The organism is Falsiphaeobacter marinintestinus (assembly GCF_007923355.1).
GTDB lineage: Bacteria > Pseudomonadota > Alphaproteobacteria > Rhodobacterales > Rhodobacteraceae > Phaeobacter_A > Phaeobacter_A marinintestinus.
This window is the reverse complement of sequence record NZ_VOGO01000002.1, coordinates 506,054-560,367: the sequence shown is the minus strand read 5'-3', so window position 1 is coordinate 560,367 and position 54,314 is coordinate 506,054. Positions and strand designations below refer to the sequence as shown.

Here is a 54,314-nt window from a genome sequence, read left to right as displayed (position 1 = left end):
GATGGGCATTCTGGGGTCGTTTTCCAGCGTGTCCTGGTCTTTGATATACTTGGGCGGCCATTTGTCTTCCATATTGCGCAGGGCGGCGTTGCGATTGCCCCATTGATCAGCGCGAATGTCATCTTCGGGAAACCCGCATTCGATCAACAGGTTGGTCAGGCCGCGTGCCGACCAGCGCGAGCAATCGTAGGGGGCGGCGTGGAACGGAACGAAGAACGGAACAGCGACCCAGAAATACCCGCCTGGACGCAGCATGGTCAGGACGTTCTGGGTTGCCGCATAGGGGCGATCCAGATGTTCCCAGACCTGATTGGCCAGGATCAGATCAAACCGGAGCGGGTCGCCAGCGTCATCGGTGAACGGACCGGTGCAGATGTCATACTCGGGGAAAATGAACTGCTGGTACGAGCGGAAGTTGAACATGCGGCCCCATTTTCCGGATACTTCGGCCACATCGATATCTGGCCCAAGGTCGCGGACCAGTTTGCGGCTGGATTTGCCCATGGCGATCCGGTTGAGGCTGACCATCCTGTTCTCCTGCAGTATTTCAGACAGATAATCACAGCGCCTGCGCAATGACAAAGCCCCGAACGCGGGATGCCGCGTCCGGGGCTGTTTAAATCGTCGTCTGTTTGTCGTCCGTCAGATCAGAAGTGAATGGCCCGGTCATAAGCGTCGAGCACGCTTTCATGCATCATTTCGCTGAGGGTCGGGTGTGGGAAGACGGTGTGCATCAGGTCTTCTTCCGTGGTCTCAAGCTGGCGACCAACGACATAGCCCTGAATCAGTTCGGTGACTTCTGCGCCGACCATGTGAGCGCCCAAAAGCTCTCCGGTCTTGGCGTCGAACACGGTTTTGACCATGCCCTCGGGTTCGCCCAATGCGATGGCTTTGCCGTTGCCGATGAACGGGAAGCGGCCGACCTTGATGTCGTAGCCCAATTCCTTGGCCTTGGCCTCGGAATAGCCGACCGACGCGACCTGCGGGTGGCAATAGGTACAGCCCGCGATGCTTTCGGGTTTCACCGGGTGGGCGTGTTTGCCGGCGATCAATTCGGCGACCATGACACCTTCGTGGCTGGCCTTGTGAGCAAGCCATGGCGCGCCCGCGATATCGCCGATGGCATAAAGCCCGTCGACGCCTGTGCGGCAGAATTCATCGGTCACAACATGGGTGCGGTCGACCGTGACGCCCAACGCCTCAAGACCCAACCCTTCCACATTTCCGACAATTCCAACGGCAGATATCACAGAATCGAAGTCAATCTTTTCAATTTTCCCACCTTTTTCGATATGGGCGGTGACTTTGCCTTTGCCACGATCCAGCTGTTTGACCATGGCTTTTTCCATGATCTTCATGCCCTGCTTCACAAACTGCTTTTTGGCGAAGGCGCTGATTTCGGCGTCTTCAACCGGCAACACCCGGTCCATGACTTCGACCACGGTCGTGTCGGCCCCGAGCGTGTTATAGAAGCTGGCGAATTCGATGCCGATGGCGCCCGATCCGATGACCAGCAGCTTTTTTGGCATCCGGGGCGGGTTGAGGGCGTGCTTGTAGGTCCACACCAGATCGCCGTCGGCCTCGAGTCCCGGCAGTTCGCGGGCGCGCGCACCGGTGGCGAGGATGATGTTCTTGGCGGTCAGGTCTTCGCTACCCTTGTCGGTCTTGACGGTGACCTTGCCTTTGGCGGGCACTGTGGCCTCGCCCATGATCACGGTGACCTTGTTCTTTTTCAGCAAGTGGCCGACACCGCCGGACAGCTGCTTGGCCACGCCGCGCGAGCGTTTCACGACCGCGTCCAGATCATAGCCGATCTTGTCAGCCGACAGGCCGAAATCCTTCGCGCGTTCCATCAGGTGGAACACTTCGGATGAGCGCAGCAGCGCCTTGGTCGGGATACAGCCCCAGTTCAGGCAGATGCCGCCCAGATGTTCGCGTTCGACAACCGCAACCTTCAGACCCAACTGAGCGCCGCGGATCGCAGCCACATATCCGCCCGGCCCGGCGCCGATAACGATCATATCAAAAGATTTCGCGGCCATGGATTCCCCCTAGAGACAGCGCGTCAAAAATATAGTTTACCATTAAACTATCATCCCAGCCACATCAATGGGGCTGATCCGCGACATATCTGACATTGGAAATTTTGGCTTTTCTGACTGTTTCTGCAACAGAAATTTTGGTTTTGTCAGATATGATCGCGTTAAACGCGCCCTGCCCGCTGATTTCGAAAGGACATTCCATGGCAAAGACACTCAAAGATCTGGCCCTTGCATTGCTGAACGCGACTTTGATCCTGGTGGCTGTGTGCCTGTTTCTGGGATGGAAGCTGAGCAGTACGGTGGACGGGGTTCTGACCGGTTTCGCCAGCAAGATCCAGATTGTCGGGCCGATGCGCGACGATGTTAAGATGATGACAGCGGAACTGAGCGCGCTGCGCAGTGATCTGGCGAGCCTGAACACCGGGGACCTGAGCCCCGAGATCATGTCGCGCGTGCAAACGCGGATCGATCAGGTCGGTGTGCGGATGGACAAGATGGGTGGGCGGCTGGACGAAATCACGGCCCTGCCCCAGACCATGCTGGATCAGTCGATCAGGACATTGGGCAACGAGGCCGCCCATACCGTAAACGATATACGCGGCTGTGTTCCGCCCGAAGGCGAGGTTTAACTGGCGGCCTGCAATTCGCGCACGGTCTGGCCATAGCCTCCGTCCGAGACATAATCGGCCTCGGTGCGGGTGGTTGACCGGGACAGGGCTGCGTTGCGGTACGGGAACCGGCCAAACTTGCGGATGATTTCACGGTGGGCGCGGGCATGCAGCAGGTTCGATGCGCCGCCTTCCGGCATGCGTTCGCACATCAGCCGTACACAGCGTTCCTGATCGCACAGGTTTTCCGAGTGCATCATCGGCAGATAAAAGAACTGCCGCGCAGGTTCATCGATCTTGAGATCCCAACCTTTGTCGACTGCCGCCTTGGCCGCAGCAAGCGCGGCCTTGTCGGTGGCAAAAGATTTGCCATCACCGCGGAACATGTTCCGGGGAAACTGATCGGTCAGGATGATGTAAGCGAGTGCGCCACTGGGATAGGTCAGCCACAGGGAATACCGGCCATCTGCAGCGCCTTCCCAGGCGGCTTCAAATTTGGTCCGAATTTCGGCGTCAAGCGTGTCATCCTGGATATACCAGCTGCCTGGGCCCTTCTCATCTAACCAGAAATTCAGGATTTCCTCTGGTCCAATCATGAGACTTACTCCGTTTTTATACTCACACACGTGAATTATCTGAACTTAAAGAAATTTTAACGTTGTGTGACAGTAACAAATTACGACACCAACGACATAATGTTACAAATCATGCCGCTTCTGCGTCATCTTGACCATCCTGATCTGCCTCAATGGCGAATTCTTGCGCATATTCGACCGCCATCGCCGTCGACGACGGGTAAACCGCTGCCATAACGCCGGTGTCTTCGACCGGAACCGACGGCCGCTGAGTCATCCGGTAGGCGGCATAAAGTGCCAGAGCGAACAACAATCCGGCCATGAACATGAAATACCCGGACGGCCCGATGATCGCGTCATCCATCAGCCAGCCCATGAACAGCGGCCCGGCAATCGCGCCAAGACCGTTGATGAAGACCAGCCCGCCAGAAGCGGCGGCCATGTCTTCGTGTTCGAGATAGTCGTTGGTATAGGCGATCAGCAACGAATAGAGCGGGTTTGCCAGCCCGCCGATCAGCAGCGCGGCGAACAGCAGAACGATGAACTGATCGCCCATCATGATACCGAGGATCGATCCAAGCCCGGCCCCGATTGAGCCGGCCATGATCATCAGGCGCCGGTCCATTCGGTCGGACAACCACCCGATCGGGTACTGGAACACCGTCGCACCGATATAAAAGGCAGCGACAAAGGTTGAGATTTCGGCCAGCGTCAGCCCGACTTCGGCACCGTAGACCGCGCTCATCCCGAACTGGGCGGAAAACACGCCGCCCATCAGGAACATGCCCACGCAGCCCAACGGCGAGGCTGTCATCAACTGGCGCAGTGTCATCGGCTGGGTCCGCTCGAACGACGGTGTCGGGCTGATCGAGAGCAAAATGGGGGCGAAGGAAATCGAAACCAGAACCGATGCGATCACGAATGTCTCATACCCGGCCGGATCGCCCGCCAGCATCAGGGCCTGTGCGGCAACGATGCCCGCCATCTGGACAATCATATAGGCCGACAGCGCTTTGCCACGGTTGGCGTTGTCGGCTGCGTTGTTCAGCCAGCTTTCTGCCGTCACGTACACGCCCGAGAAACAAAAGCCGATCAGAACGCGGCCCAGCGACCAGGCGATTGGGTTGGTGAACATCGGATAGAGGATCATCACGGCAGAGATGAACGAGGCCAGCGCCGCAAAGACGCGGACGTGTCCGACCCTGCGGATCATATCAGGGGCAATGCGAGACCCGCCGAGGAAGCCGAGGAAATAGGACGACATCACCACCGACATTTCAAAGGTGGAAAAGCCTTCAAGCTGGCCGCGCACACCCAGAAGCGTGCCCTGCAGACCGTTGCCGACCATCAGCAATCCCATACCGAGCAAAAGCGCCCACGCGCTGGAAAGAACTTGAGACATGATCCGACTCCCTGTTGTCGGTGGGCTTGCCCCTCCCTAACAGATTCGGGGTTTGAACGGTCGCGTTTGTGAGCGACTGGTACATGTCGCTTTCAGAAGTATCGCGCTGTCAGGGGATCAGCAAAGACGCATCGCCATAGGAAAAGAACCGGTATTCGTGGCGCACGGCATGATCATATATCGCGCGGACCCGATCCTGACCGATCAGGGCAGAGACAAGCATCAGAAGCGTCGATTTCGGCAGGTGGAAATTGGTCATCAGCGCGTCGGTCACGTGAAAGGTGAAGCCGGAATAGATGAAGATGTCGGTCTCGCCCTCCCATGGGGCAATCTCTCCGCTGCGCGCGGCGCTTTCGATCAGGCGGAGCGCGGTTGTTCCGACCGGGATAATCCGCCCGCCTGCGGCCTTGGTGGCGGCGATCTCGGCGGCAGCGGTTTCACTGACGCGGCCCCATTCGGCGTGCATCTTGTGCGTTGTCACGTCTTCGACCTTGACCGGCAGAAACGTGCCCGCGCCGACATGCAGCGTGACATAAGTAAAGTCGATCCCGGCCTGCGCCAGACGATCAAGCAGCGCCTGGTCGAAATGCAGCGAGGCCGTCGGGGCGGCGACAGCGCCCGCGTTGCGGGCAAATACGGTCTGGTAATCGGTCTTGTCCTGCGCATCCGCCGGGCGTTTGGCGGCGATATAGGGCGGCAAGGGCATCGCGCCCGCCTGCGCCAGAGCGGCGTCGAAATCGTCGCCCTGCAGGTTGAACCGCAAAAGCCCCTGCCCGTCTTCGACCGCGTCCAGCACGGCGGACAGGGTGTCGGAAAACACAATCTCTTCGCCGATCCGCACCTTTTTGAGCGGTTTCAGCAAGGCCCCCCAGCAGCCATCAGCACGCGGGTCCAGCAAGGTGACTTCGATTCCGGCGCTGGTTTGCCCTTGCGCGCCCAAGCGGTGGCGTTGCCCGCTGAGCCGTGCGGGGATCACACGCGTGTCATTCAGAACCAGACGATCACCGGGGCGCAGCCAGTCTGGCAAGTCGGATACATGTGCATCCGTCAGGGTGTCGCCCTTGGCCACCAGCAAGCGTGCGGACGACCGCGGCGAAACCGGGCGCGTCGCAATCAGGGTGTCGGGCAGGTCAAAATCAAAATCGCTGAGTTTCATGGCGGCGCTTTAGGCCCAAATCCAGCTGTTGGCCAGCGTCATCATCTGTCGCCCGCCCCATTCATCGGATTGTGGGGCAACGCCGTGCTGGGATTGGTGGCGGGAATGTCCCTGTCCGGATCCGGTGCGGATTCGCCCCGGAAAATTTCGCGGAACATGCCCGGTGCCAGACCGGACAGCGGATTGACCTGCAGATTGGGATCGCTGGCCAGACCGGTCAGCGTGTAATTGAACCCGATGATACCTTCGCCCTTGCGGGTCAACACGCTGCCGATGGCATTGAGCAGGTAAACCGGGGAAAAGACGCCTCGCATCCCCAACCGCTTGCTGCGCAGATCGTAAGACCCGTCCATCGACAACCCGATCGACGGGCCGACGGCGCTGCTGCTCTGGATGATCAGCTTTTCCGGGGTCAGCTGGAACTTTGCGTCAACTTCGGTGAACAGGATGCCCTGCCCGGCCATTTCGTCCAGCAGCCCCACGACGCTGACCGCGTTCATCATCGCCGCCATGACCGGGGCGTCCTTGATTCGCGTGTTCGTCACCCTGAGGGAGCCAGTATAGTGACCGGCGGGGCCAGCCGGGATCAATTTCAACGTGAACGGGCCGCCATGGGCCTGATTGAGAATACCGGCAGACCGGAAAACGCCCCCCCCATCTGTCGAAGCCACCTCGATCGCACTGCCTCCGGATTGAGGGACAATCCGCCCTGTGAGCGCGGTTTGCCCGTTGAGCTGCCCGCTGAAGGGGCCGGCGAGCGTGCCGCCGCTGCTGGTGAGCGCTGCTTTGAAATCGGTCAGGGCCAGGGTTTCGCTGATCCGGAGACGTGACAGGGACACATTGACCGGCCCAGACCCGTCGCCCCCGCTGCCGGAACTTCGCGGGCGTTTTCCAAGATCAACCGATCCGCTCTGCACTGTTATGGCGGGCTGCGCATCGCCGCGCCCGGTCAACAGGAGCGACGCGTCCAGCCAGCCGCCCAGACTGACCTTGTTCAGAACGGCGCGGTCCAAACCGCCATCCGCCCGCGTCGAGACCGATCCGCTGACCTTGAGACCGGCAGCGTCCAGCGACAGGGCATCGACGCGGGGGGACTCGCCCAGGGTGACAGACAGATCCAACCGGCCTGACGACCCGGGCGGCTTGCGCCACCCAAGGGACGGAATCGCCAGAGCGACGCCTTTGAGATCGGAAGTGATCGTCAGGGCCGGTTTTGTCTTGGGCTTCAGCTCAAGCACGACCTGAGCGACGCCTTCGCCGCCAACCGAGCCTTTGGGCAATCCGATCGCGAAGGTATCGATGGTGCGTTGCGATAGTTCGACCGTGCCGTTGACCCGGCTGCCCTTGCCTTTGGAGTCTGCCCCCAAGGGCTGGCGCCAATTGAAGGTGGCCGGAAGCGCACCGATCACGCCGTCGCCCGACACCACGACCTGAGACTGGTCTGCCTGCAGGCGAAGCGTGTCTGCGGTCAGGGATTGGCCCGGGATCAGCACGGCGCTGGCGACATCCGTGAGGGTGCCGTCCAGATGAAACTCGATCTCGCCCAGCGGGACCTTCGGGCGCAACGGAACGGACATCGTGCCTTCGAACGCGACCTGACCGTCAGCCATGTCGACCGGCAAGGGCGTGTCCTTGAGCACAGCGAGCGGCGGGCGGTTTAACAGCGACAAGGCGGCCGTGACCGGCCCCTGTGCCCGGGCGCGGATGATGCCATAGGTGAAGGGTTTGACCGACATGTCCGGGATCATGAACGATGTTCCGGCCACATTCAGATCACCACCCTGATCTGCCGTCACAACCCCTTCGGTCGCCGTGACCATCAGCCGGTCGCCAAGAATACTGACCTGCCCGGCACCGCCGGTGATGGGCGGCTGATGCTTGTTGAACCGGACGCGGGCCTCGGAAAATGACCAGTCGACCGCAAAGAAGGGCCGCTGTCCGGGCTCCAGACGCACTGCAAAATCAATATCGCTCAGATTGCCGCCAAACAGGTTTTCGCTGACCCATTTGCGGGGTTTCGGGGCTGCCTGCTCGGGCCAAGATTCCAACAGCCGCTTTGGCGTTAATTGATCCATCTGACCGTCCAGCGCCAGATGCCAGCCGTTCTGGTCCGCCGTCAGATCGCCCGACAGGCCGATCTGGCCCGCGCGATCAGTGATTGCGGCCTCGCCCAGGGTCAGGCGAAACGGATCCAGTTCCAGTCTGAAGTCAAAGCTTGCCGCCTCGGGCACCAGCGGTTCGGGCAGCAATCCATCCGGATTGACCCGCAAGGACGTGGCTTTGAATTGCCCGACCAGTTCGGTCAGTTTGCCGTTTTCGACGCCGGACAGGAATGCGCGGCCTTCGGACACGCCAGACACCCAGTCGCTGTCGACGGACAGTTCATCGAACTTCAGCACCTGCGAGCCCGGGATGTAGGTCAGGTAAGTTCTGGCCTGATTGAAGCGGATCGGGCGCGATTGGTCTGTCGGCTGCACGGCCCCGGCACCGATTTGCAGGGTGGCCGAGACCGGACCCAACGCACCGTCGTCTGCGACACTGCCCCGCAACGCGCCCGAGATCGGGGCGCGCAGCACACCCAGCCAGCCCATGACCGGGTTTTGGGCGGCAATGTCAGCCGCCGGGACATCAGTCACGACCACGCCGAAGTCGGCGCTGGTGTCACCAATGCGACTGGAATAATTGGCCTCAAACAAGCTGGCATAGTCGCGGCCCGACAACAGCGCAAAGCTGGAGGCAAGGCGCAGGTCATCGCCATCACGGTCAAGGGTGATCAACCCACCGTCCAGCGTCCAGCCGCGCCCCTGCCGCGCATCTTCATAGCGCATCGTCAGGGTGTCCATTTCAACGGCCACCAGCGCTTCGAGGGCCGGCATCAGCAACACCTTGTCCCAGCTTTCGATCAGCTGCGGCAATCCGGCGGCCTGCCCGACCGGCGCTGCCCTGTCGCCCACCAGCAACGACACCGCCCCGCCCTGGTCGCGCCGGAGCGTGGCAAAGACACCGCTGATAAGAATACGTTTGGGGCGGATTTTTCCACGGATCAGCGGACGCATGGCAAGGCTGGCCTCGGCGTGAGACAATTCAACGATGCGGCTGCCCTGCCCGTCACTGAGCACAACGTTGCGCAGGCGCAGACGCGGCCGCCAGCCTTTGTTGACGATAAATTCAACCTCACCGAAATCGATCTGCGCGCTGCCCAGATTGCGCTCGATCCGGGTTTCGAGTTCTGAGCGCAGCCAGTCGGGCGCATGCAGCCGCTGGCCGATCAGAGACAAGGCAGCCGCACCTGCCATGATCAACAGGACAACGGCTGCGAACAGCAGTATGCTTGCCGTCTTCAGCACCCGCCGTTTGCGCCGAGGTTTCGGGGCTGGCTGACCCTTGTCCTGATCCGTCACGGGCGCGCCGTCATCCATACAAGATTCCGTGCCTTTAATGTTGCCCATGAAGGCCTATTATGAAACTCACGAGATCGCAAAATCACCCTGGAGTTGCCCGATGCCCGACGTGTCCGATACCGCACCCGATTTTACCTTGCCCCGTGATGGTGGAGGCGAGGTGACGCTTTCAGATCTGCGCGGCACCAGTGTTGTTCTGTTCTTTTACCCGCGCGATGATACGCCGGGCTGTACAAAGGAATCCATCGGCTTTTCTGCCGCGCTGCAGGAGTTCGCCGATGCGGGCGCGCAAGTGTTCGGGATTTCCAAGGATACAGTCGCCAAACATGACAAATTTGTCGCCAAGTATGAGTTGACCACGCCGTTGCTATCCGATGCCGACGGATTGGTCTGCGAAGATTATGGTGTCTGGGTCGAAAAGAACATGTACGGCAAGAAATCGATGGGCATCCAGCGCGCGACGTTTCTGATTGATGCCGACGGCAAGATTGCGCAGGTCTGGCGCAAAGTGAAGGTCGACGGGCACGTGGATGCGGTGCTTGAAGCGGTGAAGGGGCTTTGACCCTTAGCCTTGCCGAAATGGCAACCGAAGTTCTGACGACAGCCGACGGCAAGGCCAAGACCGCGTTGTCGCGCCGACATGCGGCGGCGTGGTTTGCGTCGCGAAACGGGGATGCGCCAGCAATTGAGGTCGGCGTTGCAAAACCGCCCTTGCGGCCCGCCCGCCCGGACCGACCCGAGTTGCTGGACCCGCGCGATGTGCCAAAACGCAAGCCCGGATCGCCTGCCGGACGCATTGCCTTGCTGCATGCGGTGGCGCATATCGAACTGAACGCGGTGGATCTGCACTGGGACCTGTTGGCGCGGTTTGGACATGTGCCGATGCCAATGGGGTTCTATGATGACTGGGTCAAGGCGGCTGACGAAGAATCCAAACATTTCAATCTTGTATGCGGCTGTCTTGAAGAACTTGACAGCCATTATGGCGCATTACCGGCCCATGCCGGGATGTGGCGGGCCGCCGAAGATACGGCAGATGACTTTATGGGGCGGCTGGCCGTGGTCCCAATGGTGCTTGAGGCGCGCGGTCTGGATGTAACGCCGGGCATGATCAAGGTGTTTCGCAATGCCAAGGCGGACAGTGCCGTGGCGGCTCTGGAAACGATCTATTCCGAAGAAGTTGCGCATGTCGCCTATGGGTCGAAATGGTTCCATTTTCTGTGTGGTCGCGAAGATTGCGATCCGAAAGAGGTGTTTCACGCGCTGGTTCGCAAGTACTTCCACGGCGCATTGAAACCCCCGTTCAACGAAGAAAAACGCGCTGAAGCCGGCATACCGCCAGACTTCTACTGGCCCCTTGCAGATGAGGTACCGGCCCGAAACCGTGGGTCTGCCTGATCCTGTAGCACCGTGAAGAGCCCTGTTTCGCATGAGCAACCTGTTGGAATCGGCGGATTTTTGCCACACAGACCTTGATACGTGACGTTCAGCGCCGATCCTTCACATGAAAACTTGCTCATTGCTTAAGCTCTGGCTATGCACTCTGGCAGAGCATGCAGGCTGCATGAGCGGTCTGTGGCCTCATGGGGATGGGGACAAGGAATACCGCGTGCGGACAACACTCGCGATTAAAACCAATGCGCTTCTGGAAAAGTATTTTCCGGAACGGCGCATCTTTTTGAAATCCGATCAGGATACACGCTTTATCCGGCTAAGGCCGGTGGTGCAGCTTTCGGCGTATGCCGGTGTGTTCGTCGTGGTGGGCTGGGCCATCGTGGCCTCGGCAATCCTGATGATGGACAGTATCGGGTCCGGAAATTTCCGGGAGCAGGCCAAACGCGACCAGCGGGTCTATCAGGAACGGCTGAATGCGATTTCTGTCGAACGCGATACGCGGGCCGAAGAGGCGCTTGCCGCCCAGCAACGGTTCAACACGGCGCTTGAGCAGATTTCTGTCATGCAATCCGAGCTTTTGGCGTCGGAAACCCGCCGTCGGGAGCTGGAGACCGGGATCGAAGTGATTCAGGCGACCCTGCGCGGTACCATGAAAGACCGGGAAACCGCGCGTGCCGAAGTTGTTGCGTTGAAAAGCGAAGGCGCTGGCGAGGCCGGACCAACCGCAGCCGCCGTTCTGCCGCAGATGGATTTCATGGCCGAAGCACTGGCCGATACCGCCGCCGAGCGCGACCAGATTCTGGCAGATGCGCAAGACGCCCTGGGCCAGCGCGACGAGCTTGAGATCGAGCTGAAGCTGACGCAGGAACGCAACGACCAGATTTTCCGGCAGCTTGAAGAAGCCATGGAGATTTCGGTAGAACCCTTGGACAAGATGTTCCGCAACGCGGGCATGCCGACCGATTCAATCATCGAACAGGTGCGCCGGGGCTATAGCGGTCAGGGTGGTCCTTTGACTCCGATCTCGTTTTCGACCCGCGGTGAAGAACCAACGCCGGATGAGCTGCGCGCCAACAAGCTGTTGAAGCAGATGGACCAGTTGAACCTGTATCGGATTGCTGCACAGCAGGCGCCCTTTGCCAGCCCGGTCAAATCTGCGTTTCGCTTTACCAGCGGATATGGCTATCGCCGCGATCCCAAGACCGGTGGTCGCCGGATGCATAACGGGACCGATTTTGCTGCCCCGCATGGCACGGATATCTTTTCTACGGCTGACGGCGTGGTCACCCATGCCGGTTGGCAGTCCGGGTTTGGACGCCTGGTCGAAATTCAGCATGCGTTCGGTATCAAGACGCGCTATGCCCATAACACACGGATTCGTGTGAAGGTGGGCCAAAGGGTCTCGCGCGGGGATCACATAGCTGATATGGGTAGCACCGGACGATCGACCGGCACCCATTTGCATTATGAAATCCGGGTGAACGGACGCCCCGTAAATCCGATGATCTATATCAAGGCTGCTAACAATGTTTTCTAAGAGCAAAATCAACGAACCGGGCGCAAAAGCCCCCGAGGCCTCAACGTCGCCCGCGCCTGCGGCATCACCGGCCTCCCCCGCGCCAAGCGACTATAAACCGTCGGCCCCCAAGGCCAAACCGCCCGCGTCTGTTCTGTCGTCGGATCTTGTGATCACCGGCAATCTGAAGACCACCGGCGACATCCAGGTCGAAGGCACGGTCGAAGGCGACATCCGGGCCCATCTTCTGACCGTTGGCGAAACTGCCACGATCAAAGGTGAAGTGTCGGCAGATGACGTTGTCGTCAATGGCCGCGTCGTTGGCCGCGTGCGTGGTCTGAAGGTGCGCCTGACATCGACCGCGCGGGTCGAAGGTGACATCATCCACAAGACCATCGCCATCGAAAGCGGTGCGCACTTCGAAGGCTCGGTCCAGCGTCAGGACGATCCGCTGAACCCGGGCCGTGCTGCTGGCAAGGCCGCCGCCCAACAGCAAGCCGCTCCGGCCCGTAAGCCGCAGCAGGGTGACGCTGGCGGACAGTAACGCCAAACGATACTTGATTTCGGAAGCGCCGTTCCTTTGGGAGCGGCGTTTTTGCTTTGCGGGTGTGTGGTTACTGGCCCAGCATCCAGTCTGCGTCTGGCCAGAAGGCGTGGAACGCAAAGGCAAACATGACGTCATGCGGCACGTCCTGCCCATCGGCATCGCGCACCCGGATGGTGCCCACGTCCCTGCCCTTGGCAATCTGCCCGGTATCAAGGGCCGAGGCCTGACCAGAGGTCCAGCTGATCGTCAGACCCGCTTCGGACAGGGTGCCAGTCTTGGCGATGCGCGACAGTGGCCACGCCCTGTCCCCGACACGCACGACCCGCGCCAGCGCCGGGATGCCGTGTGGCGGCGGGTCACCGTTGTACAGGAACGGTCGTGTCAGACTGTCATAGCCTTTGTACGGGTTGCGGCCATAGTCACGCGGATAGTCGGGTTCGGACATGACCAGCCCGGCCGGATTGCGTGTGCTGAATTCAGCCCAGCTTTCCATCCAGCTTGGCAAAGCTGTCAGTTCGGTGCCAGTCAGGCGGCCTACGATGGCCGTGCCAGTGGCCTGTTGCCACCAGCTTTCGGTCTGGTGATCATACATCACCATGTCCGAGTTCCTGAGCTTGCCCGACACACCAAAGCTGAGCGTGCCCGCCGAGGTACGCGTGTCGAACACGATGCCGGAATTGCACAACGGGCAGAACGTCACGGCGACGGGCACCCCACCGACGGTGTCATTGACGATTTCATGCCACATCAGATAGCGCACCGGATAGGCGCGCGGAATCTGGCCGGGCAGATCCAGTGTGATCACCGGCTCGCGCATTTTGATCTGACGTTCGTCGCCAACGGGGTGAAATTTCGGTGACCGGATTGCCGGTATGCCATCTTTGGGCGGGCCGCCTGACAGAATTTCAACCCAGTTTTCAACGGTGGTGGCGGTGAAATCAGTACGCGGCCATTCGTGTTTCCAAAAGCTTGGATCAGCCAGCGCCAGTCCTGGTATCAGGACAATAAGGGCAATCAGCCCAAGTCGAATGCTTGGCATCGTCGCCTCCCCACTGCTTTCAGGCATCATGGCCGGGGTTGAGCGTGGTCTGCTAGGCGGGACACGTGAAGGTGACAGGCCGTGTGCATAAAAAAGCCCCTCCCGGCACGGGCCGGAAGGGGCAAAACCCACGTCTTTCGACTGGTCTCAATCGATGACGGTGACTTTTTTCATCACGTCGGGCTGACCCACGACCGAGCCGTTCTGGCCTGCGCCGCGTTTGATGGCATCGACGACGTCCATGCCTTCGGTCACTTTGCCGATCACCGTGTATTGACCGTTCAGGAAATAGCCTGGTGCAAACATGATGAAGAACTGCGAATTGGCGCTGTTGGGATCTTGCGAGCGCGCCATGCCGACAACGCCGCGATCATATTGCAGCGTCGAGAATTCGGCATCCAGGTTCGAACGTTCGGATTTGCCCATGCCTGCGCGGCTCATGTCGCCGCCCATTTTACCAAACTGTACGTCACCGGTCTGGGCCATGAAGCCGTCGATGACACGGTGAAACACGACGCCGTCATAGGCGCCTTCAGCGGCCAGTTCGGCGATCTGCTTGGCATGGTTGGGCGCCACGTCTTCCAGAAGGTCGATCACGATGGTGCCATTGGCGCCTTCGCCTTCGACATCGATCTTGAGACCGGTGGCAAAGGCCGGGCTGGCGACCAGCGCCAGCAGTACCGCAAGCTTACGCATCTGCGGCCACCTTAACGCTGATCATGCGATCGGGGGCCGCTGGCGGCTCGCCGCGCACGATGGCGTCGACGAGGTCCATGCCTTCGATGACACGACCGTAAACGGTGTACTGACCGTTCAGGAAATGGTTGTCCTTGAAGTTGACGAAGAACTGCGAGTTCGCCGAATCCGGGTTTTGCGAGCGGGCCGCGCCGATGGTGCCGCGATCATGCGGCAGCTTTGAGAACTCGGCCGGCAGGTTGGGCAGGTCAGATCCGCCAGTGCCCGCTGAACGGATGTTGAACCCGGCTTCCATGTTGCCGTGCTTGACGTCGCCGGTCTGGGCCATGAAGCCATCGATCACGCGGTGAAAGCAGACGTTGTCATACTGACCCGAGCGGGCCAGTTCTTTCATACGCGCGGTGTGCTGAGGGGCCACATCGGCCAGCAGTTCGATGATGACGGTGCCGTCTTTCAGCTCCATCAGGATTGTGTTTTCGGGGTCTTTGATCTCGGCCATCGGGCCCTCCTTCCAGAATTCGTTTGCAGATACCTAAGCCGCAGTCGGCAGAATGCCAAGTGACGCATTGACGGACGGCGGATTTGCGGGGAAACAACGCCCAAGGACCGACGCCAGATTTCAGGGAGTCCACATGGCTTGGAATACGATTGATAACATGGATCTGCAGGGCAAGACTGTCCTGGTACGGGTCGATATTAATGTGCCTGTCGAAGACGGCAAAGTGACAGATGATACGCGGATCCGGCGCATTGCGCCGACAATTGCCGATATCCTGGCGGCGGGCGGCAAGCCTGTACTGCTGGCGCATTTTGGCCGACCCAAGGGCAAACACGTGCCCGAGATGTCGCTGCAACCGCTGGTCCCCGCTTTGGAGGCCACGTTTGGCGTGCCGGTTGCGTTCTGCGCCGATTGCCGGGGCCCGGCTGCGATGGCCGCCGTGGGGGCGCTGGCCGAGGGGTCGGTGCTGCTGCTCGAAAACACCCGGTTCCAGCCCGGCGAGGAAAAGAACGACCCAGCGTTGGCCGCCGAGATGGCCGCGTTGGGCGATGTCTATTGCAATGACGCCTTTTCCGCCGCGCATCGGGCGCATGTATCGACCGAAGCTTTGGCGCAGGCATTGCCATCCTGTGCTGGTCGGCTGATGCAGGCCGAGCTTGAGGCGCTGGAAGCTGCATTGGGTCAACCCCAGCGCCCGGTCGTTGCCGTTGTGGGCGGGGCCAAGGTGTCGAGCAAGCTGGAACTGCTGGGCAACCTTGTCGAAAAGGTCGATCACCTGGTGATCGGTGGCGGCATGGCAAATACGTTCCTGGCCGCGCAGGGCATCGACGTGGGCAAATCGCTGTGCGAACATGACATGACTGATACGGCGGCTGAGATTTTGGCCAAGGCAGACAAGATCGGCTGTTCGATCCTGTTGCCATCGGACATCGTTGTGGCGTGGGAGTTCAAGGCAGGGGCGGCAAATGAAACCGTCGCCGCAGATGCGTGCCCTGCGGATGCAATGATTCTGGATGCCGGTCCAGACACCGTGTCCCGTATTGCCGGGGTGCTGGCGACGGCCAAAACGCTGATCTGGAACGGCCCCATGGGCGCGTTTGAGATCACGCCGTTTGATGCAGCCACCAACGCGGCGGCGCAGACAGCCGCAGAGCTAACCCAAACCGGTCAGCTGATCAGCGTTGCGGGCGGAGGCGACACCGTGGCCGCGCTGAATCAGGCCGGAGCCGCAGATCGGTTCACTTATATCTCGACGGCTGGCGGGGCGTTTCTGGAGTGGATGGAAGGCAAGACGCTTCCGGGCGTTGCCGCATTGGAGAACTAGAGTACACTCGGGTCATTGTAAGCTTAGGGAGTTTTTCGATGACCCGATCTTTTCTTTTTGCCAGTGCCCTTGCCCTGTCCGCCCTTCCCGCGACGGCGCAGGACACCCCACAAGTGACCGAGCGACCGTCAGTCTGGAGCTTTCTGACAGCCGAATATCTGACCACAGCGTTGGCGCATAGCGCGATCAACTGGGCGCGGTTTCTGGCTGATATTCGCTATGATCAGCTGAGTGTTGATCCGGTTGCGATGCGCGTGGTTCTGACTGGCGTCGATATTGCGCCGCTGATCCCGGACCTGCCGGACGGCGCGTGCCGGATCACGGCTGAACGCATGACGCTGAATGGTGGACCGATGGATCGAATTGCCACTGGGCGGGGGCGTGTCGCGATTGATGGCATGGGCTTTGCCGCTGGCTGTTTGCCCCCCGAAGGCGCGACAATGCTGCGCGCACTGGGGTTTCCGACCATCGAGTCGTCGTTTACCGAGATCGAATTCGATTATGATTATGCCTCGGGCGGGGGAACGCTGAGGATCAGCTCGGATCTGGAGCGCCTGGTGTCGCTGAACCTGAAGGCGGATCTGGATTACATCAGCTTTCGAATGGACTTTGAGACCGAAGAACCGGTCGTGGCGGTTGATCTGACCCATGCAGAGCTGTCGTTGCTTGATCGGGGCGGCTGGGCTTTGGCGCGCAATTTCCTGCCCGCTGACTTGCAGGCCCCCGGTGCTTTGGGTCCGGTTGTGCAAGGCGGGCTGACCCAGATGTTTGCCGAAGCCAACGGCCCCGAAGTTGCGCCAACCGATGCGCAGCGCGCTTTTGCCTTGCAGGCTGGTCAGCTGATCGGCGCGCTTGGCGATGGCGGACAGCTGGTCGTCTCGACTGCGATCACAGCCCCGCCGGTCCGCATCAGCGAAGACAGCGTTCAACCCTTTGCGCGCCTCTATGATCGGTTGGCCCCCGTTATGGGTGTTCAGGCCCCGGCGGTGCTGACCGCCCTGCCCGTCGATCAGTTGCAAATCGCCATTGATGCCACCGACCCGCCTGCGGACGCCTTTGAAACCGGACGCGCGCTGATCACCGGTATCGGCGCGCCCCGCAATACCAATTTGGGCGTGCGGCTGTTGGTTCCGCTGGCGCGCAGTGGCAATGCCGAGGCCTCGCTTTTGATCGCCGAGACCATTGAGACCAGCCATCCCGGCGACGCCTATGGACACGCCTTGCGGGCAGCAACCGCCAACCTGCCCGGCGCGCTGGCGCTGTTGGATCGGATCGAACGCACCCTGCCCTATGATCAGGTCATTGAAGAACAGAACGCCCTGATGCATGGCCCCGAGGCGCTGTATGATGATCTGGACGCGATGCGCACCACTGCGCGGCAGTTCCTGACCGGAACGGATCGGCCCCGGTCGTGGCGTGCGGCGTATTACTGGGCGTCGATGGCCGCAGCAGCTGGCGATGCTTCAGGTGCCGCGATCCGGGACGAGATCAACGAAACCCTGCGTCTGCGCGGCGATGGCGCAATCTGGCTGACCGAGGCTGAAACGTTGGAAAATGGTGTCCTGCGCGATTGGATCGCCAAGGATGTGCCGACGCTTTTGCGCTGATCGAAGACGTTTTGCGTCTTCAGGCTTGCCCGCCCTGGCTGCACGGGCGGGCAACGGAGGCTGTCGGGGTTTTTGTTCGCGCTAACTGAATTGCAACGCGGGCCGGGCTTGCCTATGCACGGGTGCAATGGGGCCTCCCTGACATTCCAACTTCAATTTGGTGGAAACCGATATGTCCAAAGACACACAAGCCGACCAAGTCCGCGCCGCGCAGGGCTTTATTGCCGCCCTTGACCAAAGCGGTGGGTCGACGCCGAAAGCACTGGCGCTGTATGGCGTTCAGGAAGACGCGTACGGATCCGAAGCCGAGATGTTTGACATGATGCACGCCATGCGCGCCCGCATCATCAAATCGCCCGCGTTCACTGGGGAAAAGATCGTCGGCGCGATCCTGTTCGAAATGACCATGGACCGCGACATCGATGGCACGCCCACCGCGACCTATTTGTGGGAACAGCGCAAAGTTGTCCCGTTTCTGAAGGTCGACAAGGGTCTGGAAGACGAAGCTGACGGCGTGCGCCTGATGAAGCCGATCCCGGATCTGGACGCGACGCTGGAAAAAGCCGTGTCCAAGGGTATTTTTGGCACCAAGATGCGCTCGGTCATCGATGCGGCATCTGAAAGCGGGATTGCGGCGATCGTGGCCCAGCAGTTTGAGATCGGCAAACAGATCCTGAGCCATGGCCTGATCCCGATCATTGAACCCGAAGTGACCATTTCGATTGCGGACAAGGCTGAAGCCGAAGTCATGCTGCGCGATGCGATCCTGAAAGAACTGGACGCGCTGGAAGATGGCAAAGAGGTGATGCTGAAGCTGACCCTGCCGGAAGAGGCGAACCTGTACCAGCCGCTGGTCGATCACCCCAAGGTGATGTGCGTTGTGGCCCTGTCGGGCGGCTATGCACGGGACGAGGCGAACGCCCGTCTGGCCAAGAACACAGGCATCATTGCCAGCTTCTCGCGTGCCCTGACCGAAGGGCTGTCAGCCCAGCAGGCAGATGCTGATTTTGATGCGACGCTGGCCGAGACCATCGGCTCGGTCCACGCGGCATCGGTCGCGGGTTAAGACTGAACGCGAAAGCCCCGCTCCGGTCTGGCCGGAGCGGGGCTTTTTTATGTCATACCAGAGCGGTCCCGGCGTTATGCGCCGCTGCCTTCGATGCTCATGTATTTCGCGATAAAGGCAGGTTCGCCCATGCGCTGCAGCAGATCAAGCTGCAGATCCAACCAGGCCCAGTGGCCTTCTTCATCCATGGCGATCTGTTCAAGCAGCTTGCGGGTGCCGATGTCATTGGCATCAAACGCCTGACGCGATGCCTTGGAATAAAACGAAATCGCGTCCAGTTCGTCGGCCTTGTCGGCTTCGAACATATCTTTCAGGCTTTGCGCCCGCTGTGGGGTCTTTGCAGACTTCAGCACCGGATCACCGCCCAGGAACAGAATTCGTTCGATGAACAGGCCGGCGTGACCCAGTTCTTCCAGCATTTCTTCGCGCATCTTCGCGGCGAGAACATCAAGGCCCCAATCCTCAAGCACATGGGCGTGCAACAGGTATTGGTTAGAGGCCGCAAGTTCCATCGACAGTGCAGTCTGGAGGTTTTCGAGGCTTGCTGACTTGTCAGACATGAGTAATTTCCTTCGTTCCAAACATATCAGGTTGAGCGCATGTTAGCGCCACGTCATTCAAGATATGACGCCTGTAGAATGCTGCAACCGCAAAGGTCAGAATGTCGCGCAAACCCGCCATGCGTTTGGCGGGCTTGTCCGGTGCAAAGGCGGGCGATCAGAACCCTTCGACGACAATCTTGCCGCGCGCCGTACCGCTTTCGATCCGGGCATGGACCTTTTTCAGGGTCGCGGCGTCGATCTTGCCTGCAACCTCGGTCAGGGTGGTCGTAACCTTGCCCGCGTCGACCAGATCGGCAACTTCGTTCAGCAGCTTGCTTTGTTCGGCCATGTCGGGCGTTTTGTTCATCGGGCGGACAAACATGAACTCCCAATGCAGTGAAATCGCCTTGCGCTTGAGCGGCAAAGCATCCATCGCCGCCGGATCGTCAATCAGACCCAACCGGCCCTGCGGGGCAATCAGTTCGACGATCTCCGCATAGTGTTGTCCGGTTTCGGTGGTTGAGAACACAAAACCCGGCGCGCCAAGGCCAAGGGCGGCGACCTGCGGGGCCAGCGGTTTGCGGTGATCGATCACGTGATGCGCGCCGCATTTTTTCACCCAATCCTGTGTTTCAGGACGCGAGGCTGTTGCGATGATCGTCATATCGGTCAGCGCGCGCAAAAGCTGGATGGTGATTGAGCCAACCCCACCTGCCCCGCCGATCACCAGGATCAGCTTGCCGCCATCCGGCGTTGGGCGGTTCACATCGAGCCGGTCAAACAACATTTCCCACGCGGTGATCGCGGTCAGCGGCAAGGCGGCGGCTTCGGCGTCGTTGAGCGTCGTTGGCTTGCGCCCCACGATGCGTTCATCCACCAGATGGTATTCGGCGTTGGTGCCGGGTCGGGTGAAGTCGCCTGCATAATAGACCGCGTCGCCCGGTTTGAAGCTGGTCACATCAGGACCGACAGAGTCGACCACACCGGCAGCGTCATAGCCCAGAATGGCATAGTCTGCGCCTTCCGGCATCGGGCGCGTGCGGATCTTGGTGTCTACCGGGTTCACCGAGACGGCGCTGACCTTGACCAGCAGGTCGCGGCCTGTGGCGGTGGGTTTGTCGAGCGTGATGTCGACAAGCGCGTCTTCGCGGTCGATCGGTCCGGGGGTTTTGAAGGCGACGGCTTTCATGCGGGGCTCCCTTGGTTTCAGGGCATCAGATTGCCCGGTTTTCGGCTCAGGTAAACCGCAACCGTATTTGTGCCAGAAAAAACCTCAGCCGATCCGGGAAATGATCGCCTGAGTATCCAGCCCGGACACTGCGCCAAGGATATGCCCACGTGCCCCTGCAACCCGGGTGCCGACATAGCCATCGGCCACCGCATTCGGGGCAAGCTGAAACAGGGCCGCTGCCGTCAGCAGGGTCGCCAGGCTTTCCACAAACCAGCGTGCTTCGCCTTCCTCTGGCAACGCTGGCCAGCGGGCCCTGTGCGCCTCTAACGCCGCATCAAACCGGGGATCGTGGCCCCGTGCGGCGTCCAGCGTTGCGTTCAGTGCCTCACCCGCCAAAGGGTCGCGGGCCAGCGTGCGCAGGATATCAAGGCAGATGACATTCCCCGAACCTTCCCAGATCCCGTTCAGCGGCGCCTCACGATACAGCCACGGCATCGGGGTTTCTTCGACGTAACCCATGCCGCCCAGAACCTCCATCGCTTCGCCGATCACCGGGATACAGCGTTTGTTGGACAGGAACTTGGCCAAGGCCACGCCAATCCGCGCCAATGCCCGGTCTTGTGCGGTGTCGCCATCGAACGCGCGGGCCATGAAAAACCCGACAGCCGTCGCGCCTTCCCAATCCAGCGCCAGATCGGCCAAGACGCTGCGCATCAACGGCTGGTCGATCAGGCGACGCTGAAAGGTTGACCGCCCCTCGGCCCACCAATGCGCTTCGGCCAGTGCAGCGCGCATCAGGCCCGCCGGGGCCATGGCCGTGTCCAGCCGTGTGTGATGCACCATTTCGATGATGGTGCGCACCCCGTCGCCTTCGTCGCCCAGCTGATAGGCCAAAGCATCGACATATTCGATCTCGGAACTGGCATTGGCCTTGTTGCCCAGCTTGTCTTTCAGCCGTTGCAGGCGGATGCCGTTGCGTTCGCCCTCAAGCCAGCGCGGAACAAGAAAACAGGTCAGACCACCCTCAGCATAGGCCAGCGTCAGGAACCCGTCGCTCATCGGGGCCGAACAGAACCACTTGTGGCCATTCAGGCGATAGACATCCCCGTCGCGCGTGGCGGTGGTCGAATTGGCCCGCACGTCTGATCCGCCCTGTTTTTCGGTCATCGCCATACCCAGGGTGACGCCCTGTTTTTCGCTCACCGGTCGTGTCGTGGGATCGTAGACGCCCGATGTGAGCCGTGGGGCCCAGATCGCGTCAAGTTCGGGGTTCGCCCTGAGCGCCGGGACGGCAGCATAGGTCATGGTCAACGGGCAACACACCGCGGGTTCGATCTGGCTGAGCATATAGACGTGTGCCGCGTGGCTGACGTGCCCCCCCGGCTGCCCGTCCCAGGGTTGCGATGCATAACCCTGTTCAATCCCGGTTCCCAGACAGGTGTGATAGCCGGGTGTGAACGCGACCTCGTCCAGCCGACGCCCTGAGCGCGCAAACAGGGTCAGACGCGGCAGATCGCGGCGGGCGTCGTCGGCGGCGTTCAGCATGGTTTCGCCACCATAGACCGCGCCGACCTGTGACAGGTTCTGACCCCGTCCGCCACAAGCCGCTGTGGCCGAACGCAAAGCTGCATCCCCGGCCCACAGATCGCGCGCGTCGCGCGGAATCGGTTGATTGGTCACGATGTGGTTGCCCAGGTCGCTGCGCGGTAGTGAAAGGGTCATGGCGTGTCCTCCCCGGCTGCCAGAAACAGTAATGCGTCGACATTGGCGGCAGATTGGCAACGGTTCAACGTAAACGCCGGGTCACATCCGATTTCCAGAATTTCAGGGATTCACATGACGAATCAACCGTGTCATAGTTTTGACGACCACCCGTAAGAGGTGCAGAAGAGGCAGTAGAGTTTTGACACGGTCCAGCAGACCCAGTTTCGGTACATTGATCTTTTTCGCCATCGCCTTTGCGTTGGGCGCCTATTTTACCTTCGCGGCCGTGCAGGGCGATTACGGCGTGTTTCGGCGTGCCGAGATCGCCGCCGAAGCTGAGACCGTTCGGGCCGAACTTGACCGGCTGAACGCAGAAATCGCGGAAACCGAAAACCTGACCCGCCGCCTGTCTGACGACTATCTTGATCTGGACCTTCTGGATCAACAGGCGCGGTCGGTTCTGGGCCTGTTGCGCGCCGACGAAATCGTCATCCGCTGACCTTCCCCTCAAATTCCTGAATTCGCAGAGGAATGTGCCTGGAACGGCATTTTCTTCCCCCGCGTCATATTATCTCTCGCCAGCCACGCCGATTTCCTTTAAGAGATAGTTTAACACTAAACTACCTTCTAGCATCGGGGGGAGCGCTTAGAGATGGCGACGAGAAAGACGACCAAACAACCGAATGTATCAGCCGAAGAGTTGACCGGGTATTACCGGGAAATGCTGCTGATCCGCCGGTTCGAAGAAAAAGCAGGCCAGTTGTATGGCATGGGCCTGATCGGCGGCTTCTGCCACCTGTACATCGGGCAAGAAGCCGTTGTGGTCGGGCTTGAGGCTGCGGCCAGGGACGGCGACAAACGCATCACATCCTACCGCGATCACGGCCACATGCTGGCGTGTGGCATGGACCCTGCCGGCGTCATGGCCGAACTGACCGGACGCGAGGGCGGCCTGTCCAAAGGCAAGGGCGGTTCGATGCACATGTTCTCGAAAGAGAAGCACTTTTATGGTGGCCACGGCATCGTGGGCGCGCAGGTGCCGCTGGGGGCCGGTCTTGCCTTTGCCGACAAATACAAGGGCAACGACAACGTCACATTCGCCTACTTTGGCGATGGCGCGGCCAATCAGGGCCAGATCTATGAGACGTTCAACATGGCCGCGCTCTGGGATCTGCCGGTGATCTTCGTCATCGAAAATAACCAGTACGCCATGGGCACAGCCCAGAAACGCTCCACCTCGACTCCTGATCTGTACACGCGGGGCGAAGCCTTCGGCATCGCTGGTGAGATCGTCGACGGCATGAACGTATTGGCCGTAAAGGAAGCCAGCGAAAAGGCGACCGCCCACTGCCGGGCCGGCAAGGGCCCCTATATCCTTGAGATCAAGACCTATCGCTATCGCGGCCATTCGATGTCGGACCCGGCCAAATACCGGTCCCGCGAAGAGGTCCAGAAGATGCGCGAAGAACGTGATCCGATCGAACAGGTTCGCGGCATCCTGCTGGAAGGCAAACACGCCACCGAAGATGACCTGAAGGCGATCGACAAGGACATCAAGGACATCGTCAACAAAGCGGCCGATTTCGCGCGCGAGAGCCCCGAGCCCGCGCTTGAAGAACTCTGGACCGACATTTACGCCTGAGGGAGATCCACGACATGGCAATTAATATTCTCATGCCCGCCTTGTCGCCGACCATGGAGGAAGGCACGCTGGCCAAATGGCTGGTCAAGGAAGGCGATACAGTATCCTCGGGCGATATCATGGCCGAGATCGAAACCGACAAGGCGACGATGGAATTCGAAGCTGTCGACGAAGGTATCATCGGCAAGATCCTGATCGCCGATGGTACCGAAAACGTGAAGGTCAACACCCCCATCGCCATCTTGGTTGAAGAAGGCGAAAGCGTCGATGACGTGGCCGAGGCTGCGCCAGCAGCCGACGCGGGCGCCGATGCGGCCCCTGTGGCCGTTGAGGCAACCGCCCCTGCCGCATCTGTTCCGGCGGCGCCCCAGGTCGACTTGACGCCAGACTGGCCCGAAGGCACGGCGATGAAACAGCAGACCGTGCGCGAAGCCTTGCGCGACGCCATGGCCGAAGAAATGCGCGCCGACGAAGACGTCTATCTGATGGGCGAAGAAGTCGCCGAATATCAGGGCGCCTACAAAATCTCGCAAGGGCTGCTGGACGAATTCGGCTCGCGCCGTGTCATCGACACCCCGATCACCGAGCACGGTTTTGCCGGGATCGCGGTCGGGTCATCCTTTGGTGGACTGAAACCGATTGTCGAGTTCATGACCTTCAACTTCGCCATGCAAGCGATTGACCAGATCATCAACTCGGCCGCCAAGACGCTGTACATGTCGGGTGGCCAAATGGGCGCGCCCATGGTGTTCCGTGGCCCCAATGGGGCCGCCGCGCGCGTTGCCGCCCAGCACAGTCAGGATTATGCAGCCTGGTACATGCAGATCCCCGGCCTGAAAGTCGCGATGCCCTATTGTGCCTCAGACGCCAAAGGCCTGCTGAAATCAGCAATCCGCGATCCCAACCCTGTGATCTTCCTGGAAAACGAAATCCTCTATGGCCGCAACTTCGATGTGCCCGATATCGAGGATTACACCGTTCCCTTCGGCAAGGCCCGCATCTGGCGGGAAGGCAGCGATGTCACCATCGTCAGCTTCGGTATCGGCATGCAATACGCGCTCGAAGCCGCCGACAAACTGGCCGAAGACGGCATTAGTGCCGAGGTCATCGACCTGCGGACCCTGCGCCCAATGGATACGCCCGCCATCATCAACTCGGTGATGAAAACCAACCGGCTTGTGACCGTCGAAGAAGGCTGGCCGCAGGGTTCGGTTGGCAGCTACATCAGCTCGGTTGTGATGCAGGAAGCGTTCGATTACCTCGACGCCCCGGTCATCAATTGCACCGGCAAGGACGTGCCGATGCCCTATGCCGCGAACCTCGAAAAACACGCGCTGATCACCACCGACGAAGTGATCGCTGCCGTGAAACAAGTGACCTACCGGTAAGGAGCACGACACATGCCCACCGAAATCCTGATGCCCGCTCTCTCCCCGACAATGGAAGAAGGCACACTCGCAAAATGGCTGGTCAAGGAAGGCGACACTGTCTCTTCCGGCGACCTTCTGGCCGAGATTGAAACCGACAAAGCCACGATGGAATTCGAAGCCGTCGACGAAGGCACCGTTGGCAAGATCCTGATCCCGGAAGGCACCGAAGGGGTCAAGGTGAACACCTTGATCGCCGTCCTGCTGGAAGAGGGCGAAAGCGCCGATGATATCTCATCCACGCCCGCCGCAACGCCCGAGGCTGCACCCGCAGCCGACGCGGGTGTCGAGGCGGCCCCTGTGGCCTCCGAGACAGCCGCCCCTGCCCCGGCAGCCCCGACATCGGCGTCCGGCACCCGCATTTTTGCGTCCCCGCTTGCCCGTCGCATTGCGTCGCAAAAGGGGCTGGATCTGAGCCAGATTAAAGGCTCCGGCCCGCATGGTCGTATCGTCAAGGCCGACGTGGAAGGCGCAAGCGCGCAACCCGCCGTTGCCTCGACACCAGCCGCCCCTGCGCCTGCTGCCGCACCAGCTCCTGCTCCGGCCACCGGCCCGTCAGCGGATATGGTCGCGAAAATGTACGCGGACCGCGACTATGAAGAGATCAAGCTGGACGGCATGCGCAAAACCATCGCCGCGCGGCTCAGCGAAGCCAAACAAACCATCCCGCATTTCTACCTGCGCCGGGATATCAAACTGGATGCGTTGCTCAAGTTCCGCGCGCAGCTGAACAAGCAGCTTGAGGGGCGCGGCGTGAAGCTCAGCGTCAATGACTTCATCATCAAGGCCGTCGCCAACGCGCTGCAACAGGTTCCGGCCTGTAACGCGGTCTGGGCCGGTGATCGCTTGTTGCAACTGAAACCGTCAGACGTGGCCGTTGCGGTCGCAATCGAAGGCGGATTGTTCACCCCTGTGCTGCAAGACGCCGACATGAAATCGCTGTCAGCGCTTTCGACCGAGATGAAAGATCTGGCCGCCCGTGCACGTGATCGCAAGCTTGCACCGCATGAATACCAGGGCGGCACTTTTGCGATTTCGAACCTCGGGATGTTCGGCATCGACAATTTCGACGCCATCGTGAATCCGCCGCATGCGGGCATTCTGGCTGTCGGCACTGGTGTCAAGAAACCGGTCGTGGGCGAAGATGGAGAGCTGACCGTGGCAACCGTGATGTCGGTCACCATGTCGGTCGATCACCGTGTCATCGATGGGGCGCTTGGGGCCGAACTGCTAAAAGCCATTGTCGAGAACCTTGAAAACCCGCTGACCATGCTGGCCTGACACAGACACAGAGCGCGTCGGTCGCTTGATGGTCGCGTTCTCTGGTCTCAGCATCCTGATACAGCAAAAGCGCGCCATCTAGGCGCGCTTTTTCGTTTGTTCGGCTATCGGCGAATTTGGCCTTAAGGCTCCAGCCCCGAGGTCAGGTCTTGCCACCAATAATCTGGTTCATCTGGACAGACGGTTGATCACACCCGGCCTCGCCAACGATCTTGGCCGGCACCCCGGCCACCGTTTTGCATGGCGGCACATCTGCCAGAACAACCGACCCGGCGGCAATGCGGCTGCAATGGCCCACACGGATGTTGCCAAGGACCTTGGCCCCTGCCCCTATCAGAACGCCGTCTTCGATCTTGGGATGCCGGTCTTCTTCTTCCTTGCCGGTGCCGCCCAGAGTCACCGAATGCAACATCGACACATTGTCACCCACCACAGCCGTCTCGCCAATAACGATGGAATGCGCATGGTCGATCATGATGCCCTTGCCGATCCGCGCGGCCGGGTGCACGTCAACCCCGAAGATCTCGGAAATCCGCATTTGCAGGAAATACGCCAGATCGTGCTGGCCCCGCTCCCACAGCCAATGTCCGACGCGATAGGCCTGCATGGCCTGATACCCTTTGTAGTACAGGATCGGCTGCACCAGCCGGTGGCAGGCCGGATCGCGTTCGTAAACCGCCATCAGGTCGGCACGGGCCGCTTCGACCAGTTCGGGCGACGTCGTATAGGCATCTTCCGCAATTTCCCGCAGGATCACCATCGACATCTCGTTCGATGACAGTTTGGCCGCAATCCGATAAGATAGCGCCTTTTCGATGCGGTGGTGGTGTAGAATACAGGCATGGACAAGCCCGCCCATCAGCGGTTCGTCTTGCACGATGTCCTGTGCTTCGTTCCGAATCTGGTCCCAGACGGGATCGACCGGCGTGATCTTTGTGCGCGTTTCAGCCATGGTCATGCGTCCTCCAATTCACATAGGATATGCGTGCGAGACCGGAAAACCAATCGCAATCCTGTGATGGGGTACATCGAAATTATGAATAATACGGAAATTCTGCGCTTCAAAACCCTGATCTGTGAGCGGTTGCAGACCCTCTCAGCGCAATCCGAAATGGGCCGGGACGGTCAGGCGGTCGTCCAGTTGGATCAACAATCGGTCGGCCGTCTCAGTCGCATGGATGCGCTTCAGAATCAGGCGATGGCCAAGGCGCAGCAGGCCCGGCGCGACGCTGAAACCACCGGGCTTAGGGCCGCGCTCGCTCGTATTGGCGAAGACGAATTTGGGTATTGCGACGCATGCGGCGATCCGATTCCACCAAAACGGCTTGAGCTGAACCTGACCGCGACACGCTGCGTCAGTTGTGCTTCCGGCTAAGGTGATGGCGGATCAGGGCCTGCACAACGGTTTCAAAACACTGGCAAAACGCCAGATCGTCAAAACCGGGTTCATCCGCCAAAGGCCGCCGCCGCGCTGCAGACATTAGCGATCCGTTGCCCCACAAGGGATGCGCCTGCCCGGTTCGCTTTACGTGTCGGTCGGCCATTTCGGCCTCGGCGATCAGACGGGCGCACACGTCTTCGCGCCCGTCCTGTGGGACCCGCAGCAAAGCGCGCGCCGCGTTTGAGACATCGCCATGCAAAACCAGGCGCATCGCGTCAGGCCCCAATCTCGACACTGGCAAATGATCCGGGCCCATAGCGCGCCGACACCTGCGCCACCGTGATCCGCGGTGTCGCCGTTCCATCCGCCGCCTGCATCGACGCTGAATAGGTCCATGCCGGTTGCCCGACGCTGGCCTCGCGCAGCAGTGAGTCGCCGTTCCAGACCCGCACCAGATAGCTTTCGCTTTCTTCGCCAAGCGGCACTTCGGGCATGTCCCAGCTGTCGCCATCAATCCGCGTGCGCCGGATCCAGCTGATTTCCCGATCATCACCCGGCTGTCCAGTCACCCGCAGATGGCACGGCGCATAGGGCCGCAACCCATTGCCATCAAATGTCTCAACCCTGTGGACATATGACGGGTCGTCATAGCCTCGCTGCGCCGGGCCGATCCTGTAATGCCGCTCTAACCGCCGTTGCGCACTGGTCAGATCAATCTGCTCAGGCACCCCATTCATCAGCACAAACCAGGATCCGACGGGCCAGATGCCCGGCATCGCGCCATCGCTTCCGACCTGCCCGCGCAACCGGCCCGACAGCCTATAGGTATCCGGCGCAATCAGCTCGGCCCCGGTAAACTGGAACAACTCCCACGCTCCGCTGCTGCCGTCGCCAATGGCAGCCAGATTGGCCCCATTCAAAACCGCCAAAGCGTCCTTGGCTTCCAGTGCTCCGTTCAGCAACCGCACCTGCACCGGTTCACCATGATCCCAGCGCCCGGCACCGGCAGCATTCATCGGCGTTTCGGTCACCCCGATCACAGACCGTGCGGCAAGGATTTCGCCCAATGCATAGTTTTCGTCAGACCCTGAAGAATAGACTGCAACCGTGCCCGGCCACGGCGTTGCCGTACAGGCGATATGGGGCGCATGTTCAACCTCATCCCCTGTCATCAGCGGCAAGTCCAGAAACAGCGGCAGCACAGGCACCGGCGCGACAAAGCCCGACTGGCTGGGCAATTGTTCGGCCCCTTCCGAGGGCAGATAGACCTGCGGTTCGATCCGCACAGCGTCAATCAACTGGAACCCGGATTGCTCGACGCTGTCGATCCGATACAACGCGTCGCGCTCATCTCCGTCTCCCGGTAAGCGCACCACATCCCCGGCCCCCAAAGCCATCTCGGACGGCGGCAATCCGAACCGGACGGAGTCGCGGGAAATACGTGCCTCGCTCAACCAGCGTTCGGCCACATGCCGTCCCTCGCCCCGGGTCATCGACAACGCCAGATCGTTGGACGTGACTGAATGGGTCGCATCGGTTGGCAATACGGCCTCTTCGGCAGCCACCTCATAATCGGCCCCGGTTTCGATAAACCGAACCCGCACGCGCCCGGTCATTTCGACCTCAGAGTCCCGAGTCTGTTCCAGCCCGCCGTCCAGTTCGCTGGTCTCGACAAACCGCTCCGGGTCCAGATCTGTCGCCCGACCGCCTTGCCGCATCACGAACACCAGCGCGCCATCGCGTTCGATGGCGTCAAACCCATAGCGCAGCATCAGCGGCTGCAACGCCGCCCGCGCATCCGACACATCCTCGACCACATATCCCCGCACCACCCCGAACAACGCCGACGTATCAATGTCAGTCACCTCGGCCCGCTGGCAAATCTCGGCCACGACCGAAGCCAGCGTGCGTATTCCGGCGCGCCCGTTCAACCAGTGACCGGTGGCATAGTTCGCGCCATCGCTCCACTGATCAGCGGTGTTGGGAAACGCCGGAAACGGACGTGCATCCCAGGCCCAGACATAGGCATTGTCCAGGTCGATCATGGGACCGCCGTAAATCCCTGAAACCGGGTTGGCATCCCCTTGTGCCCAATGGCCCAGAACCGCCCTCAGATAACTGATCTGGATCAGATCGTCCCGCATCCCATTGGAATACTTCGGCAAACTGGACTCGGATGATTTCGGATCAAGGAACTTGTTCGGCTCGTTCGTGCCTTTGTCGACGGCGGCGCAGCCCAGTTCGGTGAACCAGATCGGCTTGGATTCCGGCACCCAGTCGGTCGCCGCTTCTTGGCGCACGCCGCCAATCCGCTCGCGATGCGGCTGAGACCACCAGCTGCGCAAATCCTTGTACCGCCAAATCCAAGGCTCGCCATGCGCCAGGTCTTCGATCGGGGTGCGGACCTGCGCATCCCGCGCGGCGTCGGAATGGTAATACCAGTCATACCCCTCGCCACCTTCGACATTGCTGTCCAGATAAGCAGGATCATAGATGTCCTGCCAGCCCGCCTTAAGGTCCGTATGATCCTCGCCATCCCGCCAGTCCGACACCGGCATGTAATTGTCGATCCCGATGAAATCGATGACCTCATCCGCCCAAAGCGGATCAAGGTGGAAAAACCGATCCCCGCTGCCGTCGTCCGGAGAATACCCGAAGTACTCCGACCAATCCGCTGCATAGCCGATCTTGACGTCCGGCCCCAAAAGCACACGGACTTCAGACGCTAAATCGCGCAAGGCCTGGACCGCCGGAAAGCCAGCTGCCCCCCGGATCTGCGTCAGTCCACGCATCTCGGACCCGATACAGAATGACTCCACGCCCCCCGCGGCCGCACACAAAGCCGCGTAATGCAGGATGAAGCGGCGAAACCCCCAATCCGCAGACCCCGAATATGTCACCCCCCCATCACTCACCGCAAAATCAGCAGCCGAGGCCGTTCCGAAAAACGCAGCAACTTCGGCATCCGCCGCCGCCGTTCCATCCGGGCTGCCCTCTTGACCGGGTGCCACCGACAAGGTGATCCGCCCGCGCCACGGCAGGTGCGGTTGCCCGTCTTCACCGGTCCAGGGGTTCGGCAACGCATTGCCCACCAATTGCTCCATCAGGATGAACGGATAAAACATCACCCGCCGCCCCGCTGCGCGCATATCCCGGATCGCTTCGATCACCGCCCCGTCCGCTGGCGTGCCGCCATAGATCGGCCGGTCCTCAACCCGTGTAATCGGCGTCGCCGCAGCCCGCGACAGCCCAGACACAGACCACGGCATTCCCGCTCCGTCAGCTTCTTGCTGCTCGACCTTGGGCACGATGGAACAGGTCCCACAGCGCAGATCATCGCCGAACCAGGACACGATCAAAGACGCCGCATCGCAAGTTGGCAATTCTTCCGACAACGCATCCAGAGACGTCGCAAAATCGCTTTTGCCCGACGGCGTGTTGATGTTGGCGGCCCACTGACCACCCTGCCCGTTCGAGTAATACACGCTGCTGGTCGCCAACGCGTATTCCCCGGTTCCGGGCATCATCGCAACGCCCCGCACGATCTGCCCCAGATCCTGCGCAAATTCCTCGGCCTCGGGCTGTACCGGACGGATAACCTCGAACGAAAACTGCGGCACCCGGTTGCCGAATTGCTCCAACGACAGGTTTTCCATCACCACATAGGCCGTTCCGCGATAGGCTGGCACCTGCCCTGTGCCCTCAATCGCCTCCATCAACGGATCGGGTGCCTGATCCCGGCTGCCGACATAGACTCGCATGTTCAGGTCGTCGGGCGCGACTTCCTCGCCGTCGGCCCAGACCCGGCCAACCGTCGCAATCTCGCCCTCGCAAAGGGCAATCGCCATGGACACCGAATAGCTGTAGGTCGTCGTTTTGGGTTTAGGGGCAGACCCCTTGCCGCCCCCCGTCGTTGTCGAGGATTCCTGAAAATCCGAGGCCCAGATGACCTGCCCGCCTAATCGCATCCGGCCATAAATCTGGGTAACTGGCGCCCCGTCCCCGGTCTGGGTCAGGCGAAACCGGTCAACCTTGCCGGTCTCGACAGGGTCCGATCCCACGCCCAGCAACCGCTGGTCGATGATCCGGCCCAAAGTGGCGCCCGCCGCCCGGCCAAGCGCAACCGCCGTCAGCCCGGCCACCGTACCGCCAATCGACCCGCCGACAGCGGCCCCGACCGCAGAAAGAACAATCGTCGCCATCAGAGCACCTCCGCCGGAATTTCAGTTGCATTTTCAATCGGGTATTCGAACCGCGCCACGATCCGCCGCGCCCAGGGCGCGCTTAGCGGGCTTTCGACCACGCCATGACCCGAATACGCGTGAATGAACGCCTGACCCGGGCCCGTGTCCGACACGATCCCCACATGTTTCGCGACCGATCCCGCCCGCATCCGAAACAGGATCACGTCGCCACTCTCAACCGCGCCCAAAGGCTTTTCGCGCAGGTGACGACAGGCCGCCGCCCACATGCGTTCTTCACCTTGCGGTTCAGACCAGTCCATCGAATAGGCAGGCACCGTTTCAGGCTCACCGCCCAGCACGTCGCGCCACACCCCGCGCACAAGGCCCAGACAATCGGTGCCCGCGCCCCGCACCGACGCCTGATGCCGATACGGTGTCCCGATCCAGCGTCTTGCCGCCGCCACAACCTCTGCGCGCCCGCCCATCACCTCAGGCTCCCGCCCGAATTGGTGCCGCTTTGCTTGGGCACCGCCATCATCCAGTCGTCGGACGGGATGTCCGGAAACCCCTGATAGTTCGGCAGGTTGTTGAACTTGAGACGACAGGTGTCGAACCGTTTGTCACAACCAGCTTCCAGCCGCACCATATCGCCGGTCCCGATGCCACCCCGGATCGGCTCCCACAGCTCGATCACGCGGACACCATCATCGATCCAGTCCCGCTTGATCGCGCCCCATAGCCCGCTGGCCTGCCCCGACAGAACCGACAGCCTGCCACGCGCAAACCACCCCGGTTCAAACTCGTTCAGATCCGCCCAGCGATAGGCCCGCCCGTCACCAAGGTCTTCAACAGGCCTTTCCGTGAAATACCCCGGCTCTGACAGATCAAACCCGCAGTTCCTGTCACCCAGCACTGCCGTGCACGGCTTTTGATACACCCGCCCCAAGGGCCGGTTCAGCTTGTCGGTCAGCCCGCGCAACTCGGCGTTGAACTGCCCGCCGCTGCGCCGGATCTCACCCAAAGCCCCGCGAAACTGCAGCCAACGCACCGATACATCGGCCCAATTCACCAGCCACGCCCGCACCTCGGCCCCGTCAAAGCGCCCGGCCTCGATATCCTCTTCGCGCACAGCCGCATCGCTCAGCGCACCCACCGCTTCCGAGTTATCGACCGACAGCCCCGTACTTTGCTGCAACGCCAACGCGCTCAAGCCCGTGTCGGCTTTGAACGTCAAACCGTCGAACACCAAAGCACAATCGTGATCCGTAAACCCGTATTGCACCCCATCGCTGCGCGTGATTGCCCAGCACCGGCACAGGGTCGTCAGCCCGCTCTCAACATGCGCGCGAAACGCCGCGTCCTGCCCAGCCATCAGACCCGCACCTCGACCACTGGAACATTCGGCACATCGCCGGCCTGAAAGCTGGCCACGCTTGTCTGAATCCGATCCGTGTCAAACCGCACCGGCACGTCAAATTCAAACCCGGCCACCACTTTCGCCTCTTCGCCCGGCGCAAACGCGAATGTCACCAGGCCCGTGCCCGCATCGATCTCATAGTCGACGCCGTCGCGCAGTTCATCCTGCCCGATCCCCACACGCACCGACCCGACCACGGGTTTCGAAATCGGACGGGCATAAGTGAACGCGCCCGACCGATACGTCTTACTCAGCTGGAACTGGACGGAACTGCCATCGCCGTCCCCGATCACCTGATCGTCAAACCGCACCTCTTGCGAGGCTTTCGCGGTCTTGAAATCCGACCAGTCCTTCCAGCGGAACCCGTAAATCTGCCCACGCCGCGCCTCGAAAAACGCGATCAGCGTTTCGATGTCGTCCAGCGACCGCATCCCCAGACCCGCATCATAGCGCCTGCGTGAATGCGCCCAGGGCGTGTTGCGTTCCTCGAACCCGTTGGCCAGCGTCACGATATCGGTCCGCCGCTCTGGCCCCCCGACCGAGCCAAAGCTCAGCGAGGCCGGAAATCTCACATCATGAAAACTCATGTCCTGCTCCCCGAATTAGCGATTGCGCGCGCCGCGCCCCAAGGCCCGGCTCATCTGCGCCGCGATCTGCCCCTTGCTGCGCTGAAACCCCTGCACATCCGGGGTGGTGACGTTCATCACGACAGTCGTCGATCCACCGCCCGCGCTGCGCACGCCCAGCTTGCCGTCGGCGCCACGGGTCAGCGGCATGATCGCCTCGGGCCCAGCCTCGCCCATCAGCCCGGTGCCACCGCGCATCGGGAACATGGTCGGACTGCTGACAACGCCGCCATTGGCAAACGGCATCACCCGGCCCTGACTGAAACTCGCACCGTCGGCAAAAGGCAGAATGCTTTTCACAAGGCTGGTGACGCCATCCGCAAACAGCCCGCCGATTTGATTGGTCACCGGTTTGATCGCCGCCGCATAGCTGGTCTGGATCATCGACCGGGCCACGGTTTCCAACGCATCCGACAGCTTCATGCCATCAAACACCACCCCGTCAAACGCCCGGCGCAGGCCCTTGGACAACCCGCGTTCCAACGATTGCGCATCCTTGCCTGTCGCCGCCAAAGCCTCGCGCACCCGGCGCAGTTCGGCATCGAACCCCGCCGCCATGTTCGCCGCGCTCGACAGGCTGTCTTCCAGCCCCTCTGACGCGTCGCGCAGATCTGACACTCCGTCCTGATCACTCATCGCTCTCATCCTCTCTGCGGTCCGGCCAGGCCGCCATCAGCGCGTCCAGTCCCGACCGGTTCAGCGGAGCCTGCCCCGCACCTTGCCCCAGCATCAGCCGCAGCTCGGCCGGGGTCAGCCGCCAGAACTGATCCGGTGTCAGGCGCAGCCCCTCCAACCCGGCCCGCATCAGCGCGGGCCAGTCGATCCCGCTCACGTGACCCCCGGCACCATGAAGGCGCGCGCCAGCAACTCGGCTGCCGCGCGGGCCGCTTCCATCGGCCCGCCGTCAATCTCGGCCTGCATCAGGTCCGCCGCCGCGATATCGGCCCCGCCCCCGCGCAAGCCCGCAACCACCAACGCCAGAACCTCGCGACTGGAAAACCGCCCGCCTTCGAACCGTTCCACCAGCTCAACCAGAGACCCCGCGTCCAGCGACGCCTCAAGTTCGGCCAAGGCCCCAAGCGTCAGCTTCATAACGCTCCGCTGCCCGTCGATGACCAACGCCACTTCCCCCGTCCACGGATTGGCCATGATCAGAGCCCCGTAAAGGTCAGCGCCCCGGCGCTTGCCATCGCCATTTCATACGTGGCCTCGCCATTGTGCGATCCGGCATATTCAAGCGAGGTCACCTGAAACGCACCCTCTACAATGCCGAAATCCGGGATGATCACCTGAAAGGCAGGCGTTTCGCCGTCAAAGAACAACTGGCGCGCCCGCTCGTCGGTACCTTCATCCTTGAACACGCCCGATCCTGAAATCGACGCCGATTTCACCCCGGCCCCCGACAACAGCTCGCGCCAGCCGCCCTGGCTTTCCAGGCTCGTCACATCCACACTTTCCGCGTTAAAACTGACTCGCGTGGCGCGCAGCCCCGCAATGGTTTCAAACTGACCGCTGCCGGTCATGTCGACTTTGACCAGCAGGTCCTTACCGTTCTGGGCACCCATGCCTATTCTCCAATGGTTGAAGGGTTAATCGTCTTCCACACGCGCGCGGAACTTCAGATCAATGCGCCGCAACTGCTGGGCTGTCCCGTCGCGACGCGCCCGCGCCCGCTCGAACCACAGCCCCACCAATCGGCCCCGGCTCAGGCTCAGCGGAGCACCGTCCAGCGCATCGCTGACCGCGCCTGCCACGTCCTTGGCCGTCGCAAAACCTGTCGCGTCACTGATCACCGAAATGGTAATCCGATGCTGCGCCCCGGCGCCGCTTTTGTCCGAGGCGTCGCGCACATCCTCCAGGCCGATGCTGACATAGGTCGCCGGTACGTCCCCGGCGGGCAGCGCGTCATAGACCGCCCCCCCGATCAGCGCCGAAACGCCAGCATCAGACAGCAAATGCTGATAAATCGCGGCCTGCAGCGGCCCCGCCATTCCATAGCTCATGCCGCTGTCTCCTCATCTGCGAAACAGGTCAGAAACCGCCCCTGCGCATCCACATCGGCCACCGCGCGGATCACGAACACCCGCGCGCCGTCCCGTAACCGCTGCTCCGGGGTCGGCCGCATTGCCGACCCCACAGGCGCCGCCCGCACCACGATCCTGTAAGCGACCGCCGATACCGGCATCCCGGCCTCGGCGCGCTCACGTCCGGTGCGGGCCCGCATCTCGGCCCAAAGCTCACCCAAGGCAGTCCAGATTTCGGAAAACCCGCCCGCGCCGTCGCTGACGCGCGCGGGGGCTTCCAAAACCAGCTTTCGGTTCAGGTTGGGCTGTTTCATTGCACCCCTCCCAACGTGACCCGCAGCTTGCGATAGCGTTGCAACAGGCTGCTCACACCAAACGGCATGCACCCTTCGCCCAACGCGGTCTCGTCCCGGTATTCGTAATAATGCGCCGCCAGCAGCAGCACCGCCTGCCCCAGATCAGCGGGCAACCCGCCCCAGTCCGATGACATCCCGGCGTTGAAATTGATCCGCACACTGCCCTTGGTCTCGACCCGAGGCAGCAGCGTGCCGGTTGGAAACAGGCGCGGTTCAACCGCATCCCGGCGCAACCGGTACAGCGTATACGCAACGACAGTTTCGCTCTCATCCGCGCCGATCAAGACCACCGCAGACACCGCATTCACCGGAGCCACCGGCAGCCCTTGCCCAGACCGATCCGACCAATCCGCGATCTCCCAGGTGAAATCACGGCTCAGCAACACCTTGCCCGTGCGCCCTTCGATGGCCGCAATCGCCGCACGCAGGAAACTTGTCAGCACCGCGTCCTGCAGGGTTTCTTCGCCAAACCCGGTTCCCAGCCGCAAATGCGCCTTGAACTCATCCACCGGCAAAGCCGCATCGGCAACGGTGGTCACTTCGGTCAACATCATGAATTCTCTCCGCAAATCCGACCCCCTCCGGGCCTCATCGTCGCCAAAATGCGGACGCGCATCACCCCATGTCGCTCGGACGGAGGGGAGCAGCTAGACAACATGGAGGGTCTCAACTGACACGCGCCCGCGCACGAAGGGCCGCACTGGCCCCCCGCGATCCGTCACCGCTTACGCAGTGCCGAATTTCAGCAGTTTGATCGCCGCAAAGTCGCTGACATCCCCGCCGACACGCTTGGTCGCATAGAACAGGACATGCGGCTTGGCGCTGAACGGATCGCGCAGCACGCGCAAATCCGGGCGCTCGGCAATGGTGTACCCGGCCGAGAAATCACCAAACGCAATCGCATGGCTATCGGTCGCCACATCCGGCATATCCTCGGCAATCAGCACCGGATACCCCATCAGACGCGCAGGCTCACCCGCGGCCAGACCATCCGACCACAGGAAGCGGCCATCGGCATCCTTCAGCTTGCGGATCACCCCGGCGGTTTTCGAATTCATCACGAAGGTGCCATTTGCGCGATACTGCGCCCCAAGCGCATAGACCAGATCGACAATCGCATCGCCATCATCGATGCCCCCGGCAACCCCTGTCGGCACATAGCCCAGACTGCCCCAGGCCCAGACGTCATTGTCAACGGCAGGATAGTTCAGAATGCCGGTCGGCTTGTCCGACCCATCCCCATTGATGAACGCATCCGCCTCGGCGCGGGCGAACTTGTCGGCGATACGGCCTGACAACCAGCTTTCGATGTCAAACGCGCTGTCATCCAGCAGCCGCTGCGATGCTTTCGGCAATGCCGACAGCTCGTGCAGCGGAATGGTGATCCGGTCAATCTGCGGAGTCGCCGTTTCCGTGACCGACCCGGTTTCCGAGGCCCAGCCCGCGCCCAGTTCGGTATGATCAATCAGCACGTCAAACGACGTCGCTTCGACATTGACCACCGACGCAATCGCCCGGATCGACGCTGTCGAATTCAGCACCGACTGCACCATGTCTGCGGTCTGCGGATCCACCAGGTATCCGCCATCCACATTCACCGCCGTCGACAGTGCTTTGCCTTCCAACTCCAGCCCGCGCAAGCCGTCGTCATCGCCCGACCGCAGATAAGCGTCGAACGCTTTTTGATGGGGGGCGCCTGTGTCATTGGCCGCCGAAAGCTGCGGGCGTGCCGCGATTTGAGTTTTACGATCCAGCATGGTCAGTCGCTCTTCCGTCTGTTGCAGTTTGGTGTGAATCTCGTCTTGGAAGCCCTTGATCTCCGAGACAAAGCCGGTCATCGCCTGCTTCACCTCCTGAACCAGGGGCACACCTTCTCCGGCCAAGGCCGGAAACTCGGTCTTGCTCATCAGAACATCCTTATGGGTAAGGTTTCGGCGCTTAGCTCAGCGTCGCGCCAGCTCCAGCCGCGCGCCTGAAAGCACCGCCGCCAATTCGCGCAAGGAGTCCTCGGCCTCAAGGGAATGCCCCTTGGCCGCCACCCGCGCACTGGGCAGCATCGGAAAGGTCACCACCGACACCTCCCAAAGCTCCAGTTCCGTCAAAAGCCTCTGGCCCTTGTCATTCTTCACGGCCCGCTTGGTGCGATACCCAATCGACAGCCCGTCCAGCGCCCCCGCCGCAATCAGCGCCGCCGCTTCGCGCCCTTTTTGCGTGCTGTCCAACAGACGCCCCTTGACCCACAGGCCCCGGTCGTCTTCGCGCACCTCGTCCCAAACGCCGATGGGCTGGGCCGGATCATGCTGCCACAGCATCTTGATCCGCTTGCCCTCAACCGCCAATGACCGCGCATAGGCCCCCTTGCCGACCACATCGCCGCCCTGATCGGTCTCGCCGAACAGACTGGCATAGCCTTCGATCACAGCATCCTCACTGACACTCAGCCCGTCTCCGAACCGCGCGAATTTTGTCTCCAACGTGTCCCAACCCATCGGTCCCACCTCTCGTGTCATTTCAACTCACCCCCAGAAAGGATTGCGCCGCCTGCGCCAGGATCACCGCGACCACGCCGTAGACAGTCAGCCACAGCCGTTTTTCCAGCCGCTCCATCATCTCGTCCAGCCGATCCAGCCGGCTGCACAGATGCGCGTGATGGATCTCGCTGACCCGCTCATGCGCCGCCAGCCGCAGCCCCGGCGCGCAGTCAAACGGATCATACTCAGCCATCTGCAGCCGCCTCGGCCAGCGGGGGCAGACCCAGCTGCACACGCTTTTCGGCCGGTGTCAGAAAATCCGCCTGCGACACCCGCGCCCATTGCGCATCCCGTTCCGCAGCCAGCGCGGGCACCTGATCCAGATCCGGTTTCAGCTGTAAATCCTCGCCCGAAAACCCTGAAAGCCAATCCGCCAGCACGGCAGCCACCCGCGTCGCCAACGGCAGCACCGTCAACCGATAAAACGCCCGGTTTGCCTCCTGGTAATTGGAATAGGTCGCGTCGCCCTGAATCCCCAGCAGCATCGGCGGCACCCCAAAGGCCAGCGCGATCTCGCGCGCGGCGGCTTCCTTGGTCTTGTGAAACTCCATGTCGCTGGGCGAAAACCCCATCGGCTTCCAATCCAGCCCGCCTTCCAACACCATCGGCCGCCCGGCATTGCGCGCGCCCTGATAATTCGCCTCGATCTCTTCGGACAACCGTTTGAACTGATCATCGGCCATCACGCCCTGCCCGTCCGATCCTTTCCAGATCAACGCACCCGAGGGGCGCGCCGCATTATCCAGCAGCGCCTTTGACCAGCGTGACGCACTGTTGTGCACATCCACCGCCATGGCTGCCGCCTGCATGGGCGAAAACCCGTAATGATCATCCTGCGGATGAAAGCTCTTGATGTGGCAGATCGCCGAAGCCGCAAACCGATGCGTCTTGGCCCCGACGCTGTATTCATAAGCCACCGGCCAGCCATCCGCGCCGGGCACCACCCGCATCCGGTCTGACCGCAACATGTGCAGTTCCAACGGCAGGCCACTGTCCCCTGCCACAGCCTCGACATAAGCATTGCCCGACAGTAACAGCTGCGCAAACACCGCCTCGAACAATTCGGCCCGGCCCTGCGCCGCATTCGGGCGCTGGACCAGGCGCATCAACGGATGCACGTCAAACCGCTCAACCCGGTTCTGCAACACCAACGGCAGCGCCGCCGCCGCCTCTGCGATCAGCTTGACCGACCGAAACCCAACCGGGTTGCCAGAAAAACCCGTCCGCGTCAGAGACACCGTATCGCGTGGGCTCCACGCCACCCGACCCGAGCTGTGCCACGCCACCACAGGCCCCGCCGCGCTCGCCTTGCTCTCTGGTGCGTCCGCCTTGGCCCCGCGACGCAAGAAATCCAAAACCATGCTCCATGCTCCTATTTGCCTGATCCGCCGCGCTCATCGGCCTCGTTGAAATGCAATGTCCGCTAAAACCTGAAAGAACTCGCAAACCCACCGCGCGGTGCCGGTGCAACACGGCGCCGCGCCCTGCTTCTTTCTTGTTCCAAATACCCAAATCCCAACGGCGCCTCCTGGAGCACCACTAAAGAACCCGCACCCGGGGGCGGCGATAGGTCAACGCGGGCCCAACGATCAGCTCATGCAACGCCCAGACCAACGCATCGACCCGATCCGGAGATCCCGAGCCGTCAAATCCCTGCGCCGTCATCTGGCACATCTGTTCTTCCAGCTCCGTCAGCCCCGGCAGGTGTTTCACGCGCCCCTGCTCGTACAAAGCCGCCACCGGCTCGGCCCGCGCCACCTTGCCCCGTGCCGCCCGCACAGCGCGATACGGAACCAACGGATCAACTTGCCGCACCACCTGCTCAACCAGCGCGCCGCCCTGATTGACCTCGGCCACCAGCCGCTCGGCCCCGAACTCATCCATCGCCGCAATCGCCGCCCGCGCCCATCCCGCAGGGCCCAGACCCGATACCGTCTGGTCCGCCAGCACATAGGCCCGCCAGTCCTCCGGCGGCCCCTGCACACAGGCCCCCACGACCACGATCCCGCATTCATCACCGCCCGCCGTCACCGACGGGTCCAGCGCCACGACGATCCGGTCCAGATCCGGCGCAGCCGCCACCCGCGCCCGTTCTAGCATCGCCCCGGTCCACAACGCCCCCTCGGCATCGGCCAGCAACACCCCGTCCAGCTCTTGCCGCCCCATCCGCGTGCCCGCATAGCGCGCCCGCACCTCTTCCAGAAACGACGCCGCCAGATTGGCCCGGTTGGCCTCGGTCGGCGCATGGGTCCGCACCGTCGATGGGGCTTCCAGAAGCGCCTTCAGCACCCCCACATTGCGCGGCGTTGTCGTCACGCACACCTTCGGATCATCCCCCAGCCGCAACGCAAACTGCAGCTGATCCCACGTCTCCTGCGCCCGTTTCCACTTGCCCAGCTCATCCACCCAGGCCCCGTCAAACTGCGGCCCCCGCAAGGCCTCGGGGTCAGACGCCGAAAACGCCTGTGCCTCGGCCCCGTTGGGCCAGACCAACCGCCGCTCCCCGGCCTTCCACACAGGTCGGCGATCGGGCGGCGAACAGGCCAGCACACCGCTATCGCCAAAGATCATCACGTCGCGCACCTGATCATAGGTCTCCCCGACCAAGGCCAACCGCCGGCACCGCCCCGGCTCCAACGGCAACCCGCCCTCAACGGCCGAGCGCACCCACTCCGCCCCTGCCCGCGTCTTGCCCGCGCCCCGACCGCCCAGAATAACCCACGACCGCCAATCGCCCCCGGGCGGCAACTGATGCTCCATCGCCCAGAACTCGAACAGAAAAGGGAGGGCCATAAGCCCCCCCTCCCCAATGTCACTCAGAAACCTCTCGCGTGTGGCAGCAGGCGCGCAAGCGAGCCAATCTGCACCCGACCTCAGTCCGAGCCCGGTCAAGGTCAAGCGCGTATCCGCCCCTGGCAATCCCTGCCTGCTTGTGATGGTGTTCAACAAATCGCTCCTCCACATTCTGGCAGGACCGGATCAGTTTCCCGATCTCGTCCACCTGCCGTTTTCCAACCGTTAGATCTGCATCCTCCCCGGCCACGATCTGCGCCTTCAGGTCTTCCGCCATATGCCGCAGTTCTTGAATCGAATCCTGAAGCGACCGAAGCAAATCGGCCGTCTTGTGGACACGCTCTTCCGGGGTAATCAAAGTCATGTAAGTCAAGACCTCATGCGTTGAGTGATCCCCGCACGAGAGAAACGAAAAACGGCCCCCGGATCAGATCCAAAGGCCGCTACCCACTTCTTCTAGCATGACACAACCTATACGATAAACCGTTCGCAGAGTCAATGTGTTGCGCCAACTACAGCTTCGTCGTTCGACCCGTTCACACCTACGACAACAATCGGATCAAGCCTGTGGAACATCACCCACAAGCTGTGTACGCTCACCCGATCCGGTTGGGAGGATCAGACATGCGAACCGCCAGTTTTTGGGTTGCTCTATTGGCAATCGCCGGGCTGACAGGCCAAGCTCAAGCAGATGGTGTTCTGGGCAGCTTGAAAAAAGGCGTCCAGAAATCAGGCGATGCAATCAGCAAAGGCGCAAGCTCCGTCGGAGACGCAATCAAAAACGGCGCAGGCGCAGTTGGAAACGCCGTCACCGACTCTGTCGATTCAACATCCAAACTGGTGTCGAACGAAGACACCCCGGAACAAACGCGCGCGCGGCTCGACCAGATGAGCACCGACATTCTGGAACAACTGCTTGCTGAGAACGCAGACGCAAGAACCCTGTATGCATCCAGCGCCGGTTATGCTGCATTCGACAGCCGCAAGGTTACCGTTTTTCCAGTGACAGCAGGATACGGGCGGGGCGTGGCTGTTTCGCCGGACGGCACCCGGACGTACATGAACATGGGCACAGGCGGACTTGGTGTCGGTCTTGGAATCGGGGGCTTCGAATCTAAGTTTGTCTTCCTCTTCGAAACCCTCGCCGACTTCGACGATTTCATCAAATACGGATACGATGCCACAGCCGAGGCCGGGGCAATGGCCGGCGACGACCGCGAAACCGAAGCCGTGCGCTTTGTCGACGGTCGCTCTTTCTTTGCCTTGTCCAAGACCGGCTGGCGCGTCAACGCAAGTGCTGGCGGCACAAAGTACTGGAAATCACCTGAATTGAATTGATCGGGTACCCAGATCAATTTGGCTAGTCTAACGACCCGCGATCTTGTGTAGGTCGTCGGTGAAAGTCGGTTTTTTCGAAACCTTTACCCAAACCAACCTAAGATCCACTTGATCCACTGCGGCGCAACCCTCTCCCCAATCTCCCCACCTTCAACAGGTTCCAACCCACCGGCTTCCAGCATCTGACGTTCCTCCACTCGGGTCATTTGGATCTCGCGCACCTGTTCTGCGGCCTCATGCGTTGACACCAGCCGACCGTCCGGCCCCGGGGTCAGCCCCATCGGCAACACGACCGATCCGCGCCGTTTGCCCGACCACGGCAGGCGGCGTCCGAACCACTGCTCCTCTTGCAGTCGCCAGATGCGCTGCACCTCCTCCAACGACACGATCGCAGCCAGGTCGCGTCCGTGACGCGTTAGGATAATGATCTGTCGTGGGTCCTGCGCCTGTGCGCACAACTGCCCCAGCCGCGCTCGGGCCTCTGATACCGAAATTCGCATGTGTCACCTTTGTACAAAACCGTCAAACCGGTCTTCAAAGGTGGTACAAAACGGTAAATCCGGCCCGAACAGGGCGTACGCTTCAGTTGCCTGAGTTCTTCTTCCGCTCGGCCTCGATCTCGCGCCATTTGACAACGTTGCGATTATGCTCTTCCAGCGTCTCGGCAAAGGCATGACCACCGGTTCCGTCAGCCACAAAGAACACGTACTCGGACTCGTCCGGGTTCACCGCAGCTTCAAGGCTAGCCAGCCCCGGGTTGGCAATTGGAGTCGGCGGAAGACCTTCGATAACATAAGTATTCCAGGGCGTTATCTTGCGAAGCTCACTTTGACGCAAGCCCCTTCCCAGCACGTATTCGCCCTTGGTCAGGCCATAGATTACCGTCGGGTCGGTCTGCAAACGCATGCCTCGGTTCAATCGGTTGGTGAACACCGAAGCCACCTGACGCCGTTCTTCCGGCACTCCGGTTTCCTTTTCGATGATCGACGCCAGGATCAGCATCTCTTCCGGGTCCGCCAAAGGCACATCCGGTTGTCGTGATTCCCAAGCCGCGTTGATCCTAAGTGTTTGTTTTTCAACCATTTGAGCCAGCAACGCAGCGCGATCCGCCCCATCGCGAACTTCATAGCTGTCCGGTGCCAACATGCCTTCAAGCGGGCGTTTGGCCACCTCACCACTCAGCACGTCAATCTCTTCCAGAGCTTGAACTACCTGTGCGGTGGTCACCCCTTCGGCCATCGCAATCCGATATCGTGTATCCCGTTCAGCCCGTTTTTTCACATAAGTTTCAGGGACTTCGCCTTCAGAGAAATCGAAATCCGCACGTTCGACATATTCCAAAGTCGCCGGATCCAACTCGCGAACCAGCGCGGTGGTGCGGGTCACCCCGATGCGATACACGATTTCGGTGCCACAGGTGCTGGCCCCCCCGCGCGTGACCTGATCGACGATGTCCGACATCGACGACCCTTCACGCACCAGAAAGCTACCTGCTTTCAACTGGTTAGACTTATCAGTATACTCGGCCCCCAGTCGAAAGATCGTGCCGCTGACGACCGCACCCTGCTCTTCCAGATCCTTGCTGACGCGGGTCATGTTCGATCCCCGCTCAACCCGCAAACAGATCGCCGTGTCCAGCGGACCCTCAGCCGAATACTGCGACTGCCCCCAAAGGATAACTCCAGCTCCCAGAAACAGAACGACCGCCAGAACCGTCAACGCATTCGACGCAAGGCTTCGCCACATTAGTCAGTCTTTCCAAACAGAACGCTGGCATTCGTGCCGCCAAACCCGAACGAGTTCGACAGCGCCACGTTAATCTCGCGCTCGCGTTTGGCATTGGGCGCAAGGTCCAACACGGTGTCCACAGCCGGGTTGTCCAGGTTGATCGTGGGCGGTGCCACCTGATCGCGGATCGCGAGGATCGAAAAGATCGCCTCGATTGCGCCTGCAGCCCCCAGCAAGTGGCCCGTCATCGATTTGGTTGACGACATGGTGGCCTTGCTGGCCGCACTGCCAAGCAACCGTTCAACGGCCCCCAGCTCAATCGTGTCGGCCATTGTCGACGTGCCATGGGCATTGATGTAATCAACGGCGGACGGGTCCAGCCCGGCATCGTTCAATGCAGACTGCATCGACCGCTGCGCACCATCACCATCCTCGGACGGTGCGGTGATGTGATAGGCGTCGCCGGACAGACCATAGCCCAGAACCTCGGCATAGATCTTTGCGCCGCGCGCCTTGGCGTGCTCGTATTCTTCCAGGACCAGAACACCAGCGCCTTCGCCCATCACAAAACCGTCGCGGTCCACATCATAGGGTCGGCTGGCCACTTGCGGGTTGTCGGCAAACTTGGTGCTCAGCGCCTTGCAGGCATTGAACCCGGCGATACCAATCTTGCAAATCGCGGCCTCACCACCACCTGCGATCATCACATCCGCATCGCCGTATTTGATCAGTCGCGACGCATCTCCGATCGAATGCGCACCAGTCGAGCACGCGGTGACAACAGCGTGGTTGGGCCCTTTGAACCCGTATTTGATGCTGACCTGGCCTGACAACAGGTTGATCAACGAACCGGGAATAAAGAACGGAGACACCCGACGCGGGCCACGCTGTTCAATCATCACGGCTGTATCAGCAATCGAGCTTAGCCCGCCAATGCCAGCGCCCAGGATCACACCAGTGCGCAGCCGATCGGCTTCGTCCTCGGGCATCCAGTCGGCATCCTTGACGGCCATCGCGGCAGCCGCCATGCCATAAAGGATAAAATCGTCGACCTTGCGTTGTTCTTTCGGCGCAAGCCAGTCATCGGCATTGAACGTCCCGTCCGAGCCATCGCCACGCGGCACTTCGCACGCGTAAGTCGTGACCACGCCGCTTTCCACAGCGTCAAAGCGCGTGATTGGTCCGGCGCCTGAACGCCCTTCCAGAATCCGTGACCAACTTTCCTCAAGCCCACTGGCCAAAGGAGTCACAAGGCCCAGTCCTGTTACCACGACTCTCCGCATTCCGCTGCCCTCTTGCCTCTATTCCAATTCAAACCCGCTCTTACCCTGCCCAAGGGGGGTGGGGCAAGGGTTACACCGCGCAACCTGAGCGCGGGTTTGCCACCTGCCGGCCGATCAACCCCAGGATCGTGGTCAGCAATTGCGCCGCCGTAACTGCGCCTGCACCGTTCTGGTCCCGCTCTGGCATGAACTCGACCAGATCGACGGCTGCGATGCGACCACGGGCCGCTGCGCCGCGGATCAGGTACAAAGCTTGCGCATAGGTCAGCCCACCCGCCGTCGGTGCGATCACCGCGGGCATGATCGAGGGATCCAGCGCATCGCAATCGATGCACAGGGCGATCTGTCCCCCCTCGGGGATCAGGTCGATGGCCCGGTCCAGACCACCATGCGGCATGTCATGGGCTGGGATAATCACCGCCCCCCAGTCGCGCGCCGCCTCAAGCTCGGCCATTCCGGCAGATCCGACCCCACGCGCCCCGACCTGAATGATTTGCACGACATGCTCCATTTCACTGGCCCGCCGCATGGTTGAACTCAGGCCCAGACGTTCTCCGTCAACCTCGTCCCTCCAGTCGATATGCGCGTCGATCTGCAGGATCGTCAGCGGACCGGCAGGTGCCATCGCCTCAAGTATCGGAATTGGCAGGGAATCGTCACCGCCCAAAAGCACAGGGACAGCACCGGCCTGCAAAACCTGACCGATCGCCTGACGGATCGCCCCACGGCTGGCCGGGGCATTCAACGGATCGACGGACAGGTTTCCCGCATCCACGGCCCGGATCCCATCCGGAAGCAGCGGCCCCAACAGGTCGAAATTTACCTTGCGGGTGTCGCCCGCATAATCCGCAGATCCGGCCCGGATCGCATCCGGCCCGCCCGCGCAATAGGCCCCGACCGACGCATAAGGCGTGGCGCAATCCGCGCCCATGATCACGATATCTGCTTTGGGGGCTGCTGCAGCGTCGCTGACGTCCCCTTTCGGCAACCCGAGAAACGTTCCGCTCTCGCCTGCGGCTCCGAACATGTCCTTCAGGTCTGCCATTGTGCACCCTCCTCTGCCTGCGCCAACTGTACGCATTCCCAAAGAGGGGGCAAAAGAAAACGGCGCCTCCCATGAAGGGAAGCGCCGTTAAACTCTGTCAGCTCAAAGCCGTGATCAGGAAGCTTCAGAGATGAACTTCACTGCGTCGCCAAAGGTCTGGATGGTTTCGGCCGCGTCGTCCGGGATTTCGATGCCGAACTCTTCTTCGAACGCCATGACCAGCTCAACGGTGTCAAGGCTGTCAGCGCCAAGATCGTCGATAAACGACGCATTCTCGGTCACTTTTTCCTCTTCAACACCAAGGTGCTCCACAACGATCTTTTTAACGCGATCTGCGACGTCGCTCATATCATTTCCTCATCTCACTCGGGGCATAGTGCCCCAGTTCTGCCCTCGCCCCCTTGGGTGGCTTGGTCTCTAGCCCTTGCAGGGCGGCTCGGTCCCGGTGTTATCCGGAGTACGGCAGGGCCTGCATTGCAGTCGACCCCCCCAAAATCTTGGCCGCCTATAACATAACCGGCGGACAAGGCAAACGCTTTCCGGGCTTCCCCGTCAGCGTGTCACAACATGGCCATGCCACCATTCACATGCAAGGTGGTCCCGGTGACATAGGCCGCTTCCGGGCTGGCCAGATACAACACAGCTGCCGCGATTTCAGATGGTTCACCCATCCGTCCCGCCGGCACCTGACCCAGAATGGACGATTTCTGATCGTCTGTCAGCTTTTCCGTCATCGCCGTGGTGATAAAGCCAGGCGCAACCGCATTTACCGTGATTCCCCGGCTCGCCACTTCATAAGCCAGCGATTTCGACATCCCGATCAAACCAGCCTTGGCCGCCGAATAGTTGCCCTGACCCGGATTGCCGGTGGCCCCCACAACGGACGAGATATTCACGATCCGGCCCCACCGCGATTTCATCATGCCGCGCAATACACCTTTGCACAGCTTCATGGCCGCCGTCAGGTTGACGTCGATCACGCTTTGCCATTCGTCATGCGACATCCGCATAAACAGGTTGTCGCGTGTGATACCGGCGTTGTTCACAAGAATGTCGACGCTGCCCATGGCCTCGATCGCCTGCTTGGGCAAAGCGTCGACCGCTTCGAAATCGCTCAGGTTGCATGGCAGCACATGGGTACGCTCCCCCAGTTCGGCGGCCAATGCCTCGAGCGGTTCGACCCGCGTGCCCGACAGCCCAACGGTTGCACCAGCGGCATGCAATGTCCGGGCGATTTCGCCGCCGATGCCACCAGACGCCCCGGTGATCAGCGCTGTTTTTCCTGTTAAATCAAACATGTCCGTTTCCTTCATGGTCCCGAATTTTCGCTTCGGAAAATCCCTTAAGGCCCTCCAAGAAGACCCTGATATTTAAGCGTTTCCCGCCGCAGACTTAACATCTTCTGGGGTGCCAATGGCTTTGGTGGCCAGCGACCGGTCGATCCGGCGGATCATGCCCGATAGAGCCTTGCCCGCGCCGATTTCCCAGATTTCGGTCACGCCATCAGCCGCCATGGCCAACACGCTTTCCCGCCAACGCACAGCTCCGGTCACCTGTTCGACCAACAGCGCGCGGATCTCGTCCGGGTCTGTCACAGCAGCGGCGCACACATTTGCGATCAGCGGAACGACGGGAGATTTGATCTCAACCCCGGCCAGAGCCTCTTCCATGACTCGCGCGGCGGGTTCCATCAATGCACAATGAAACGGAGCACTCACCGGCAACAGCAGCGCCCGCTTGGCCCCCTTGGCCTTGGCAATGTCCACAGCACGTTCAACAGCGGCTTTGCTGCCCGATACCACAACTTGCGCCGGGTCATTGTCGTTTGCGGCTTCGCACACATCGTCCCCTGCGGCCTCGGCAGCCACCTCGCGAACGACCGCCAGATCCAGACCCAGCACAGCCGCCATTGCGCCTTGCCCTACCGGAACCGCCGACTGCATCGCCAGACCACGGGTGCGCAGCAAACGAGCCGTATCCGCAAGGCTGATCGCCCCGCTGGCTGCCAAGGCTGAATACTCACCCAGCGAATGACCCGCGACGCAGGCCGCAGTTGTAACTGCCACACCTTCGGACTCCAGCGCGCGCATGGCCGCCATCGACGTCGCCATCAGCGCAGGTTGCGCATTTTGCGTCAGCGTCAGGGTTTCGATGTCACCGTCCCAGATCAGCCCGCTCAGGTTTTCACCCAAAGCTTCGTCGACCTCATCAAAAACGGCCTTGGCCTGCGGGTAACTGTCCGCCAGCGCCTTGCCCATTCCGATGGTTTGCGCCCCTTGCCCGGGAAAAACGAATGCAATCGTCATCTTGCCCTCACTTTATTTATTCATTTGCATCGGTTTAGACCGCCGCGCCCGCCCACACAACCCGCCCGCAATGACGCACGAAGGCTGTGCAGCCCGGGCTATTGTCCGCCAGCCCCGGCTGGTTAGGGTACTTCAACAGTTTTTTTCGCCGGAGTTCCCCATGTCCCTCGCCAATTCCGACACCAGCTATGGCGGTGTCGCCAAATTCTTTCACTGGTCGATTGCCCTGCTGATCCTGACCGTAATCCCACTGGGGATCATCGCCAATGGCCTGGCGGAACAGATCCGTGACCCCGGCATAGAAACAACGGTGGATCTGATCACGCGCACCGCGACCCTGTTTTCGCTGCATAAGACCGTCGGCGTCACGATTTTCTTCCTGGCACTTGCCCGAATCGGCTGGGCCCTGACCCAGCCGCGCCCCGGTTTGCTGAATGCTGACAAAAAGCTGGAAGCGTTTGCCGCCGAAACCGTGCACTGGCTGCTCTATAGCTCGCTTGTTCTTGTTCCGCTGACCGGCTGGATCCACCATTCTGCCGTGACCGGCTTTGCCCCGATCTGGTGGCCATTCGGCCAGTCTCTGCCCTTTGTCCCCAAGGACGAAGCAGTAGCAGAGCTGTTCAGCGCCCTGCACATTATATTTGAACGGGTTCTGCTGGTCGCCGTCCTGTTGCACATCGCGGGCGCGCTGAAACACCACATAATTGACCGCGATGCGACCTTGCGCCGGATGCTTCCGTTGGACGGCGCAGCGCCGCAGCCGCCACACCAATCCCACAGCTTTTTGCCACCCCTTGCCGCCGTGATCATCTGGGCTGCAGCCATCGGTACCGGCGCAGGTCTGGGTCTTCTTGGCCACGAGGTGACACACACTCAACAAGTCGAATCCCCGGAAGAAGGCGCGGAAGAGACTGGGAACTGGATCGTTCAATCCGGCGATCTGACCCTGATAGTCCAGCAATTTGGCAATGACGTCACAGGGTCATTCGCCGACTGGACCGCCGATATCCAGTTCGACAACCCGCCTGCTCCCGGCCCTGCCGGTCAGGTCACTGTCACCGTATCAATTCCTTCGCTCACGCTGGGATCGGTCACGGATCAGGCGATGGGCCCCGACTTTTTTGACAGCGATCAGTTCCCGACAGCCAGTTTCACCGCCCAGATCGAAAAGCTGGAAGACGGGTTTGTCGCCAAAGGTCCACTTGCCATCAAAGGGGCCGAGGTTCTCGCCACGTTGCCCTTCACGCTTGAATTCGACGGCGACACAGCAACCATGCAAGGCGACCTGACCCTGAACCGTCAGGACTTTAACATCGGCGCGAACATGCCGGACGAAAGCGCGCTGGGGTTTGGCGTTTCGGTCAACGTCAATCTGACCGCAACGCGCGGCACTGGCAATTGACGTAACACACAAAAAAGACCGCCGGCCCTGACAGCCGGCGGTCTTACGTACACTCAAATCGGTCTAGCGGCTTACTCAGCCTTCATTGCCTCAACCGAAATCATCACGTTGACCTCATCGCTGACATAGGGCGCGAATTTGCCCAGACCGAATTCAGAACGGACAAGTGTGGCGGTCGCATCAAAACCCGCCCACGGCTTGTTGGCCATCGGATGGCTGCCTTCCTGATTCAGCTTGGCATCCAGCACCACCGACTTGGTGACATCGTTCAATGTCAGATCGCCGGTGATTTTCGCAGTGTTTTCGCCGGTGACTTCGATCGCGGTCGAGGTAAAGGTGACCATTTCCTCATCCGCGGCGGCAAAAAAATCCGGGCTCATGAAATGCTGCAAACGGGCTTCCCAGCCTGTCAGCATCGTGCTGACCGGAAAGGACACGGTCACGCTGGACTCGGCAGGGTTTTCGCGATCAAAGGCGATTTCGCCTTCAAATCCCGAGAACATACCATAGGTCGTTGAAAAGCCCAGGTGGTTGTATTCGAACACGATCTGACTGTGGCTCGGGTCCAGAACATAGGCTTCGGGGGCGGCAAAGGCGGCCGTTGATGCCGTGGCGATGGCGGCGGCAAGCAGGATGGTTTTCATTGACAAAGTGCTCCGTTGAGTTGGATTGAAATCCTCTCAGGAACATGACCTCGGACAGGTCAGATGCAACTCGGCATTAACCCACAGACTCTGTGGACAGACGAACAGAACCCAGATGCTTATGTAGAAATGTGCACACAGTTGCACAGCTGCAGACGAAGCGCATGACGCACTTCGGGGCTTTGGATTTTCAGCCGCATCAATACGCTGCCATCCATATCATAAAGCTCGAGCGTCTTTTCCGAGAACCGTGCGCTGCCCAGACTGTCAAAGCTGCGGCGCAGCACGGTCTGAGGGCGTCCGTTCTCGGATCTCTGCAAAACACGCACCTCGCGCCGGATTGGGTCAAAATATGCATCGGGCTGGTTGTCAGAATGGCTGAGCATCAGAATGGCAAGACCAAAGAACAGCATGAAGACCGAAGCGCCAAATTTCATGAGGACCAAATCGGCGGCCGTCGTGCTGCCCGGCAGCACCCACATCGCAGCAGAGCCAATCACCAGACCCGAGCCGATGATCTGAAACAGGATCGACAGAGCTGGCAAGTTGCGTTCGAACGTGATCATCAATGGCATCATGCCATCCAGATCCGGCGCCGCTTTCGGTCGTGCCAAGGCTTTTTTCTGAACTGCCTTGACGTATGAAAGGCCTTGTTTGCGCACCGCGTCCATAACACCCGTGTCCCTTGTCATCTATCGCCGGGATTTGCCCCGGATTGACTCAACTTATTGGTTAACAAAGCGTCAGGAATGGGGCAGCTACGGGGAAAATACCGGGCAAGGCCCTGCTCAGCCAAACGCCCGCCTTTGGCCTTGCCCCATTGGCAAAACCGTGTATATGAGGCGTTCCTTTCGTATCTATACCGAACCGCGCAGTCTCTCGTGGCGGGGCCGCGAAAGGATCATTGGCCCCACCTTTGAAATGCGCCTTGATAAAAGCAGGAGTGCACATGCCGCTTTATGAGCATGTTATGATCGCGCGTCAGGATCTGTCCAACACGCAGGCCGAAAGCCTCGTTGAACATTTCGGGACCGTTCTGGCCGACAATGGTGGCCAAGTCGTTGAGTCCGAATACTGGGGCGTCAAAACGATGGCCTATAAGATCAACAAGAACCGCAAAGGCCACTACGCCTTTCTGAAAACCGACGCACCGGCGCCGGCCGTTCAGGAAATGGAGCGTCTGATGCGTCTGCATGACGACGTCATGCGGGTTCTGACCATCAAGGTTGACGAGCACCCTGAAGGTCCGTCGATCCAGATGCAGAAACGCGACGAGCGTGACCGCGGCGACCGCCGCCCACGCCGCGACTAACCCGAAAGAAAGGACGCTAAACCATGGCTGCAAAACCGTTTTTCCGCCGCCGCAAGGTCTGCCCCTTCTCGGGCGACAATGCACCTAAAATTGATTACAAAGACACACGTCTGCTGCAGCGCTATATCAGCGAACGCGGCAAGATCGTGCCGTCGCGTATCACCGCCGTTTCGGCAAAGAAGCAGCGTGAACTGTCCCGTGCAATCAAGCGCGCCCGGTTCCTCGCCCTGCTTCCCTATGCCGTGAAGTAAGGAGACACTGATATGCAAGTTATCCTTCTGGAACGTGTTGCCAAGCTTGGCCAGATGGGCGACGTCGTCGACGTCAAACCCGGCTACGCACGCAACTACCTGCTGCTGCAGGGCAAGGCTCTGACCGCGTCGAAAGCCAACATTGCGGCCTTCGACGAACAAAAAGCCCAACTCGAAGCCCGCAACCTGGAAACCAAGCAGGAAGCCGAAGATCTGGCCAGCCGTCTTGACGGCGAGCAGTTCATCGTGATTCGTCAGGCCTCTGACGGCGGCAACCTCTACGGCTCGGTCACCCCGCGTGACGCCGCAGACGTGGCCACCGAGGGTGGATTTTCGATCGACCGCAAGCAGGTTATCATCCGCCTGCCGATCAAATCCCTGGGTCTGCATGACGTCGAAGTGCACCTGCACCCCGAGGTTATGGTGAGCATCGCGCTGAACGTCGCGCGTTCGGAAGAAGAAGCCGAGCTTCAGAAATCCGGCAAATCGATCCGCGAGTTGGCTGCTGAAGAAGAAGCACAGGCTGAATTCGAAATCGCAGAACTGTTCGACGATATCGGGTCTGCCGCTGCGGATGACGACGACTATGTCGCCCCCGCCGCTGACGAACAGCCTGCCGAGGACGATCAGCCCAGCTGATCCGGCCCTCTGCGCTGACAAGAACATGCCCCCTGCCTTGCACGCCAAGGCAGGGGTTTTTCTTTATGTGCTAGTCGGTGGTGTCTGTGGCAAACCCCTGCCCCGCCGCCAGTGGTGCCATACGGATCAGGCGTGAATCCGACACCGCCGCCTGACGGTGCACCACTGCCTCGCGGTATTCGGCACTGCTGACCATATCGATGAACGCCTGGGAGGTGGGGTATTCCACAATGAAACACAAATCCCAAACCTCATCCTCGGGTCCGATGGCCATCTGTTCCATCTGACCGCGCCAGACCACGTGGCCTTTGGCCTTGACCAGCAGCGGTGCAGTGAGCCGGCCATAGGCTGCATAGGCCTCGGGGCCGGTTGCGACAGTTCCGTCATCATAGACCGCCTGTTCGCGCAATCGGA

Annotated in this window: 59 protein-coding genes (2 of these 59 running past the window's edge); 18 read left to right on the top strand and 41 right to left on the bottom strand. The window is 60.8% G+C overall.

The annotated features are described in order from the left end of the window. Positions 1-528: the 5' portion of a class I SAM-dependent methyltransferase gene (locus FOY56_RS07085; protein WP_146345106.1), read on the bottom strand. Its footprint begins 33 nt before the window's first position; 528 of the gene's 561 nt are visible here — the first part of the coding sequence; the start codon lies at positions 526-528; the stop codon falls past the left edge of the window. A gap of 119 nt (positions 529-647) precedes the next feature. Further along, positions 648-2,042: a dihydrolipoyl dehydrogenase gene (gene lpdA / locus FOY56_RS07080; protein WP_146345105.1), complete on the bottom strand. Its 1,395-nt coding sequence runs from the start codon at positions 2,040-2,042 to the stop codon at positions 648-650. 200 nt (positions 2,043-2,242) lie between these two features. Between lpdA and FOY56_RS07075 the strand changes: the two genes are divergently transcribed. After that, positions 2,243-2,671: a hypothetical protein gene (locus FOY56_RS07075; protein WP_146345104.1), complete on the top strand. Its 429-nt coding sequence runs from the start codon at positions 2,243-2,245 to the stop codon at positions 2,669-2,671. Here the strand turns inward: FOY56_RS07075 and FOY56_RS07070 are convergent. The 4 genes from FOY56_RS07070 to FOY56_RS07055 all read right to left on the bottom strand — a co-directional run bounded on the left by FOY56_RS07070 (position 2,668) and on the right by FOY56_RS07055 (position 9,202). Then, positions 2,668-3,246 (bottom strand): DUF924 family protein, encoded by a 579-nt coding sequence (locus FOY56_RS07070; RefSeq protein ID WP_146345103.1) that lies wholly within the window; start codon positions 3,244-3,246, stop codon positions 2,668-2,670. The genes FOY56_RS07075 and FOY56_RS07070 overlap by 4 nt on opposite strands. 109 nt (positions 3,247-3,355) lie before the next feature. Further along, positions 3,356-4,627 (bottom strand): MFS transporter, encoded by a 1,272-nt coding sequence (locus FOY56_RS07065; RefSeq protein WP_146345102.1) that lies wholly within the window; start codon positions 4,625-4,627, stop codon positions 3,356-3,358. Positions 4,628-4,736: 109 nt separating this feature from the next. Beyond that, complete coding sequence (queA, locus tag FOY56_RS07060; RefSeq protein ID WP_146345101.1) at positions 4,737-5,783, bottom strand: tRNA preQ1(34) S-adenosylmethionine ribosyltransferase-isomerase QueA; 1,047 nt, start codon at positions 5,781-5,783, stop codon at positions 4,737-4,739. A 41-nt stretch (positions 5,784-5,824) separates the two neighbouring features. Beyond that, positions 5,825-9,202 carry a YhdP family protein gene (locus tag FOY56_RS07055; protein WP_186766267.1) on the bottom strand — a complete coding sequence of 1,126 codons (3,378 nt, stop codon included), beginning with the start codon at positions 9,200-9,202 and terminating at the stop codon, positions 5,825-5,827. A gap of 82 nt (positions 9,203-9,284) precedes the next feature. On the opposite strand from FOY56_RS07055, the gene FOY56_RS07050 reads away from it, so the two are divergent. The 4 genes from FOY56_RS07050 (at position 9,285) to FOY56_RS07035 (ending at position 12,639) form a co-directional block, all read left to right on the top strand. Next, the gene (locus FOY56_RS07050; protein WP_146345099.1) at positions 9,285-9,746 is read left to right on the top strand and encodes a peroxiredoxin; all 462 of its coding nucleotides are present in this window, start codon (positions 9,285-9,287) and stop codon (positions 9,744-9,746) included. Between the two features lie 17 nt (positions 9,747-9,763). Further along, positions 9,764-10,582, top strand: coding sequence for a ferritin-like domain-containing protein (locus FOY56_RS07045; RefSeq protein WP_146345167.1), 819 nt, complete (start codon positions 9,764-9,766; stop codon positions 10,580-10,582). Between the two features lie 211 nt (positions 10,583-10,793). Beyond that, on the top strand, positions 10,794-12,116 hold the full coding sequence (locus FOY56_RS07040; RefSeq protein WP_146345166.1) for a M23 family metallopeptidase: 1,323 nt from the start codon (positions 10,794-10,796) through the stop codon (positions 12,114-12,116). After that, a complete protein-coding gene (locus FOY56_RS07035; protein ID WP_146345098.1) occupies positions 12,106-12,639 on the top strand; it encodes a bactofilin family protein in 534 nt (177 codons plus the stop codon). The genes FOY56_RS07040 and FOY56_RS07035 overlap by 11 nt, the downstream gene beginning before the upstream one ends. Positions 12,640-12,709: 70 nt before the next feature. Here FOY56_RS07035 and FOY56_RS07030 read toward each other — a convergent pair whose 3' ends face one another. The 3 genes from FOY56_RS07030 to FOY56_RS07020 all read right to left on the bottom strand — a co-directional run bounded on the left by FOY56_RS07030 (position 12,710) and on the right by FOY56_RS07020 (position 14,876). Beyond that, positions 12,710-13,681: a DUF3179 domain-containing protein gene (locus FOY56_RS07030; protein WP_146345097.1), complete on the bottom strand. Its 972-nt coding sequence runs from the start codon at positions 13,679-13,681 to the stop codon at positions 12,710-12,712. 147 nt (positions 13,682-13,828) lie between these two features. Further along, positions 13,829-14,377, bottom strand: coding sequence for a peptidylprolyl isomerase (locus FOY56_RS07025; RefSeq protein WP_146345096.1), 549 nt, complete (start codon positions 14,375-14,377; stop codon positions 13,829-13,831). Next, a complete protein-coding gene (locus FOY56_RS07020; protein WP_146345095.1) occupies positions 14,370-14,876 on the bottom strand; it encodes a peptidylprolyl isomerase in 507 nt (168 codons plus the stop codon). Before FOY56_RS07020 ends, FOY56_RS07025 begins: the two co-directional genes overlap by 8 nt. Positions 14,877-15,009: 133 nt before the next feature. On the opposite strand from FOY56_RS07020, the gene FOY56_RS07015 reads away from it, so the two are divergent. The 3 genes from FOY56_RS07015 to FOY56_RS07005 all read left to right on the top strand — a co-directional run bounded on the left by FOY56_RS07015 (position 15,010) and on the right by FOY56_RS07005 (position 18,873). Then, a complete protein-coding gene (locus FOY56_RS07015) occupies positions 15,010-16,200 on the top strand; it encodes a phosphoglycerate kinase (RefSeq protein WP_146345094.1) in 1,191 nt (396 codons plus the stop codon). A gap of 38 nt (positions 16,201-16,238) precedes the next feature. Further along, the gene (locus FOY56_RS07010) at positions 16,239-17,807 is read left to right on the top strand and encodes a hypothetical protein (RefSeq protein ID WP_146345093.1); all 1,569 of its coding nucleotides are present in this window, start codon (positions 16,239-16,241) and stop codon (positions 17,805-17,807) included. Positions 17,808-17,979: 172 nt separating this feature from the next. Next, positions 17,980-18,873: a fructose bisphosphate aldolase gene (locus FOY56_RS07005; RefSeq protein WP_146345092.1), complete on the top strand. Its 894-nt coding sequence runs from the start codon at positions 17,980-17,982 to the stop codon at positions 18,871-18,873. A gap of 74 nt (positions 18,874-18,947) precedes the next feature. On the opposite strand, the gene FOY56_RS07000 is transcribed toward FOY56_RS07005, so the two are convergent. From FOY56_RS07000 to FOY56_RS06990, 3 genes are all read right to left on the bottom strand, one after another. Beyond that, positions 18,948-19,433, bottom strand: coding sequence for a bacterioferritin (locus tag FOY56_RS07000; RefSeq protein WP_146345091.1), 486 nt, complete (start codon positions 19,431-19,433; stop codon positions 18,948-18,950). A gap of 157 nt (positions 19,434-19,590) precedes the next feature. Further along, the gene (locus tag FOY56_RS06995; protein ID WP_146345090.1) at positions 19,591-20,604 is read right to left on the bottom strand and encodes a zinc-binding alcohol dehydrogenase family protein; all 1,014 of its coding nucleotides are present in this window, start codon (positions 20,602-20,604) and stop codon (positions 19,591-19,593) included. A gap of 84 nt (positions 20,605-20,688) precedes the next feature. Next, positions 20,689-22,308, bottom strand: a complete 1,620-nt coding sequence (locus FOY56_RS06990; RefSeq protein WP_146345089.1) for an acyl-CoA dehydrogenase family protein — start codon at positions 22,306-22,308, stop codon at positions 20,689-20,691. A 181-nt stretch (positions 22,309-22,489) separates the two neighbouring features. On the opposite strand from FOY56_RS06990, the gene FOY56_RS06985 reads away from it, so the two are divergent. The 4 genes from FOY56_RS06985 to FOY56_RS06970 all read left to right on the top strand — a co-directional run bounded on the left by FOY56_RS06985 (position 22,490) and on the right by FOY56_RS06970 (position 26,640). Next, positions 22,490-22,789, top strand: coding sequence for an FtsB family cell division protein (locus FOY56_RS06985; protein WP_146345088.1), 300 nt, complete (start codon positions 22,490-22,492; stop codon positions 22,787-22,789). 153 nt (positions 22,790-22,942) lie between these two features. Then, entirely contained in the window at positions 22,943-23,932 is a 990-nt protein-coding gene (gene pdhA, locus FOY56_RS06980; protein WP_146345087.1) for a pyruvate dehydrogenase (acetyl-transferring) E1 component subunit alpha, read from the top strand. Between the two features lie 14 nt (positions 23,933-23,946). Beyond that, positions 23,947-25,320, top strand: coding sequence for a pyruvate dehydrogenase complex E1 component subunit beta (locus tag FOY56_RS06975; RefSeq protein WP_146345086.1), 1,374 nt, complete (start codon positions 23,947-23,949; stop codon positions 25,318-25,320). A 12-nt stretch (positions 25,321-25,332) separates the two neighbouring features. Beyond that, on the top strand, positions 25,333-26,640 hold the full coding sequence (locus tag FOY56_RS06970) for a pyruvate dehydrogenase complex dihydrolipoamide acetyltransferase (RefSeq protein WP_146345085.1): 1,308 nt from the start codon (positions 25,333-25,335) through the stop codon (positions 26,638-26,640). Positions 26,641-26,782: 142 nt separating this feature from the next. Here the strand turns inward: FOY56_RS06970 and cysE are convergent, their stop codons facing one another. Beyond that, positions 26,783-27,592, bottom strand: coding sequence for a serine O-acetyltransferase (gene cysE, locus FOY56_RS06965; protein ID WP_146345165.1), 810 nt, complete (start codon positions 27,590-27,592; stop codon positions 26,783-26,785). 84 nt (positions 27,593-27,676) lie between these two features. Here cysE and FOY56_RS06960 point away from each other — a divergent pair, with 84 nt between their 5' ends. After that, a complete protein-coding gene (locus FOY56_RS06960; RefSeq protein WP_146345084.1) occupies positions 27,677-28,015 on the top strand; it encodes a TraR/DksA family transcriptional regulator in 339 nt (112 codons plus the stop codon). On the opposite strand, the gene FOY56_RS06955 is transcribed toward FOY56_RS06960, so the two are convergent. From FOY56_RS06955 to FOY56_RS23910, 18 genes are all read right to left on the bottom strand, one after another. Beyond that, on the bottom strand, positions 27,996-28,292 hold the full coding sequence (locus tag FOY56_RS06955; RefSeq protein ID WP_146345083.1) for a DUF7742 family protein: 297 nt from the start codon (positions 28,290-28,292) through the stop codon (positions 27,996-27,998). The genes FOY56_RS06960 and FOY56_RS06955 overlap by 20 nt on opposite strands. 4 nt (positions 28,293-28,296) lie before the next feature. After that, the gene (locus tag FOY56_RS06950) at positions 28,297-32,223 is read right to left on the bottom strand and encodes a baseplate multidomain protein megatron (protein ID WP_146345082.1); all 3,927 of its coding nucleotides are present in this window, start codon (positions 32,221-32,223) and stop codon (positions 28,297-28,299) included. Beyond that, entirely contained in the window at positions 32,223-32,690 is a 468-nt protein-coding gene (locus tag FOY56_RS06945; RefSeq protein ID WP_146345081.1) for an NlpC/P60 family protein, read from the bottom strand. The genes FOY56_RS06950 and FOY56_RS06945 overlap by 1 nt, the downstream gene beginning before the upstream one ends. Then, positions 32,690-33,577 carry a phage/gene transfer agent baseplate hub protein gene (locus FOY56_RS06940; RefSeq protein ID WP_146345080.1) on the bottom strand — a complete coding sequence of 296 codons (888 nt, stop codon included), beginning with the start codon at positions 33,575-33,577 and terminating at the stop codon, positions 32,690-32,692. Before FOY56_RS06940 ends, FOY56_RS06945 begins: the two co-directional genes overlap by 1 nt. After that, on the bottom strand, positions 33,577-34,209 hold the full coding sequence (locus FOY56_RS06935) for a DUF2460 domain-containing protein (RefSeq protein WP_146345079.1): 633 nt from the start codon (positions 34,207-34,209) through the stop codon (positions 33,577-33,579). Before FOY56_RS06935 ends, FOY56_RS06940 begins: the two co-directional genes overlap by 1 nt. Positions 34,210-34,224: 15 nt before the next feature. Beyond that, positions 34,225-34,884 (bottom strand): RcGTA-type gene transfer agent tail tape measure protein, encoded by a 660-nt coding sequence (locus FOY56_RS06930; protein WP_146345078.1) that lies wholly within the window; start codon positions 34,882-34,884, stop codon positions 34,225-34,227. Beyond that, positions 34,877-35,080 carry a rcc01693 family protein gene (locus tag FOY56_RS06925; protein ID WP_146345077.1) on the bottom strand — a complete coding sequence of 68 codons (204 nt, stop codon included), beginning with the start codon at positions 35,078-35,080 and terminating at the stop codon, positions 34,877-34,879. The genes FOY56_RS06930 and FOY56_RS06925 overlap by 8 nt, the downstream gene beginning before the upstream one ends. Next, a complete protein-coding gene (locus tag FOY56_RS06920) occupies positions 35,077-35,397 on the bottom strand; it encodes a gene transfer agent family protein (protein ID WP_146345076.1) in 321 nt (106 codons plus the stop codon). Before FOY56_RS06920 ends, FOY56_RS06925 begins: the two co-directional genes overlap by 4 nt. 2 nt (positions 35,398-35,399) lie before the next feature. Beyond that, positions 35,400-35,813, bottom strand: a complete 414-nt coding sequence (locus FOY56_RS06915; RefSeq protein ID WP_146345075.1) for a phage major tail protein, TP901-1 family — start codon at positions 35,811-35,813, stop codon at positions 35,400-35,402. A 24-nt stretch (positions 35,814-35,837) separates the two neighbouring features. After that, positions 35,838-36,251, bottom strand: coding sequence for a DUF3168 domain-containing protein (locus tag FOY56_RS06910; RefSeq protein ID WP_146345074.1), 414 nt, complete (start codon positions 36,249-36,251; stop codon positions 35,838-35,840). Then, positions 36,248-36,586: a head-tail adaptor protein gene (locus FOY56_RS06905; RefSeq protein ID WP_146345073.1), complete on the bottom strand. Its 339-nt coding sequence runs from the start codon at positions 36,584-36,586 to the stop codon at positions 36,248-36,250. The genes FOY56_RS06910 and FOY56_RS06905 overlap by 4 nt, the downstream gene beginning before the upstream one ends. Then, positions 36,583-37,182, bottom strand: coding sequence for a head-tail connector protein (locus tag FOY56_RS06900; RefSeq protein WP_146345072.1), 600 nt, complete (start codon positions 37,180-37,182; stop codon positions 36,583-36,585). The genes FOY56_RS06905 and FOY56_RS06900 overlap by 4 nt, the downstream gene beginning before the upstream one ends. Before the next feature lie 171 nt (positions 37,183-37,353). Continuing rightward, positions 37,354-38,535, bottom strand: a complete 1,182-nt coding sequence (locus FOY56_RS06895) for a phage major capsid protein (RefSeq protein ID WP_146345071.1) — start codon at positions 38,533-38,535, stop codon at positions 37,354-37,356. Positions 38,536-38,571: 36 nt separating this feature from the next. Further along, positions 38,572-39,117 carry an HK97 family phage prohead protease gene (locus FOY56_RS06890; protein ID WP_146345164.1) on the bottom strand — a complete coding sequence of 182 codons (546 nt, stop codon included), beginning with the start codon at positions 39,115-39,117 and terminating at the stop codon, positions 38,572-38,574. A 22-nt stretch (positions 39,118-39,139) separates the two neighbouring features. Further along, positions 39,140-39,352 carry a GTA head formation protein, RCAP_rcc01685 family gene (locus FOY56_RS06885; protein ID WP_146345070.1) on the bottom strand — a complete coding sequence of 71 codons (213 nt, stop codon included), beginning with the start codon at positions 39,350-39,352 and terminating at the stop codon, positions 39,140-39,142. Then, positions 39,345-40,520, bottom strand: a complete 1,176-nt coding sequence (locus tag FOY56_RS06880; RefSeq protein WP_146345069.1) for a phage portal protein — start codon at positions 40,518-40,520, stop codon at positions 39,345-39,347. Before FOY56_RS06880 ends, FOY56_RS06885 begins: the two co-directional genes overlap by 8 nt. Before the next feature lie 178 nt (positions 40,521-40,698). Further along, positions 40,699-41,952 (bottom strand): DNA-packaging protein, encoded by a 1,254-nt coding sequence (locus FOY56_RS06875; protein ID WP_146345068.1) that lies wholly within the window; start codon positions 41,950-41,952, stop codon positions 40,699-40,701. Between the two features lie 19 nt (positions 41,953-41,971). Next, the gene (locus FOY56_RS23910; protein WP_146345067.1) at positions 41,972-42,316 is read right to left on the bottom strand and encodes a hypothetical protein; all 345 of its coding nucleotides are present in this window, start codon (positions 42,314-42,316) and stop codon (positions 41,972-41,974) included. A 260-nt stretch (positions 42,317-42,576) separates the two neighbouring features. On the opposite strand from FOY56_RS23910, the gene FOY56_RS06865 reads away from it, so the two are divergent. Then, a complete protein-coding gene (locus tag FOY56_RS06865) occupies positions 42,577-43,290 on the top strand; it encodes a lipid-binding SYLF domain-containing protein (RefSeq protein ID WP_146345066.1) in 714 nt (237 codons plus the stop codon). A gap of 83 nt (positions 43,291-43,373) precedes the next feature. Here the strand turns inward: FOY56_RS06865 and FOY56_RS06860 are convergent, their stop codons facing one another. From FOY56_RS06860 to fabD, 7 genes are all read right to left on the bottom strand, one after another. Further along, positions 43,374-43,790, bottom strand: coding sequence for a type II toxin-antitoxin system Phd/YefM family antitoxin (locus FOY56_RS06860; protein WP_146345065.1), 417 nt, complete (start codon positions 43,788-43,790; stop codon positions 43,374-43,376). Between the two features lie 82 nt (positions 43,791-43,872). Then, positions 43,873-45,036 carry an endolytic transglycosylase MltG gene (gene mltG / locus FOY56_RS06855; protein ID WP_146345064.1) on the bottom strand — a complete coding sequence of 388 codons (1,164 nt, stop codon included), beginning with the start codon at positions 45,034-45,036 and terminating at the stop codon, positions 43,873-43,875. Then, the gene (gene fabF / locus FOY56_RS06850) at positions 45,036-46,301 is read right to left on the bottom strand and encodes a beta-ketoacyl-ACP synthase II (protein ID WP_146345063.1); all 1,266 of its coding nucleotides are present in this window, start codon (positions 46,299-46,301) and stop codon (positions 45,036-45,038) included. The genes mltG and fabF overlap by 1 nt, the downstream gene beginning before the upstream one ends. Positions 46,302-46,371: 70 nt before the next feature. After that, positions 46,372-47,346, bottom strand: a complete 975-nt coding sequence (locus tag FOY56_RS06845; RefSeq protein WP_146345062.1) for an arginase family protein — start codon at positions 47,344-47,346, stop codon at positions 46,372-46,374. A gap of 114 nt (positions 47,347-47,460) precedes the next feature. Continuing rightward, positions 47,461-47,694 carry an acyl carrier protein gene (locus tag FOY56_RS06840; protein WP_146345061.1) on the bottom strand — a complete coding sequence of 78 codons (234 nt, stop codon included), beginning with the start codon at positions 47,692-47,694 and terminating at the stop codon, positions 47,461-47,463. Between the two features lie 212 nt (positions 47,695-47,906). Then, positions 47,907-48,644, bottom strand: a complete 738-nt coding sequence (fabG, locus tag FOY56_RS06835) for a 3-oxoacyl-[acyl-carrier-protein] reductase (RefSeq protein ID WP_146345060.1) — start codon at positions 48,642-48,644, stop codon at positions 47,907-47,909. A gap of 72 nt (positions 48,645-48,716) precedes the next feature. After that, positions 48,717-49,652 (bottom strand): ACP S-malonyltransferase, encoded by a 936-nt coding sequence (fabD, locus tag FOY56_RS06830; RefSeq protein WP_146345059.1) that lies wholly within the window; start codon positions 49,650-49,652, stop codon positions 48,717-48,719. Between the two features lie 160 nt (positions 49,653-49,812). Here fabD and FOY56_RS06825 point away from each other — a divergent pair, with 160 nt between their 5' ends. Then, positions 49,813-51,054: a cytochrome b/b6 domain-containing protein gene (locus FOY56_RS06825; protein ID WP_146345058.1), complete on the top strand. Its 1,242-nt coding sequence runs from the start codon at positions 49,813-49,815 to the stop codon at positions 51,052-51,054. Positions 51,055-51,125: 71 nt separating this feature from the next. Here FOY56_RS06825 and FOY56_RS06820 read toward each other — a convergent pair whose 3' ends face one another. Next, on the bottom strand, positions 51,126-51,698 hold the full coding sequence (locus FOY56_RS06820) for a YceI family protein (RefSeq protein WP_146345057.1): 573 nt from the start codon (positions 51,696-51,698) through the stop codon (positions 51,126-51,128). A gap of 119 nt (positions 51,699-51,817) precedes the next feature. Further along, the gene (locus tag FOY56_RS06815) at positions 51,818-52,312 is read right to left on the bottom strand and encodes a hypothetical protein (RefSeq protein ID WP_146345056.1); all 495 of its coding nucleotides are present in this window, start codon (positions 52,310-52,312) and stop codon (positions 51,818-51,820) included. Positions 52,313-52,647: 335 nt separating this feature from the next. Between FOY56_RS06815 and rpsF the strand changes: the two genes are divergently transcribed. Genes rpsF through rplI form a run of 3 tightly spaced genes read left to right on the top strand, consistent with a single transcriptional unit; the run spans position 52,648 to position 53,900 of the window. Continuing rightward, the gene (rpsF, locus tag FOY56_RS06810; RefSeq protein ID WP_146345055.1) at positions 52,648-53,010 is read left to right on the top strand and encodes a 30S ribosomal protein S6; all 363 of its coding nucleotides are present in this window, start codon (positions 52,648-52,650) and stop codon (positions 53,008-53,010) included. Positions 53,011-53,033: 23 nt separating this feature from the next. Then, complete coding sequence (gene rpsR / locus FOY56_RS06805; RefSeq protein WP_068246410.1) at positions 53,034-53,261, top strand: 30S ribosomal protein S18; 228 nt, start codon at positions 53,034-53,036, stop codon at positions 53,259-53,261. A gap of 12 nt (positions 53,262-53,273) precedes the next feature. Beyond that, positions 53,274-53,900 (top strand): 50S ribosomal protein L9, encoded by a 627-nt coding sequence (gene rplI, locus FOY56_RS06800; protein ID WP_146345054.1) that lies wholly within the window; start codon positions 53,274-53,276, stop codon positions 53,898-53,900. Positions 53,901-53,970: 70 nt separating this feature from the next. On the opposite strand, the gene FOY56_RS06795 is transcribed toward rplI, so the two are convergent. After that, a protein-coding gene (locus FOY56_RS06795) for a DUF1330 domain-containing protein (RefSeq protein ID WP_146345053.1) crosses the window boundary here: on the bottom strand, positions 53,971-54,314 show its 3' portion. The gene runs 85 nt beyond the window's last position; only the last 344 of its 429 coding nucleotides appear in the window; its start codon lies beyond the right edge, outside the window; the stop codon is at positions 53,971-53,973.

What these genes read in the sequence shown, in the direction of transcription:
- rplI (WP_146345054.1), top strand. Translation starts at nt 53,274, where the DNA reads ATGCAAGTTATCCTTCTGGAACGTGTTGCCAAGCTTGGCCAGATGGGC.
- FOY56_RS06930 (WP_146345078.1), bottom strand. Translation starts at nt 34,884, where the DNA reads ATGAGTGATCAGGACGGAGTGTCAGATCTGCGCGACGCGTCAGAGGGG.
- FOY56_RS06875 (WP_146345068.1), bottom strand. Translation starts at nt 41,952, where the DNA reads ATGGCCCTCCCTTTTCTGTTCGAGTTCTGGGCGATGGAGCATCAGTTG.
- FOY56_RS06920 (WP_146345076.1), bottom strand. Translation starts at nt 35,397, where the DNA reads ATGGCCAATCCGTGGACGGGGGAAGTGGCGTTGGTCATCGACGGGCAG.
- FOY56_RS07065 (WP_146345102.1), bottom strand. Translation starts at nt 4,627, where the DNA reads ATGTCTCAAGTTCTTTCCAGCGCGTGGGCGCTTTTGCTCGGTATGGGA.
- FOY56_RS07010 (WP_146345093.1), top strand. Translation starts at nt 16,239, where the DNA reads ATGACCCGATCTTTTCTTTTTGCCAGTGCCCTTGCCCTGTCCGCCCTT.
- FOY56_RS06900 (WP_146345072.1), bottom strand. Translation starts at nt 37,182, where the DNA reads ATGATGTTGACCGAAGTGACCACCGTTGCCGATGCGGCTTTGCCGGTG.
- FOY56_RS06880 (WP_146345069.1), bottom strand. Translation starts at nt 40,520, where the DNA reads ATGGTTTTGGATTTCTTGCGTCGCGGGGCCAAGGCGGACGCACCAGAG.
- FOY56_RS06910 (WP_146345074.1), bottom strand. Translation starts at nt 36,251, where the DNA reads ATGAGCTATGGAATGGCGGGGCCGCTGCAGGCCGCGATTTATCAGCAT.
- FOY56_RS07035 (WP_146345098.1), top strand. Translation starts at nt 12,106, where the DNA reads ATGTTTTCTAAGAGCAAAATCAACGAACCGGGCGCAAAAGCCCCCGAG.
- FOY56_RS06860 (WP_146345065.1), bottom strand. Translation starts at nt 43,790, where the DNA reads ATGCGAATTTCGGTATCAGAGGCCCGAGCGCGGCTGGGGCAGTTGTGC.
- FOY56_RS06955 (WP_146345083.1), bottom strand. Translation starts at nt 28,292, where the DNA reads ATGCGCCTGGTTTTGCATGGCGATGTCTCAAACGCGGCGCGCGCTTTG.
- pdhA (WP_146345087.1), top strand. Translation starts at nt 22,943, where the DNA reads ATGGCGACGAGAAAGACGACCAAACAACCGAATGTATCAGCCGAAGAG.
- FOY56_RS06915 (WP_146345075.1), bottom strand. Translation starts at nt 35,813, where the DNA reads ATGGGTGCCCAGAACGGTAAGGACCTGCTGGTCAAAGTCGACATGACC.
- fabG (WP_146345060.1), bottom strand. Translation starts at nt 48,644, where the DNA reads ATGTTTGATTTAACAGGAAAAACAGCGCTGATCACCGGGGCGTCTGGT.
- fabD (WP_146345059.1), bottom strand. Translation starts at nt 49,652, where the DNA reads ATGACGATTGCATTCGTTTTTCCCGGGCAAGGGGCGCAAACCATCGGA.
- FOY56_RS06940 (WP_146345080.1), bottom strand. Translation starts at nt 33,577, where the DNA reads ATGGCTGGGCAGGACGCGGCGTTTCGCGCGCATGTTGAGAGCGGGCTG.
- FOY56_RS06845 (WP_146345062.1), bottom strand. Translation starts at nt 47,346, where the DNA reads ATGGCAGACCTGAAGGACATGTTCGGAGCCGCAGGCGAGAGCGGAACG.
- FOY56_RS07025 (WP_146345096.1), bottom strand. Translation starts at nt 14,377, where the DNA reads ATGCGTAAGCTTGCGGTACTGCTGGCGCTGGTCGCCAGCCCGGCCTTT.
- FOY56_RS06990 (WP_146345089.1), bottom strand. Translation starts at nt 22,308, where the DNA reads ATGACCCTTTCACTACCGCGCAGCGACCTGGGCAACCACATCGTGACC.
- FOY56_RS06960 (WP_146345084.1), top strand. Translation starts at nt 27,677, where the DNA reads ATGAATAATACGGAAATTCTGCGCTTCAAAACCCTGATCTGTGAGCGG.
- FOY56_RS06820 (WP_146345057.1), bottom strand. Translation starts at nt 51,698, where the DNA reads ATGAAAACCATCCTGCTTGCCGCCGCCATCGCCACGGCATCAACGGCC.
- FOY56_RS06935 (WP_146345079.1), bottom strand. Translation starts at nt 34,209, where the DNA reads ATGAGTTTTCATGATGTGAGATTTCCGGCCTCGCTGAGCTTTGGCTCG.
- FOY56_RS07015 (WP_146345094.1), top strand. Translation starts at nt 15,010, where the DNA reads ATGGCTTGGAATACGATTGATAACATGGATCTGCAGGGCAAGACTGTC.
- FOY56_RS07075 (WP_146345104.1), top strand. Translation starts at nt 2,243, where the DNA reads ATGGCAAAGACACTCAAAGATCTGGCCCTTGCATTGCTGAACGCGACT.
- mltG (WP_146345064.1), bottom strand. Translation starts at nt 45,036, where the DNA reads ATGTGGCGAAGCCTTGCGTCGAATGCGTTGACGGTTCTGGCGGTCGTT.
- FOY56_RS07045 (WP_146345167.1), top strand. Translation starts at nt 9,764, where the DNA reads ATGGCAACCGAAGTTCTGACGACAGCCGACGGCAAGGCCAAGACCGCG.
- FOY56_RS07050 (WP_146345099.1), top strand. Translation starts at nt 9,285, where the DNA reads ATGCCCGACGTGTCCGATACCGCACCCGATTTTACCTTGCCCCGTGAT.
- FOY56_RS06885 (WP_146345070.1), bottom strand. Translation starts at nt 39,352, where the DNA reads ATGGCTGAGTATGATCCGTTTGACTGCGCGCCGGGGCTGCGGCTGGCG.
- FOY56_RS07000 (WP_146345091.1), bottom strand. Translation starts at nt 19,433, where the DNA reads ATGTCTGACAAGTCAGCAAGCCTCGAAAACCTCCAGACTGCACTGTCG.
- lpdA (WP_146345105.1), bottom strand. Translation starts at nt 2,042, where the DNA reads ATGGCCGCGAAATCTTTTGATATGATCGTTATCGGCGCCGGGCCGGGC.
- FOY56_RS06975 (WP_146345086.1), top strand. Translation starts at nt 23,947, where the DNA reads ATGGCAATTAATATTCTCATGCCCGCCTTGTCGCCGACCATGGAGGAA.
- FOY56_RS07055 (WP_186766267.1), bottom strand. Translation starts at nt 9,202, where the DNA reads ATGGATGACGGCGCGCCCGTGACGGATCAGGACAAGGGTCAGCCAGCC.
- FOY56_RS07030 (WP_146345097.1), bottom strand. Translation starts at nt 13,681, where the DNA reads ATGCCAAGCATTCGACTTGGGCTGATTGCCCTTATTGTCCTGATACCA.
- rpsF (WP_146345055.1), top strand. Translation starts at nt 52,648, where the DNA reads ATGCCGCTTTATGAGCATGTTATGATCGCGCGTCAGGATCTGTCCAAC.
- FOY56_RS06945 (WP_146345081.1), bottom strand. Translation starts at nt 32,690, where the DNA reads ATGGGCGGGCGCGCAGAGGTTGTGGCGGCGGCAAGACGCTGGATCGGG.
- FOY56_RS23910 (WP_146345067.1), bottom strand. Translation starts at nt 42,316, where the DNA reads ATGACTTTGATTACCCCGGAAGAGCGTGTCCACAAGACGGCCGATTTG.
- FOY56_RS06825 (WP_146345058.1), top strand. Translation starts at nt 49,813, where the DNA reads ATGTCCCTCGCCAATTCCGACACCAGCTATGGCGGTGTCGCCAAATTC.
- FOY56_RS06840 (WP_146345061.1), bottom strand. Translation starts at nt 47,694, where the DNA reads ATGAGCGACGTCGCAGATCGCGTTAAAAAGATCGTTGTGGAGCACCTT.
- fabF (WP_146345063.1), bottom strand. Translation starts at nt 46,301, where the DNA reads ATGCGGAGAGTCGTGGTAACAGGACTGGGCCTTGTGACTCCTTTGGCC.
- cysE (WP_146345165.1), bottom strand. Translation starts at nt 27,592, where the DNA reads ATGGCTGAAACGCGCACAAAGATCACGCCGGTCGATCCCGTCTGGGAC.
- FOY56_RS07005 (WP_146345092.1), top strand. Translation starts at nt 17,980, where the DNA reads ATGTCCAAAGACACACAAGCCGACCAAGTCCGCGCCGCGCAGGGCTTT.
- FOY56_RS06970 (WP_146345085.1), top strand. Translation starts at nt 25,333, where the DNA reads ATGCCCACCGAAATCCTGATGCCCGCTCTCTCCCCGACAATGGAAGAA.
- FOY56_RS07070 (WP_146345103.1), bottom strand. Translation starts at nt 3,246, where the DNA reads ATGATTGGACCAGAGGAAATCCTGAATTTCTGGTTAGATGAGAAGGGC.
- FOY56_RS06950 (WP_146345082.1), bottom strand. Translation starts at nt 32,223, where the DNA reads ATGGCGACGATTGTTCTTTCTGCGGTCGGGGCCGCTGTCGGCGGGTCG.
- FOY56_RS06905 (WP_146345073.1), bottom strand. Translation starts at nt 36,586, where the DNA reads ATGAAACAGCCCAACCTGAACCGAAAGCTGGTTTTGGAAGCCCCCGCG.
- FOY56_RS07020 (WP_146345095.1), bottom strand. Translation starts at nt 14,876, where the DNA reads ATGGCCGAGATCAAAGACCCCGAAAACACAATCCTGATGGAGCTGAAA.
- FOY56_RS06865 (WP_146345066.1), top strand. Translation starts at nt 42,577, where the DNA reads ATGCGAACCGCCAGTTTTTGGGTTGCTCTATTGGCAATCGCCGGGCTG.
- FOY56_RS06890 (WP_146345164.1), bottom strand. Translation starts at nt 39,117, where the DNA reads ATGGGTTGGGACACGTTGGAGACAAAATTCGCGCGGTTCGGAGACGGG.
- FOY56_RS06895 (WP_146345071.1), bottom strand. Translation starts at nt 38,535, where the DNA reads ATGAGCAAGACCGAGTTTCCGGCCTTGGCCGGAGAAGGTGTGCCCCTG.
- rpsR (WP_068246410.1), top strand. Translation starts at nt 53,034, where the DNA reads ATGGCTGCAAAACCGTTTTTCCGCCGCCGCAAGGTCTGCCCCTTCTCG.
- queA (WP_146345101.1), bottom strand. Translation starts at nt 5,783, where the DNA reads ATGAAACTCAGCGATTTTGATTTTGACCTGCCCGACACCCTGATTGCG.
- FOY56_RS06995 (WP_146345090.1), bottom strand. Translation starts at nt 20,604, where the DNA reads ATGAAAGCCGTCGCCTTCAAAACCCCCGGACCGATCGACCGCGAAGAC.